This window comes from Cylindrospermum sp. FACHB-282 (assembly GCF_014697195.1).
Lineage (GTDB): Bacteria > Cyanobacteriota > Cyanobacteriia > Cyanobacteriales > Nostocaceae > Cylindrospermum.
In genome coordinates this window covers 1-57,671 of sequence record NZ_JACJRJ010000037.1, presented here as the reverse complement: position 1 = coordinate 57,671, position 57,671 = coordinate 1, and the positions used below count along the sequence as shown (strand labels likewise).

Here is a 57,671-nt window from a genome sequence, read left to right as displayed (position 1 = left end):
CGCTGCATCATAATCAGCATCGATAAAATCTTGTAAAAAAGCCTGACGTTCCGATTTGGGTATAGGACTATGCAAAAATCTGGCCATAAACATCCTATCAGCCAATGGTATTTTACCTAACCATTTGGGACGGAATTTAACTACGTAGCCACCGAATTTATAAAAGGCAGCAAAGGCTTTTTCGTCATACTCAAAAATCCCGCTACAAGTTAAAATTCCTTTTTCCACTCGTTGGGGGTAGCGGTTGAAAAATAAAGTAGCAATGGAAGCGCCCATTGAATGGGCATTAATATAAACGCGCTGGAGGTGCAACTCATCTAATAAAGCTGCCAAGTCCTCAGCGTATTCCTCTAACTCATAGGTTAACTCTTTAATTGCCTCAGCTTCTTTCTGGAGCGATTGCGACTCAACAACAGATTCACTAGCTTGGGCAATGGTTGGTTTACCACGGGAACGCCCAAAACCCCGCAGATCGTAGAGTAAACAATCAAAATAGTCTAATAAAGCTTCAGCAGTACTTTGCCAGTACCTAGCCGAACCAGCCCAGCCGTGGATGAAAATCATCACTGGTTTTACCAAAGAACCAGATGGTTTTTTCATCCACTCGTAGTAGTGCTCAACGCCACGAACATTAATATAAGGCATTAGTCAAAATTCTCTCATTCAAAATTTAGAAGTCAAAGGTCAAAAGTCAAAATACAAATGACTAATGACTAATGACTAATGACTAATGACTATTAGGCTGATTCTGGCTTCGGTAGTGAGGAAGGATGCACCAGTAGTTCAGCGGTTGATCGCTTCTCGACCATTTCCCGTGTCACTGTGCAGCGAGTAACATCCTTGCGGGATGGCAACTCATACATCACTTCCAGCATCAATTCTTCCACAATGCCCCGTAGCGCCCGCGCACCAGTTTTGCGGCGGTAGGCTTCTTGAGCGATCGCCCGCAAGGCTTCTGGTTTAAAATCTAACTGAACATTATCCATCTTCAGCAGCTTCTGGTATTGCTTCACCAAAGCGCTACGTGGTTGGGTGAGAATCGCCATCAGCGCTTCTTCATCCAGGGGATCTACCACCGCTACCATTGGCACCCGCCCAATAAATTCGGGAATCATGCCAAATTTCACCAAGTCATCTGGTTCGAGGTGGCGCAATGTATCAGCTGCCCGTTTTTGTTTCGTCTGACCTTCTCCTGGTTGGACAAAGCCGATGGACTTTTTGCCAACTCGCTGATCTACAACCTTATCTAAGCCGACGAAGGCACCGCCACAAACAAACAGGATATTGCTGGTATCAATCTGGATGCAGTCTTGATAGGGATGCTTACGTCCTCCTTGGGGTGGAACGTTAGCGATCGTCCCCTCTAGCATTTTCAGCAAAGCTTGCTGCACACCTTCACCAGAAACATCACGTGTAATCGAGGGGTTCTCACTCTTGCGGGCAATTTTATCAATTTCGTCAATGTAGATAATCCCCCGCTGCGCCTCTTCTACATCCAACTCTGCCACCTGCAATAGTCGCAGTAGGATATTTTCCACATCTTCTCCCACATACCCTGCTTCTGTCAGCGTCGTGGCATCAGCGACGGCAAAGGGTACATCCAGGATTTTCGCTAGGGTTTGTGCTAGGAGGGTTTTGCCGCAACCCGTCGGGCCAATTAACAGAATATTGGACTTTTGCAGTTCTACGGCATCCTCTGCTCCACCTTTGCCACTGCTTTTAGCCTGAACGCTGGCCAGCCGTTTGTAGTGATTGTAAACCGCAACTGACAGCACTTTCTTGGCTTCGTCTTGACCAATTACGTGTTCGTCTAGATACTTTTTAATCTCTCTAGGTTTGGGTATTTGATTAAATGAGAGACTAGAAGTCCGGGCACGGCGTTTTTGCGGTGGTTCTGACCGTGGTGCTGGTGGCGACGCCGCACCATTCGTGTCCAGTAACTCCTCATCTAGTATTTCATTACACAAGTCCACGCATTCGTCGCAGATGTAGACTCCCGGCCCCGCAATCAATTTACGCACCTGCTCCTGAGACTTGCCACAAAACGAACATTTTAAATGGGAGTCGTACTTAGACATACCAGCCTCTTATTTCAGAATGGTGACGTTTTCCCCTACTGTGGGAATATTTTGTCTGGAGATGACCTGATCGATCAAACCGTAGTTCTTCGCCTCTTCTGCCGACATGAAAAAGTCGCGTTCTGTATCTGCTTCGATCTTTTCTAAAGCTTGACCAGTATGCTGGGCTAATAACTGATTCAATTTAGCCTTAATGTAAAGAATCTCTCGCGCTTGAATTTCGATGTCAATGGCTTGCCCTTGAGCGCCGCCAAGGGGTTGGTGAATCATAATCCGGGAGTCGGGTAGAGACATACGTTTCCCCGCCGCCCCAGCGGTTAGCAGAAATGCCCCCATGCTCGCAGCTAGTCCAAAGCAGATGGTAACAACATTGGGACGGATCTGTTGCATTGTATCATAGATTGCCATCCCTGCGTAGACGGAGCCGCCGGGAGAATTAATGTACAGTTGAATATCTTTTTCTGAGTCTTCGGCGTCCAAGAACAACAACTGGGCAACAATTGAATTGGCGACAGCATCATCTATGGGTGTTCCCAAAAAGATAATCCGCTCTCGCAGTAGGCGAGAGTAGATGTCGAAAGCCCTTTCTCCCATACCAGATTGTTCTACCACCATCGGCACGATGTTGCTAGGGCTGGTTAAGTGGGAGTTAATATCTATTCGACTCAAGCTGCTAATTGGGTGATTTCCCGACTGCGATACAAGCATACAAGAACATTTAACAATAAGTAGGACAGAGATTGCAGCAACAGCTGCTTTTTACACGGATGGGATTTTTATTTGAGCTATGTGTTAACCATTATGCCTCATCTAATTTCCTCCCGTCTAACTTAGTGCTGAGTTCTGAATCCTGAATCCTAAATATTGAGGAGTCAAGAGTCGAGGATTAAGGGTTGAGGGTCAAGGGTGATTCACCCTATCATCCCATTACCCCATCACTTTTACTCAGGACTGGCGGACTCATCGCCCTTGTCAGCTTCAGTGCTTTGTGCAACTGATTCTGTTTCTTCTACTTCTGTTTTCTCTGTGGCAGTCAAAGAACCTTCGGGTACAAGTTCAACAGATGAGTGTTCTAGGAGCCAATTGAGGGTTTTTTCGGTTAACAGTTCATTTTCCACCACTGAGCGCAGTCTATCTTCATCCACGTCTTGATCGTCATACTGCTGCAACAGAACTGTTGCTCTAGCTTCGATTTCTTCTGGTGTCACTGCGATAGACTCGCGTTTACTGATTTCCTGCAAGGCTAGGGAACGTTTTAGGCGCTCAACTGCTTCCGGACGCGATCGCTCCCGCAGTTGGGCAATAATATCTTGGGTAAACAACTTCTTCACATCCAGTCCCTGCTGGGACAGCCGGAAGGCTGTTTGTGTCAGCATGGCATCAGCTTCTTGTTCAATCAATGTTGCTGGCAAGTCAACTTCTACGTGCTTGATTAGTTCTGCTACCAGCGCTTCCTGCTGATTTGCTTTGGTTTTATCTTCAGCTTCTTTTTGATATCGCTCTTCTAAAGATGCCCGCAATTCTGCCAAAGTCTCAAATTCGCTAACTTCCTGGGCAAAATCATCATTCAATTCAGGTAGTTCTTTTTCCTTGATTTCTTTGAGTGTCACCGTAAAACTTGCTGGTTTTCCGGCTAATTCTTCGTTGGCATAGGGATCTGGAAACTGAGCGGAAATTTCTTTGGTTTCGCCAGGATTCATCCCCACCATGCCAGTTACAAAACCGGGGATAAACTTATCTTCCTGCAACTCAACTTGAAAATCAGTTGCTTCTCCACCAGGAATTGGTTTTGGCTCAGATGTTTCGTCCTCGGCGACCAACACACCTTTAAAATCAACAACGGCAATATCACCGATTTGGGCTGTACGTCCTTCTACAGGAATCAAGGTCGCCAATTCTTCCCGTTCTTTGTCCAGGACGTTTTCCACTTGGGTTGGATCGTACTTTACTTCCTCGGCTTTGGCTTGCAAGTCAGTATACTGGGCCAAATTGATTGCTGGTTCCACATCGACAGCAGCGGAAATAATCAGGGGTTTCCCCGGTTCATAATTATTAATCAAATCCTCAAAGGAGGAGAGCAATCGCGGCTGACCAATGGCGGCGATCGCTTCTTGTTTGACTGCTTGCTCAATACCATCTGGAATCAGTTCTTCCAGGGCTGTTGCCTTGATGCGACTGACCCCTAGGCGCTGTAGCAATATCTGCCGCGGCACTTTGCCTTTGCGAAACCCAGGAATATTTGCAGTACTAGCTAAGTTTCTAATCACCTGTTCGTATTTTTGTTTGGTGATTTCCGGTGTGATCTCTATTTCCAGGCCAATTTGGCTGGCGGGAAGTTTCTCCTGGGTGACTTTCATGCTTTGTTTCTGTTTTCTGGTATTTTAAACTCCGAGTACACACAAGACGCGTTTGCTGAAAGCGTGGCGTAGCCATCGCTCCCGTTACTCACTTGATGTCTCGCGGCAGGGATGGGAAATGGCCACAAGGCTGCATCAGAATCCAATCCAATGATTGGGTGTCCTTCAGCAGAGATCCAGTTTACTGCCAATGGCAAAGGACTTAACACTTTATCGCCATAACTTTACCGCACCTCCACATTAGTCTTGAGTTATGAGTCCTGAGGAGCCAGTCCCTGAGTCATCAAAAACCTGCTCAATAGACTTTTTTGGCAACTTCTTCACTCAAAACTAGGCACTAGAAGTGGACTTGTGATCAGAGGGCTAACACCGTGATATCCTGGTTCTCAACTAGTAGACCGGATGCTAAACTTGTACTGTTTGCTCTGGCAGCCTTGGGAAAAGCGCAGCTATTGCCTTGCCACCTAGCTCCAGTTTATTGCAGTGCTGGTGCTAATCCACTTGGATCATAGTACATTCATCGTCTTGGTAACAAACTTTCACAGGCGAGATGTTTGTTTACTTTATATTGGGAAAATACCTCAGTGCAAATATCTCCGTTTTTTCCCTGGATGGCAGTTTGTTGTATAATAGTGTATTAGTTTAAATTTGGGGAAAATTTGAGCAGTAAGTTTTGTCAACAGCAACATAATAAGTTAACTTTCTATAACAAAGAAAATAAATGTCTCAAATTTATAAAAATCTACTAAATTAGAGAAACATCTAAAAAATTATTCAAATTTATTTAATATCTGCTATTGCCATTAAAAAATATGGATTAATTTTTTTTTAATTATTCCAAAGAATTGTAAATAACCTCTTAAAGGAGGAAGTCAGATTGTCTAAATCGTATCGTGTAGCTATTTTGGGAGCAACTGGTGCTGTAGGCACAGAGTTGCTGGAATTACTGGAGAGCCGTAATTTTCCGATTGCTGATTTAAAATTGTTGGCATCAGAGCAGAGTGTAGGGAAGACGCTGCGGTTTCGAGGAGAAACTCTAGCAGTTGAGCCAGTGAGCGATCGCGCATTTGATCACATGGATCTAGTGCTAGCTAGTGCCGGGGGTAGCACATCCAAAACTTGGGCAGGAGTGGCTGTAGAAAAAGGGGCAGTAGTAATTGATAATTCCAGCGCCTTTCGGATGCACCCGGAAGTTCCTCTGGTAGTGCCAGAAGTGAACCCACTAGCTGCCGCTAGTCACAAAGGAATTATTGCCAATCCCAACTGCACAACAATTTTAATGGCGGTGGCAGTATGGCCGTTGCATCAAGTCAGACCAGTAAAACGCATAGTTGCTGCAACCTACCAATCGGCTAGCGGTGCTGGTGCCAAGGCAATGGCAGAAGTGAAAACCCAAGCCAGTGCCATTCTACAAGGACAGCTACCAGTTGCTGAGGTACTACCTTACCCGTTGGCGTTTAATTTATTTCCCCATAACTCCCCATTAAACGATCTGGGATATTGTGAGGAAGAAATGAAAATGGTCAACGAAACTCGGAAAATATTTGGCAGCCAAGAGATCAGAATTACTGCCACTTGTGTACGGGTTCCCGTACTCCGCGCCCATTCAGAAGCAATTAATCTAGAATTTGAGACGCCTTTTAGTCCAGATGAAGCTAGAGAAATATTAAGTCACTCCCCTGGAGTCAAATTGGTGGAAAATTGGGAGACTAATCACTTTCCCATGCCAATTGAAGCCAGTGGGCGGGATGAAGTTTTAGTGGGAAGAATTCGTCAAGATATTTCTCATCCGTGTGGCTTGGAACTTTGGCTGTGTGGCGACCAAATTCGTAAAGGTGCAGCGTTGAATGCAGTACAAATTGCTGAGTTATTGGTAGAAAAAAAACTACTCAAATCGGCAAAAGTTTACGCTTCTAGCTAGCAATAATAGAAAAATATGCGTTCAAAGATACAGAAAAATTCATGCAAATGTGTGAATCACGCTTGCAAGCAATTTAGTAGATAGGTTATGACAATAGAAATCCACCAAGAGACAAAAAACAAACAGGGTTATCAGGAGTGAAAAGAGGGTGGGAGATTTTGGCAGAGTTTTAACCGCTATGATTACGCCGTTTAAAGCAGACGGTAGTGTCAACTATGATGTAGCGGCAGAACTAGCAGCACATCTAGTGAACAATGGCACAGATACATTAGTGATGTGTGGCACAACGGGGGAATCCCCAACCCTGAGTTGGGATGAGGAATACCAGCTGTTTGTCGAGGTGTTGCAAACCGTGGCAGGTAAAGCCAAGGTGATTGCCGGGTGTGGTTCTAATTCCACCAAAGAAGCGATCGCAGCAACCCAAAAGGCAGCTAAAATAGGAGTGCATGGTTCTTTACAAGTTGTTCCTTATTACAACAAACCGCCCCAAGCGGGACTATATCAGCACTTTCAGGCGATAGCACAAGCCTGTCCCGACCTACCGATGTTGTTGTATAACGTTCCTGGTCGTACCGGTCAAAATCTCAGTTCAGAAACAGTTGCTCGGTTAGCTGAGGTCAATAACATTGTTGGGATTAAAGAAGCGAGTGGGAGTTTAGACCAGGCCAGTGAAATTCGCCGCTTGACACCAAAAGAATTTCATATCTACGCTGGAGATGATTCTTTAACCTTACCCCTGTTAGCTATCGGGGCAAGGGGTGTGGTAAGTGTGGCTTCTCATCTGGTAGGAAACCAACTACAGCAGATGATCCAAGCCTTTAGTGCGGGGAAAATTAAAATCGCTACTGAGATTCATCTCCAACTCTTCCCGTTGTTTAAAGCTTTATTTCTAGCTACAAATCCTATTCCAGTTAAGAAAGCACTAAATCTTCAAGGTTGGGAGGTTGGTTCTACTCGTCTGCCGCTCTGCGAAACTGACTCAGAAATCTGTCAAAAGTTAGAGGCGGTGCTTCGAGAACTTAGTTTAATCTAGGCGCAAATTTCAGCCTCGGCAATTTTCTAGTTGCCAAAGATACATATACATAAGAGGCAATCTTTATTTGTAAGTAGCAATTTAAACGTTTATGCTACGACGGATAGATAAACTGATGAATCCTTCTCTAGGAGACGCTACGCAAAGAGTGTAAAGTCCATTTTATTCAACAAACAATTGAAAATCTGAATTAAAACTTAGCTGCTTTGGGACAGACGCCGTAGACAGCGCGTGTTGTATTTCATACAAGAACCCTAACTATCAACTGATTAACCACAAACACAAATATCAAGGAGCAAATGGCTAAAAACGAAGCTGAATCCGCCCTGAAAATTATTCCTTTGGGCGGCTTACACGAAATCGGTAAAAATACCTGTGTTTTCGAGTACGAAGACGAAATCATCCTGTTAGATGCAGGATTGGCTTTTCCTACAGAGGCGATGCATGGAGTAAATATTGTCCTCCCAGATATGACTTATCTGCGGGAAAATCGCCACAAAATTAAAGGTATGGTCGTTACCCATGGTCATGAAGACCATATTGGCGGCATTGCTTTTCACCTCAAACAAATAGAAATCCCCGTGATTTATGGCCCAAGGCTAGCAATGGCAATGCTAGAGGGGAAATTGGAAGAAGCAGGGGTGCGCGATCGCACAGAATTAAGAACAGTGCGCCCCCGTGATGTGGTGCGGATTGGTCAACACTTCTTTGTCGAATATATCCGCAACACCCACTCCATCGCAGATAGCTTCACCCTGGCAATCCATACTCCCTTGGGTGTAGTTATCCACACTGGAGATTTTAAAATTGACCACACCCCAGTGGATGGTGAAAAATTTGACCTCCAACGCCTAGCCGAACATGGGGAAAAAGGTGTGCTTTGCTTGTTGAGTGATTCCACCAACTCAGAAGTACCAGGATTCACCCCCTCGGAACGTTCCGTTTATCCCAATCTTGACCGGGTATTCTCTCAAGCCACTGGGCGATTGTTTGTCACCACCTTTGCTTCCAGCGTCCATCGGATCAATATGATTTTGGATCTAGCCCAGAAGCACAACCGTGTAGTCACAGTGGTCGGCCGTTCCATGCTGAACTTGATTGCCCATGCTCGTAACCTAGGTTACATCAAGTGCGAAGATAATCTGCTGCAACCCTTGCATGTTGTCCGCAGTATGCCGGATGAGAAAGTATTGGTTCTCACGACTGGCTCTCAGGGTGAAACGATGGCAGCCATGACCCGGATTGCTAACAAAGAACACCCTCACATCAAAATCCGCCAAGGCGATACAGTAGTATTCTCCGCCAACCCAATTCCGGGAAATACGATCGCTGTCGTCAACACGATCGATAAATTGATGATTCAGGGGGCAAAAGTAGTCTATGGACGGGATAAAGGGATTCACGTTTCTGGTCACGGCTGCCAAGAAGACCAAAAGCTGATGATTTCCTTAACTCGACCTAAGTTCTTTGTGCCTGTTCACGGTGAACATCGGATGCTGGTGAAGCACTCGGAAACAGCTCAAAGTACAGGCATCCCCGCCGAAAATATGGTAATTATCCAGAATGGGGATGTGATAGAACTGACAGAAAATTCCCTCCGCGTTGCTGGTAAAGTACAATCTGGTATCGAACTGGTAGATACTACTAGTTCTGGGATGGTGAGCGCTAAAGTGTTGCAAGAACGGCAACGCATGGCTTCAGAAGGTCTTGTCACCATCGCCGCTGCTATTGATTGGAGTGGCAAACTGCTGGCAAAACCAGAAATTCATATGCGGGGTGTAGTCACAAGCTTCGAGCGATCGCTTTTACTCAAATGGGTACAACAGCGAATTGAAGAAATCCTCAGCGTCCGCTGGTCAGAATTTTCTGGTGCAGAAGGTGAACCAGCAGATATAGATTGGGGCGGATTGCAAACCACTTTAGAGCGAGAATTGCAACGTTCCATCCGCAGGGAATTGCAATGTCAACCAACTGTGACTTTGTTGATGCAAATCCCTGATGAACCACCTGTGAAAGTTGCTGACGGTAGAAGACGCCGTACTCGGACTGCTGCTCAAGTAGCATCTTAGAAATTATTTCGCGCAAAGACGCAAAGGCGCTAAGTTTTTCTTAGCGTTTTTGTTTGAGAGTGAAGGAGACTAAAGCCTCTGATTAAAGCATCAGGGGCTTTATGATTGGTTGTTAAAGATTTCATCGAGTACTTGAACGCAATTTGCCAAATGGTTCGTCTCTTGAGCGAGACAAACTGCTAGCTACTATGTTAGATAAAGCCAAAAAACCTGCCGTTTGATCGTCTTCAATGAATCCACAGGTAAGCTAAAATTAGGGTAGATATTGTGAGGGGTACACCAAAGCGCAGATGCTCCCAAAAGGTCAAGCTGTAACCTAAGTCAGCAGCCGCTTCGACAACAATTAGGTTAGCAATTGAACCAAACAAAGTCAGATTACCAGCTAGAGTTGAACCCGCTGCCAACAATAACCAGAAATGGGTATCACCATGAGGTATTAAAGGTTGCAGTAGGAGTACAGCCGGCACATTAGAAATTAGATTAGATAAAATAACCGTCACACCCAAAAAATTCACAGGTGAGTTAACTGCATGGGTAAATGGCTGGAGTAAATTTAACTTCTGTGTGACTCTGGTGAGGATAAACAGCCCAGAAAACATGATCAGCAGGTTCCAATCTACCTTTTTGAGGATGCGTTGGGGTTTGATGCGTCTGGTAATTAGCAACAAGCTAGCAGCAACTAAGGCAGACTCTGCTAAGGGTAAACCCATAGTAAAGGCAATTAGCAAGCCGGTGATAATAACTAAGCTTTTATTAAACAAGGGTTTGTAAATGCGATCGCTTTCCGTGGGTAATTGCTGGCAAGGTTTGGTTGAGCGAACATCTGGATACAGCAGCCACAGCAAGCACACTTGAATTATCAAGCCAGCTAGGGCAACTGGTGCGAGAACGCGCAAAAAATCTAAATAGGTAATACCTGAGAAGGAGCCAATTAAGATATTTTGGGGATTACCACTCAAGGTTGCTACCGAACCGACATTAGTTGCCCCAGCAACGGCTAGTAAATAGGGAATGGGATTTAAGCTTAAAGACCTAGTTAAACTCAAGGTGAGGGGCGTAAAAATCAGCGCTATGGTGTCATTGAGAAAAAAGGCAGAAAGGATACCACTGGCAAAGGTGAAGGCAATCAACAAGCCGAGGGGACTGCTGGTAAAATTCAATAGTAGCCAGAGCGATCGCCGAAAAAACCCGGCATAGGCTAGGTTAGCGTTAACTACCATCATGCTCAACAGAAAGACGATGGTATTGGCATCAATCGCAAGCCATGCTTCTGGTAAACTTAGAACACCGAAAGCAATTAAAAAGGCAGACCCCACCAAGGCAATGGTGGCACGGTTCATCCGTAAACCAGGAATATAGCCAAATGCCAGCCCCAGGTAAGTCAGCCCTAGCACGCCATAGATCGCAAATTTCCCAAAAATCACTTTACTTTTTGACCGAGCTATTGCCAGCAACGGTGTCTGAGATATGGCCCGCGCCAAATTATTTATATCACTGATTATTTATACTTACTACAAACATTTACCGGAATATTTTATATTAACTTTTGTTAAAATTACGCTAAAACCTGTCTAATGAGAGAGGTCTTCATTAGACTAATGACAGATGTCTTCATTAGAATTTAAACTACGTCAAGTTATGAACAAGATCAGATTATTACACTACCCATCCCCAAAAAATTGGGTTTAACTTGACGTAGTCATAGATAGGTTCTGACTCTAAGTGGACGCCCAAATATCATATTAATGTATCAGTCAGAACACGATTATTCCGGTAAAAGTAGTTGCCACGTTGTATATATTCATCAGTAAGATGAATAGCCTCAATAAAATAGAGGATTGACCATGAAGGTATTTAATGGTACCACGAAAAGAATTTTTCTCGCAAGCTGGGTTTCGATAAATCAAGCAGAGCCAAGTAACTCGCATCCCTCCCAGCTGGATGGTTCTGCTGCCAAGTCTTACTGCGATCCTCTCCAACCTCTGCGCCAGTGGTTAGACAAACTTCATGTTGGCGATCGCCAACAAGCACACCGTTTATGCAAAATGATTCCTGCTCAATGCCCATTTGAGCGCGATGTCAAGTTATTTGGTAAAGTCCTGTTTCACATTCCGCCAATGTGCAAACTAAATCCCTTATACGAAGAAGTAGTGGGCTTACGTTTCCGAGCAATGTGCTATCTAGCCGATGAATGCGGTGAGGATATTTCACAGTACTGCTAATGGGTAATGGGTAATGGGTAATTGGTAATTGGTAATTGGTAATTGGTAATTGGTAATTGGTAATTGGTAATTGGTAATTGGTAATTGGTAATAGTTTTTCCAATTACTAGCTACCCATCACTCATTACCTATTTGACTAATGACCAATGACCAATGACCCTTCGGGTTCGCCAGTTGCTCATGGGGAGCCACTGCGTTGGACGGGTTCCCCGGCTTAAAGCACGTGGCGTGGAAACAAGACGGTTCTGCGCACTGGCTCACCAATGACTAATGACTAATGACCAATGACTAATGACTAATTTTTAATTTTTAATTTTTCTAACTTGCCATTTTTGGATAGCATCCTGAGCATCTTCATAAGCGGCTGTCACCTCTGGAACTAAAGCAGCGGTTTCAATTGCCGCATTGAGTTCTCCTTGGGTAGCGCGACGCTTGGCCAGGTCTAGAATCTTTTCACTCCATTTATTGATCGATTTTTGGGCAGATTCAAAACCTGGTTGGCCTGGTGGTACTTTCTTGGCAACTTCGATGGCACGATTGTAGGTTGATGCCTGTCCTGGCTGAATTAAGGCATTTGCTGCCTCTAATAGGGTTTTGTTGCTGACATACTGCTTGGCCTCTAGTCGCCATTGGTTAATTGCTGCTTGTGCTTGGGGATAAAGGGCTTCACCTTGAGTAATTAACTGAGCGGTGGCTATAGCATTTGCATACTCTCTTTGTTTAGCACGATCTGCGGCTAAATCTAAAATCATCTGACTCCAAATTTGAATATTATCCTGAGATTGTTTGTAAAGCGGTTCGCCAGATTTAATCTTCTGGGCAGTGGCGATCGCCTTGCTCAAATCGCCAGCCTGAGTTGCTTTAAGTGACATTTTCTCTAGGTCTGACAATGCTTGGTTGCGCTGATCTGACTCCTTAGGAGTTGAGGAGATTTGAGCGCCCGCTGGGTTATTTAATTCAACTGGTGCGGGGTTTTGGGTGATGGGGCGAGGCTTGGGTAAAGTATTGATAATCTGGCGATCGCCTAGGTTGGGGCGTAGCCCATCGCTAAGATCCCTATGGGGTGATGCTTTAAATAACTCTTTAATCTGGAAACTTGCCTGATTGCGGAGAAAATATGTGGCGATTAAACCGACTACTACCATGCTGCCCCCACCCCACAAGATAAACTGTTTCCACAATGGGGTGTTTACCTGATTTGACGGCAATGGGGAGGCGTAGTCTTTGCCAGAGGAAGGAATAAACCTTCCCACTGTATTTAATTCTGGGGAAGTTGCCAGCATCCGATTGCTGTCTACAAGGGGCTGGGCGACTTCTTGGTTTTGGGACTTTTGAGTTCCGGAGGATATCTTGCTCAGGGTTGTTTCCACTGTTCTGCCTTCTGCCCACCAGGCTTTATCGGCAGTTAAAGTTTTAGGGGCAGTGTCTTTGAGAGGGGAATCTGCCCGGTCAATGGCAAAGTTTTCTTCTGGATAAATGACTGAGTCTAGTTCAAGGTTGCTGTCTATTGCCAAGGACGGCAAGATGGTTTGCTGCCTAGATGGGATGACAGTGACAGGGTTTTGTATGGGACGCCAATAGTGTTGACATAATTTTGGCGTTAGAGAATACAAGTAGCTTTCTAAATCCATCAAGCTGGTGCCACTACCGGAACGCAAAGCTTCTAACAATGCTGCTGTAAAAAATCCGTGACCTAGTTCGCTACTTTCGTGGGAAAATTGCTCTGGTTGGCAAGAAAGAATTGCGGCCAATTGAAGCTCTTGGGCTAGTTCGATAATTTCTTGACCAACAGGAGCATCTGCTTGGGTGCCAAAGGCGCGGTTGATATCGAGTATGAGCAATACATTCAGTCCAACCATTTGCAGACTCTGCATCAGCGATCGCATTTCTATGCCAGTCTCTTGCACGAGGTCAGGATTCGCTTCCACTGGCATCAAGTAATCTTTTTCTTTGTAGTTGACGCCATAACCACTGAAGAATAACCATAGCTGGTCTTGCGGTTGCCAAGATGTTGCTGCTAATTCCTCCAGCAACAGCAGAATATTTTCTTTAGTGGGATATGATGATTTATCGCCAATCGGCGGTGAAGTATTTGACATCAACAGGCAGTTTTCGGGCAAAAAACCTGCTTCTGTCACCAATAAATCTTTTAGTGCCTCAGCGTCTGCTTGAGCACAACTTAAAGGTTGAAATAACTGATATTGATTGATGCCAATAGTGATCGCCCAGTAATTTGCCATCCCGCTCTTTTTCGGTTGTTGTTTGCTTGCCTAAAATTGCGGCTGGCTTTGCTGAAAAAACAAAGCTAACCTATGTCTTATAGTCTAGGTGATGCTCGCCAATATCGCCGATAAAAATGTAACTCTTATTACATTATTTAATCGGAAAATACTTTCACTGGGGATTGGGTAATAGGGAGAAGACAAGAGAGAGATAAAAATCCCTCTAGTGACCAATCCCCAGTCAAGAGTCTCCAGAGTCAAGAGTCCCCAATAAAGAGTCAGGAGCTACAAGGTCATGATCAAGAGTTATGTCCACCAACCATCATCAATCATCGCCTTTCCAGTTATTAGCCAAATTGCCAGAAAAATCCGGATAGTTCAGGCCGGATTTTTGCTCTTATTTACGCTTCCTTTATGGTTGGCGACGGAAGCGATCGCCCCCCAGATTGTACGCGCTGAGACCGCTAGAGTTGACCTAGCCTTTGACCGCCTACCAGATGAAAACTACGAAACCATTCTCAGAAGAGCAGAGGCGGCTGCTAGAGCAGCTGCTCAACGCAGCTTCGACCAAGACATATTAGTGACAGATGTTTCGATCATCGTTTCAGTACAAAATTTTGGAGCGATCGCACCAGTTCTGGCATTAGAAGTCAGTCGCCCCCAATGGCGATCGCGTCCAGACCCCCTACGTTGGGTAACTTACTTCAAAACTTCGCGATCGCTACTATTCTTGGAACCAAAGCCGGCAAGTGCCAATCCAACCCAACTTACCAATTGAAAATAAGACAGTTAAACCAACCAATCTATCTCCTGCTAGGCAGCCACAGTGACTCTAATCCGCAAGTAAATATCAGAAATTTTGAATTTTTGTCGCCGTTCAGAACTTCTGTGAATTTGAATTGATTGATTCTCGATGCCAATACCATCCTTAGTGTCAGTTGATGGCCTAGAATAAAAAGGTTGTCAAGAATCGCAATATCCGCTATCATGGCTGTTCCTAAGAAGAAAACGTCCAAATCCAAACGAGATAAACGCCGCGCCACCTGGAGACACAAAGCCGTCGTTGAAGCTCAAAAAGCTCTCTCCCTAGGCAAATCGATTTTGTCTGGACGTTCTACATTTGTCTACCCAAGTCCAGAAGAAGAGGAAGCAGAAGAGTAATAATTTCCAAGTTAGGAGGGGACTGGGGATTGGTTACTGGGTAATGATAAATCCTTCTAATCTACAATCCCCAATGCCCAATCCCTAATCCCTCATTTTCAAATATGAAATTTTTTCAGAAACCAGACAAGGAAGAAGGCGAACGCGTCCCTCCAGGTCAACACCTGGCTAAAGGGTTCCCTGTATTAACTTATGGTGAAACGCCCCAAGTCAACATTGAGAAATGGGAGTTTCGTGTTTGGGGTTTGGCAAAACCTGCCACTTTTACCTGGTCAGATTTTATGGCCCTACCTCAACAAGAATTTACAGCGGATTTCCACTGTGTTACCCGCTGGTCTAAACTTGATGTTCAGTGGACTGGTATTAAGGTGACAGACTTCATGGGTCTGATTGAGGTAGCTCCCCAAGCAGCCCATGTTATGGAACATTGCTACGGCGGCTACACCACCAATATTTCAATGGCAGACTTTGTCCGAGAAGAAAACTTCTTTGCCTTTAAAGTATTTGGTGAACCGTTATCAGCTGAACATGGTGGCCCGATGCGGTTAGTTGTTCCCCACATTTACGCTTGGAAAAGTGCCAAGTGGATTAATGGTTTGCAGTTTCTAGAACGGGAAGAACTGGGTTTTTGGGAGCGGAATGGTTATCACAGTCGGGGGGAACCTTGGGCGGAGGAGCGTTACAGCGGCTGACTAGGGTTTTAATATAAATGCAAAACTCAAAGCTTCAGTAACTGCGACAGCCAGGGTAATTTGCCTTTGTAGGGAGCATAGCGTAATTTTATATCCAACCAAAAGGGGTTGTGCAACACACTTTTGTAATGGGAAAAAGTGTCAAAACTGGCTTTACCATGATAGCTGCCAACCCCGCTATTTCCCACACCGCCAAATGGTAAAGATGAGACATTAAATTGAAGTATTGTGTCGTTGAGACAAACGCCACCAGAGGAGGTTTCCTGCAAGACGCGCTGTTGCAGGTTTTTGTTTTGGGAAAATAAGTATAGGGCTAAGGGTTTTGGTTGAGAATTAATTAAGGCGATCGCATCGGCGATGTCTGTGTACTCAATTATCGGCAGAATGGGGCCAAAAATTTCTGACTGCATTACTGGATCTTCTAAGGATACATCATCTAGTAATGTAGGGGCGATATAAAGTTCTGTCTGGTTGGCTTCTCCGCCAATAATAATTTTGCCCTGTTTCAGGAAATTACTTAATCTATCAAAGTGTTTTTGAGTGATGATTCTGGCATAATCAGGGCTGGTTTCTGGATAATCACCATAAAATTCCTTGAGGCATTTTTCCAGATTAACTAACAATTTTTCTTTAATTTTCTGAGCTACTAAAAGATAGTCAGGGGCGACGCAAGTTTGTCCAGCATTAAAAAACTTGCCCCAAATAATCCGTCTAGCGGTGTGTTCTAGATGAATTTCAGTATCTACAATACAAGGATTTTTACCGCCTAATTCTAAGGTGACAGATGTGAGGTGTTTGGCTGCTGCTGCCATGACGATTTTACCTACATCTGGGCTACCAGTGAAAAAGATATGGTCAAATTTTTCTACTAATAGTTTTTGAGTTGTTTCTGCACCACCTTCTAAGACAGCAATATAAGCTGGTTCAAAATATTTAGCAATAATTTCAGCTAATAAGCCAGAGGTATGAGTAGCAATTTCTGAAGGTTTGATAATTGTACAGTTTCCCGCTGCGATCGCACCGACTAAAGGTAAGATAACTAACTGAAATGGATAGTTCCAAGCACCAATAATCAAAACCACTCCTAGAGGTTCTGGCTGAATTCGGGCTGAAGCGGGAAATAAGTAGAGAGGGACTGCGGCTTTTTTTGGCTTAGACCAATTTTTTAGGTGTTTAATTGCTTGGTCAATTTCCTTTAAAACAAAGATAATTTCGGCAGTAACAGCCTCAAGTTCTGGTTTATGCAAATCCGCTTGTAATGCCTGAAGAATAGCTTGTTTATTCTCAGCAACTGCTTGCCTGATAGTTTTGAGTTTTTCTAGGCGAAAATTAATTTCTTTGGTTTTGTCCGTGGAAAAATAAGCACACTGTTGACGGACAATATCACTAATTGATAATTCAGTAACCATCTTTGTTTTATTAAAAAAATATGTTAGGTAATATCCAAAAGCTAGGCTTTAGTTAATCCTTGGTATTTTGTGTATTGATCACTCAAAGATAAAAGTTGCAGTTAATATTTTAGTCATGTAATTGAGAAGTTATGTATGCTGAGTTTTTCGGTGAAAAACACCTTTTATTTTCTCATTGTTTGATGGGTAGAACCACAATAAAAATACTACCTTTGCCTAACTCAGATTTTACCAGAATCTTTCCTTTATGTGCCTCAACAATTCGGCGAGAAAGGTACAGTCCTAAGCCGCTACCAGAACGCTTATGGCTGCCTTGGCGAAATCGGTCAAACAAACTGGCTTGTTCTTCAGGGGGAATACCTGGGCCTGTATCCGCTATCTCAATGGTAATGTAGTCACTAAAATTTGAGTTCGCAAAAAGCTCTGAGCCGTAGCTTTTGTCAAATTGAGATTCAGCAGTCAGGCGGATAGTTACTGAACCTGCGTCGGTAAATTTGATAGCATTGCCTATGAGGTTAGTGAATAGACGATGTAGTTCTAAATGATCGCCCGTAACCGTGTTTGTGGTTGACTCTTCAAGAAAGTCAAGATTGATTGATAGGGCTTTTTCTTCAGCTAAAGGGGTTAATTCTCCAGCCACTTCTGTGAGTAATTTGCCGAGATTAACAGGTTGAAATGCCAGGGTTTTACGACCAGCATCAAAGCGATAAACTTCTAATAAAGTATTGACCATCGCCAGCAGGTTAATATTACTGCGAGCCATGATGGTGATTACTTCCTGCATTTGCGGTGATAACTTGCCTAAAGCACCTTGCTGAAACAGAGTTAACATCCGGTCAGCCGCTACTAAGGGGGTGCGTAAGTCATGGGTAAGACGGGAGACAAAATCTTCCCGCTGGCGGGCGATTTCATCACGTTCATCTATACTGTGTTTTAACCGCAGGAGCGATCGCACTCGTGCCAGCAATTCATCTAATGTTACAGGTTTGCGGATAAAATCATCAGCACCCAAATCCAAGCCGTGGGCGACATTGGGGGCATCATGGGCCGTAATCAGCAGTATGGGGATATATTGCTGTAAGTTCATTTCTTTACGAATGCGTCTGGTGACTTCATAGCCATCCATTCCCGGCATCATCAAATCTAGCAACACCAAGTCACAAGGAGATGCTTCCAGTTGTGCTAATGCTGAAATACCATTTTCGGCGGTGCTAATGGTGTAGCCTTCCTCCTCCAAAATTGTTTTGATCAAAAATACATTATCTGGAGAATCATCTACAACCAGAATTTTGTCAGAACGAGAAGATTTTGAACTCATGGGATAGCCAGCTATAGGGCAGTTTTGCAGTTTTGAGGGCAACACACCCGTAAAGCCAGGATAGACCCCTGTAAGCATTCTAGACAATTTATTTTTTAATTTTGCTCATTTTCGAGCCAAAATCACATAATCATCTAAAACATAATTCAAATCATGATTCACAACTTGGTATTTTTTTGCTAGTTCAGTCATGTATTTCTGAATCGGCAGATTTTCTCTAGCAAACCGTGCAAACTCAGAAGAAATCATCGGTTTTCTCTTACCTGTAGAGGTAATGTATTTGTACCATACCAACTTCAAACCTAATTCTTCTACAAACATTTCAATTAAATTCTTTTCCTGACTTTCATCTTCTGTCATTTGCCTTTCATACGCCTGACACAGCCTTCTTCCTTGTACAACTACCAAAATGTAACCATCATTCTTTAATGCCTTCTGAAAAATATATTTATATTTTTGATGAGATGCAATCCTTTCCTGCTTTTCAGCAAATATACAATGAGAAATTGAAATAAAATCATAAAAATTATTTGGCAGTTGCTCTAAATCACTGGCATTAGTTGCATATTGAAATATATCACTAGTATAAAATCGCAAGTAGGCATTAACAGCAGGTGTATTATGATACTTTTCATATTTACGCCAAAATTGCAAGCCATAATATTGGAGATATTTCTGTTTTTCAAAAGAACAGTAAGAAACATGAATTTGAGTTGATTTTTCATCAAAACATACATTTTTCAATAAAGCAAATAGTCCATAGAATATAGAACCTGAACCAGCCCCAATATCGAGTAGATTAATTTTAGGTTTTAGCAACCCAGCTTTATATACTAAAAACCAAGCTATGTAAGCACTATAGACTCCTTCTAAAAAATACCTCATGAAATATACATGAGGAGTTATAGCATATTGATAATCAGGATCTTTACCTTTTTTCAGAGAGATAATATCTTCACTAGCTATTCTTAAATCTTCTAAAAATCCCTTTTTCGATGACTTTTGTTTTAATTCATCTTCTAAATATTCAATTAGATATTTTTCTAATTCATCAAATGTATTTCTATCAATTCCAGTACACTGAATTTTAGTTTTGTCTTTGTTGAATAATTCAAAATCCTTTAAGGTTTTACTAATAAATACTTCATTAGGCTTGAAAGCAATCTCTGCTGAATAGTCAAAAGTAAGTTGTAAGTTTAATTCATCTACTTTCTGTGACGCATCGGTTATTTGTTTTGTTAAATTGGCTTTCTCCCGTTTATATTCCTGGAAAGAACGCTCAAGTTGCAACTTATCCCTAAATAGTTTTTCCAACCATGAAAAATTTGCACCAGATTTTTGAATATCTTGCAAGAGTTGCACAGCGCGTCGGGTATCGCCACGGCTTAAGGCTGACTTTAACTGCTGACTGCGCCACCAATTTGCAATAAAATTACTCATAACCAAATCCGTCTTTTCCTTCTTTAATTTCTACCCCAGTCAGCCGAGAAACTAACTTTTCCCTAAATCCCATATAGCTTAATTGCTCATTTTCATACCACCAAGCATACTTTCGCTTAATTTCCTCAGCTTCTTCGCGGGTTGATGCCATCAAAGAACCTTTATGGCTTGGGTGAAAATCTTGAATTACCACTCTATCGGCAATAGCTAATTTATCAATAAAAGCAGCTTCCTCATTTGGTAATGTTGGAAGTAGAGGCGTAACAGTAATAGAAATTTTGGGAAGAAAGCCTTTAAAATTATCAATACTTAGTTTGATTTTATTAATAGCATTTATCCTAGCTTTAATACTAGGTGAACGTGGTTCAAAATCCCTTCTTACAGATTCGCTTCCAGAAGGAATGCTCATATTAATTCGCAATCGCTGAAAACGTTGTAAATAATCAATATCTCTAGTAATAATTGGGCTGCGAGTTTGAATTACTAAAGTAGGAGTTGGATAACCGTTATCTCTCACATCAAGCATCACCTCTAACAACTTACGAGTTAGCTGATGTTTAGATTCCAGAGGCTGATAAGGATCTGTAACGCTACTCATGTAAATCCTGGGCGGTTGATGAGGATTTTTCTTATACCATTTATTTAACTCTTTCTCTAAAATTTCCGCTGCATTTTCTTTAAAAATTACCCATTTACCCCAGTCTTGACGCATTTGAGTATTAGGGCTAAATGCAGCAGCATAGCAATAACTACAACCATATTGACAACCCCGATAAGGGTTCAGGGTAAAATCATAAGCAGCGATAAAACCAGTGGCTTTTGTTAATATCGATTTGGCATTTTGGGCGTAAACATTGGCATCCCCAAACTTTTCTTTAACTAATTTTGTTGGTGCCCTGTCGGTATAACCTTCATAATGTAGTTTCGCCATGTTTATAGTTGATAATCTCACGCAAAAGCACAAAAGTGCTAAGAATAACTTTTAAGTACAGTTAAATCTAACTCTGTCCGATAAACAAACGTATATTTACGGAGATTGACAAAACAGTGTTTTACTCGCAGTGCTGCCACTGGCTATAACCCTAATGCTGCTAGGCTGAAGCTAATATGTTATTTTGGTAGATTTTCTGGGAATATAGAATTACAGCCCTGTGCATCTACCAAAAAATATGACAGCTAAAGTTATTAGTATTTGCAACCTCAAGGGAGGAGTTGGCAAAACTACCCTTGTTATGGTGTTGGCGGAATATTTGGCAGGCGATACAATGTACGGCAAGCGTGTACTTGCGATTGATATTGATCCTCAGAGTAACTTGACTAGCGCCCTCATGCCTGAAGATATTTGGGAAAGGCAATTTGAATTTAGAAAATTGACATTGCCATATTTATTTCAAAATTATGAATATTTTTTAGAAAATGGTAATAACGATAAATTTATAGTTAAGGAAAATATCTCAAATGTGAGAAACAAAAACTCTTTTAATTGCCTACATCTGATACCTAGCAGTCCTAAATTATTTGAGATTCAGCAAGATTTACCACGAAGTTCAGTTTCTGTACTTCGTCAGTTGCTCAATCCATTGTTAGAAAATTATGATTATATTTTGATAGACTGTCCGCCAAGTATTAATAAAGTTGTTAATAGTGCATTTTATGTAAGTGATTTCTGTCTCATTCCCTGTGTACCAAATAAAATGTCTACTCACGGCTTAGATTTATTATTGGAACACATCGATAAGTTTAATAGAGATTACCAACACACTCTAAAATCTTTAGGAACTTTAATTTGTCGTTATAACGGAACCATCGCCCAAACTGAGAGTTTAAATTTCATTATCGTCAATCCTTTTTTCCCCCCAGCTTTTTACACAAAAATTCCCGAAAGAGCAAAAATTGCCGAAAGTTTAAATTATAGTGTTCAGTTAACATACAAACAAAAATATGGTGAGTCTCATGAATCGATGGTTAATCTAGCTAAAGAATTTATGCAGAGAGTAGATTACTAAATGGATGCATCAAGAATTACAAATTGATTTAGAGCGCCCGCGTTTTTCAGTCAAGCGATATAATAGCTATTAAAGTTGTTGAACAAGTAAGTAAAAATGGAAAGATTGCTAAATATCCATATTGAGAAGTTACCAGAAGGTGTTTATCTAGCCACTTCTGATGAGCTTCAAGGCTTAGTCGCCCAAGGAAGAACGGTTGCAGAAACTTTAGAAATTGCCCGTGATGTAGCACGTAAGTTGCTAGAAGCACAATCTCAGGATAAAGAACCCGATTACTTGCAACCAATAGCCGAGCAATTTAACTATCCCTTAGTTGTCAGCCAGTAGTCAATTCATGGGACGGTTATCTGGCTTTAGCTACAGACAAATTGTCAAAAACATCAAATCTTTTGGCTTTATTTTTCATCGTCAAGCCGCAGGAAGTCACGAAATTTGGTTTAATCCTGAAACTAACCGTTATGCTACTATCCCCAATCATTCTGGTGATATGCCAGAAGGAACATTACGTGGGATTTTGAAGCAAGCTGGTATTGAGCCAGAGGAGTTTATTAACCGCTCTTAGTGTTGCTTTTATAACTTTATGAACCCCTTTCCTGCTGTTCTAACCAAACTAGCAAATCAGCCACTTCAGAGAAATCAAATAACGCTTCTCCTAATTCCTCTAACTCTTCAGCAGATAAATTGCGAACCTGCTCAAGTGATGATGCGTCAATATCACCAAAACGCCGTTTAAGCTGACGGCTGATTAGTTTAAACGCTTCCTTTTGAACAATATCTTGATAAATTACAGATTCTTTCATAATATCCTCCCGCAAAAATTGACGAACCAAATCCTTTTCAAACCGCAAACCCGCCAGAATTTCTACACAACCGGCGATATTTTGGCGCTGCTCCCTATCTGAAATTGTAGCGACTTGTTCCGCAACTTGCGCTAGTAAAGCTGGTGGTGAGTCAGTTTGCGTCAAAGTTGCTAAAGGTAACAGTGCAGGATTTGCCAAAAATGGCGTTGAATCTTGCTCCCAAAGACGGATAACCTGATATTGATGAATTGTTGTGTTATCTCGATATTCTTCAGTAAAAGCTACTTCGTTATCAGTTTCCTGCAAAAATATCAATACCTGAGTTACAGGACATTTATACTGACGCTTCAACCTGACAGAATAATCAAGCATTCGGAAATTAAGCGGCGTTTTAGATTTAGGTAAAGTCTGAAATTCAATGTGCAAAATTTGGTTAGCTGCTTGCAAAAACGTCACAGAATCTGCGCGAATTGGTTCAAGTGTTAATTCTGTTTTCAAGACTTCAATTTGTGGCGCTTCCACCCCCAGCAACCAGAACACAAAATCAGCAGGGTACTGTTCAGCTAAAAACTTACAAGCATTATCGTAACTCAAATTTCTCTATTTTCCTATTCCAAGGATGTGTTACACAAAGTTGACAAACCAATCTTTTCTGTTGATATATTACGGTGCGTTAGCGACAGCGTAACGCACCCTACTATTTTCATAATTAATAGTTGATAATATCATTTAGTTAGATTTAAATGGACTTGTTTATGATGTGGTTTGCACAAAAGTTGCAAATCTTCGTATCTTTCGCAACCCAAGTTTTTATAATGCAAATGGTGAACTTGAAGTTCTGAATCCCAATCTGTTCCATAATAAGATTCACCACCATGATGATATAGGCACTCATTACAAATAGCACCCTCAAGTAGAATCATGGCAGAGCGAACACGCCGCCAATGTGAACTTCTTAAATAATTTGAATAAGGTATTTTTTTAAAATAAGCTTGTTCTTCCGGTGTAGAATTAATATTTAAATTAAACCATAAACCTTTTGCAGCAGTTTGAATTTTTCCATTCCATCCTTGGATTATATCTTCTATCAATAAAATTCCGACATCTTGTAATAGTTGTCCTTCTTTATCAGTTGGATACGAAAGTTGTTTAATTAAAATTTGCTGACCGTTAAAATGTTTTTCTAAATGTGATGAATTTTGTTTCCATTTTTGCCAGCTTTGATAATACTTTTCATCTTCATCTAATTCCTCAATATACTTAATATTGATATAATTTTCATAGCAAAATTCACGAAATTCTACTAAACAATGGCGATTATATTGGTATCTATAAAACCTCATACCACAACGTTTATAAAGTTCACACCATCTGATATAGCAATATTCAATGTTAATTTTGCTATCCTGAAAATGAGAAATAAAATCATCTTTTGACAAAGGGGTAAATTCAAACCATTCAAATTGAGCCATAGTTATTGATTAAATGTGATAATACCCTTAATTAAGCTTATTATAATTGTATTTTTTATTCCTTCCTTCTTCTCTAGAGAATTTTTACTTTTACTAATTTTTCTTCGCGCTCTATCTCTTCGAGACGCTTCGCGAACGCGCCTTCGCGGTTCATTAAACAAAAAAAACAGCCGCCTCCTTGCGGAAGCAGCCGTTTTCACAAATTAGGGGGACTTAAAAAATCTTAGTAATCGAAGTCTCCGCCACCCATACCACCGCCAGCGCCAGCAGGAGCGCCGTCCTTAGGCTCTGGTTTGTCAACTACGATACATTCGGTTGTCAACACCATGCCAGCGATAGAAGCAGCATTTTGCAGTGCAGAACGAGTTACCTTAGCAGGGTCAACAATACCAGCTTCCAGCAAATCAACGAATTCGTTGGTTGCGGCGTTATAGCCAATGTTGAATTCCTTCTCTTTCACACGTTCAGCAATGACAGCGCCATTCTGACCGGCGTTTTCTGCGATTCTCTTGAGAGGAGCAGGTAAAGCACGAGCCACAATTAAAGCACCAATCAACTCTTCATCTTTGAGGTGGCTCTTCGCCCACTCTTCCAATTGGGGTGCGAGGTGAGCCAGAGTTGTACCACCACCGGGAACGATACCTTCTTCCACAGCAGCCTTGGTGGCGTTAATAGCGTCTTCTAAGCGCAGCTTTTTGTCTTTCATTTCGGTTTCGGTGGCTGCACCCACTTTCACCACGGCGACACCACCAGCTAACTTAGCGAGACGCTCTTGTAGCTTTTCTTTGTCGTAGGAGGATTCGGTTTCGTCCATTTGACGACGAATTTGCTCGATGCGGGCTTTAACGCCAACTTCGTTACCTTCGGCAACAATTGTGGTGCTGTCTTTGGTAATGGTGATGCGGCGTGCTTTACCGAGGCTTTCTAGCTTGGTGTTATCCAGCTTCAAACCAGCATCTTCAGTGATTAATTGACCACCGGTGAGGATGGCGATATCTTCTAGAAGGGCTTTGCGGCGATCGCCAAATCCAGGTGCTTTGACAGCAGCAACGTTGAGTACACCGCGTAAACGGTTAACCACCAAGGTTGCTAAAGCTTCTTTTTCAATATCTTCGGCGATAATCACCAAAGGACGACCAGAGCGAGCTACTTGCTCAAGCACGGGTACCAGGTCTTGTACGAGGGCAATTTTCTTGTCGGTGAGCAGCAGGTAAGGCTCATCGAAAACCGCTTCCATCCGCTCTGCGTCTGTTGCGAAGTAGGGGGAGATGTAGCCTTTATCAAAGCGCATCCCTTCGGTGATTTCTAGCTCGGTGGTCATAGATTTCCCTTCTTCTAGGGAAATTACGCCTTCCTTGCCGACTTTGTCCATAGCTTGAGCAATCATCTGACCGACTTCTTCGTCGTTACCAGCCGAGATTGCCGCAACTTGGGCGATCGCTTTAGAATCTTCTACCGGACGAGCGTGTTCAGCAATCTTCTCGACGAGGAAAGCGGTCGCTTTGTCAATACCGCGCTTCAGCAAAATTGCATTTGCACCAGCAGCAACGTTCCGCAAGCCTTCTTTAACGATCGCATGAGCTAAAACGGTAGCAGTGGTGGTACCATCGCCCGCAGCGTCGTTGGTTTTAGAAGCAGCTTGACGAATCAGAGCTACTCCAGTGTTTTCAATATGGTCTTCTAATTCGATTTCTTTAGCGATGGTGACACCGTCATTAACGATTTGCGGTGCGCCAAATTTCTTTTCTAGAACTACGTTACGGCCTCTGGGGCCAAGGGTAACTGCTACAGCTTCAGCTAAGATGTCAATGCCTCTTTCCAAGGCACGACGGGCGTTTTCGTTGTATATAATGCGCTTTGCCATAGGTGTCTCTATTTCAGGTAGTAAGTCAAATTTGTCTTGAATTAGTCGGTGGTCAGTGGTCAGTGGTCATTAGTTAGTGGTTTAGCGGTTTACTGGTGAGTCAGAAAACTCTTCCCCAGTCCCCAGTAAAGAGTCCCCAGTCGCCATACCTGATGACCGATGCCCCTAATCACCCATTTAAATCACGACTGCTAAAATGTCTTTTTCAGAAAGCAGTACATATTCTTCGGTGCCGAGCTTGATGTCGGTGCCAGCGTACTTGGAGTACAACACCTTGTCGCCGACCTTAATTTCCAATTCCTGACGGCTGCCGTCGTCGTTACGCTTGCCAGGTCCAAGGGTAACTACTTCCCCTACTTGGGGCTTTTCCTTGGCGGTGTCGGGCAAATAAAGACCACCAGCGGTCTTTTCTTCAGAGGCGCTCACTTTTACGAAAACGCGATCGCCTAATGGTTTAACTGTAGAAACGCTTAGAGATAAAGCTGCCATACCAATATTTCTCGCCTCGTTAGCACTCTCAACTCCTGAGTGCTAATCTAGCGAAAGGCGGCATACAATAGCAACATTACCTGGTGTACGGGTTCCCGAACTAGAATCAGGCAGGGGTACTTAAAGTATTAATACTTAATTCTTCTGATCGTTCGGGTTCTGTTCCGTAAGTTACGAATATTTTTATATGGACAACTTTATTTGCAAAGCGGGGAAATTGTTATAGAACTGTAATCAGGGAGCCGCTCGATGAGTAACAATACAGTGATCCAGTCTAGCCATCTAATCCCCAAAACCACTAAATCCCTGGAACGTAAGGCCCTAAGTCATTGTGTAGAAACTCTAAAACATGCATTGATTCAGCGACACATTTTTATTTGTTCTGATTCAACAGTTGCAAACTGCTGCTCAAAACAAGCTAGTCTGGAATCCTGGGAATACTTAAAAAAGCGACTGAGAGAGCTACAACTCAACCAGCCGCCAGATATTCATCCCATTTGCATCTCTCAGAACGAAAGCCAACTGCTTGCGTGTTTGTTGTTCTGGGCCGATAATGGTAGTTTACCCGGATGGGGTCTGGTATCGACAACCAAAGAAAGGAAGTCCGACGAGCGGATCATCCAAGAACACTTAATCGGCATAATGGTGGTTGAAGCATAAGCATTTTTAACCTATCCTTTGCCAAAAACTTCCCCGGTTTATAGTGAACCTCTGATAGAGGCTTAACATCCGAAGGATATGGTATGGCAGTAAGCTTTAGGAAAGCGCGGGTTAGTCTTGAGCTAGGGTCATCTTGAGCCAAAACTTAACTTGTGAAGCAGAAGGATTATGATTTAATCAGCGTTTTTTAGCCCGCACCTTTCAAAGCAATATATAATAGCGCATTATAATTACTGCTGCTCTACGTATCCTTACTGGACTTTTGCCATCGAGCTACTAAAAATTCTTGAAAGTGGCCTCCACTTCTAAGACTCCGAGGTAGCAAAGGCGAGTTAGGTGGGAAAAAACACAACATCTCAATAATCCACCAAAGAGGATAACTATTCAAGACCTTGATGGACCGAAGCGCGACAAGTGCCACTGCTATGAAAGAGCCCAGCATGAAAGATCACAAACGACTTCTATTGATTGACGATGACCCTAACCTCATCTTGCTGGTGAAGGATTACTTGGAATTCCGGGGCTATGAAGTCATCACGGCGGAAAATGGACGAGAAGCTCTGGAAATTCTAGAACATGATGTTCCAGACATGATCATCTGCGACGTGATGATGCCGGAAATGGACGGATATACTTTTGTAGAACAAGTCCGGCAAAACGAACGCACTAGTTGGATTCCCGTTCTTTTCCTTTCAGCTAAGGGACAAAGCGCAGACCGAGTTAAAGGTCTCAATAAAGGTGCTGACGTATATATGGTCAAGCCTTTTGAACCAGAAGAACTCGTAGCGCAAGTAGAATCCTCACTCAAGCAAACCATCCGTTGGAAAGAACACCAAGCAAAAGGAGGAGAAAACGGTTCTCGTATCCAGGTTCCCTTCGATGTGCAGCTAACCCCAACCGAACTGAAAGTAGTACAGTTTGTAGCTAGGGGTTTAGCTAACCGGGAAATTGCTGAAGAATTAAATGTCAGTCAGCGTACTGTTGAAAGCCATGTGTCCAATATGTTGGGCAAAACCAATCTCCACAACCGTACTGAACTAGCGCGGTGGGCAATTGAAAATCAAATGGCTTAAATACAGTTCTGAGTTCTGAAGTTCTGAGTTTTGAGTTATGGCATCTTAACTCAAAACTCAAAACCAGCAATGGTTACCATCATCTTCTCTGCCCTTAAGTGTGGAAACCAATAAATTATGCATTGTGAAGCCAAGCATGAAATTTCATACTTCATACTTCACAATTCATCATTTATTAAGATAGTCCTTGCTGCATGATTCTGGCAACTGTACAATCTCGTACAAATTTCCTAGAAAACCTAGTACCTAGGAAATCTACCAGTATTCGGCGTGGGTTATCTATCATCGGTATTCCCTTACTGACACACCGCAGCAATTAACCCCTGATTGTCAATACAGCAAATTGCAACTTGGTGAGGTACAGATTATCGTAAGGGCACAACATTGTTGTGGCCCTACCCGTGTACTTCATTTACCTGAAAAATGCTGTATGTTGCAGTGTGAAGCTGGGATCAAGATAAAATTTCTGGCATCGAGATTGTATTCAGCGCCGGATATCACCAGAAAATAGAACTGCATAACCCCTAACCCCCTCTCTACTTGCGAGACGGGGTTAGGGGTTATATTAATTTGTCAGCGGTTGAGGGAATTCTATTAATAGAACCTGAGAAATTTTTGTTCAGAAGCTTAAGTATGAATAAAAGTAACTTTTTTAGAGTATTGATTTCTATGTAATGACTTATTGTATAAATCCCCATTGTCCAAAACCTGTTGACCCAGCAAATGCAAATAATCGTATTTGTCGTAACTGTGGGTCAGAATTACTTCTGCAAAACCGTTATCGAGTCCTCAAACAACTAGACCAAGGTGGTTTTGGGAACACTTTTGAGATTGACGACTGGGGAAAAACTAAAGTTTTAAAAGTTCTAACTGAGAAGAACCCCAAAGCCGTTGAACTGTTTCAGTATTTACGCAAGAAGTAGTAAATTGAGAAAAATGCCAGATACAATTTCTTTAATGCTGCCATGTATGACAATATTTGTAAATTCATTGCCGAAAACTTCAAGGATGATTTAGCAACTTGGTTACTAGGTTCACCAATTAAATTAACAGAACTAAGTCCTACAGAATTATCAAACGAACCAATAAGAGCCGATTCATTAATATTATTACAATCTGATGATTTAGTTCTACATACTGAATTTCAAACCGATGCTGATGAAGATATCCCCTTTCGGATGTTAGATTATCGGGTGAGGGTTTATCGCCGCTTTCCTAACAAAGAAATGCGCCAAGTAGTAATCTATTTACGAAAAACAGGTTCAATATTAGTCAATCAAAATAGCTTTAGATTAAACAACACTTATCATGAGTTTGAAGTAATACGCCTGTGGGAAGAACCGACAGACAAATTTATGAGTATTCCAGGTTTATTACCCTTTGCCGTGCTAAGTCAGACAAATGATCCTACAATGGTATTAAGCCAAGTAGCGCAAGCAGTTGAAGCAATTACCGATGAACAGCTACAAAGAAATATAGCTGCTGCCAGTGGAATTTTAGCAGGTCTGGTGTTAAAGAAAGATGTAATTAGGAAGATTCTAAGGAGTGAGATTATGCGCGAATCAGTGATTTATCAAGAAATCCTAGAAGAAGGCGAAGCCAAAGGTAAGGCAGAAGGCGAAGCTAAAGGGAAAGCCGAAGGGAAAGCCGAAACAACAAGAAAGTTGGCTTTAAATTTGTTGCGAATTGGCATGAGTTTAGAGCAAATTGCTCAAGTTACTGAACTATCTATTGAGCAAGTTCAAGTTTTACAAAATGAGATTCAAGAAGCTTAACTTTAACAAAAGGAGTAGGGCTTAACGGAAATAAAACAGCAAATATGGGGTATAGTTTCCCTTCTTAAAAGTCGGAAGTCGTGCGTTAGGGAACGCACGCTACGTAGGATGCGTAAAGAAACGCATCCAAAAAGCATGAACAGAAGCTAAAAATCGGCGTTTTGGGGTGTGCGGGGGAAGGGGATGACATCGCGGATATTTGCCATTCCTGTGATAAATTGCACCAGGCGCTCAAAACCCAAACCAAAGCCAGCATGGGGAACGGTACCATAACGGCGCAAATCTAGATACCAGGATAAATCTTCAGGGTTCATCCCTTGGGCTTGGATGCGGCGTTCTAAAACCTCTAGCCGTTCTTCCCGTTGGGATCCGCCGACAATTTCGCCAATTTTCGGTGCGAGTATATCCATTGCGCGGACGGTTTTTTCATCGTCGCTCAAACGCATATAAAAGGCTTTGATTTGCGCTGGGTAATCTGTGACGATGACCGGCTTTTTAAACAGTTGTTCAGCTAAATAGCGTTCGTGTTCTGATTGTAAGTCTAAGCCCCAACTGACAGGATATTCAAACTTGAAATCTGCTTTTTCTAAAAGTTTGATGGCTTCGGTGTAGGTTAGACGCTCAAATTGATTGTTGATGATGTTTTCGGCTGTAGCCAACACGGTATTATCAATGCGCTGATTGAAAAATTCCATGTCTTCTGGGCAGGTTTCTAAGACATATTTAAAGATGTGCTTGAGAAACTCTTCAGCTAAATCCATATCGCCTTCTAGGTCACAGAATGCCATTTCTGGCTCAACCATCCAAAATTCTGCTAGGTGGCGGGAGGTGTTGGAGTTTTCTGCACGGAAGGTAGGGCCAAAGGTGTAGACGTTAGTAAACGCCATTGCCATAATTTCGGCTTCTAGTTGACCGCTAACTGTTAGGTATGTGGGTTTACTAAAAAAGTCTTGGCTGTAATCAATTTCTTGATTTTCTGTGCGGGGTACATTCTTTAAATTTAAGCTGGTAACGCTAAATAATTCTCCTGCGCCTTCGCAGTCGCTAGCGGTGATTATGGGGGTGTGTACCCACAAAAAGCCTCTTTGTTGGAAAAATTGGTGAATGGCGGTGGAACAGGCATTTCTGACGCGGAAAACGGCTCCAAAGGAGTTGGTACGCGATCGCAAATGGCCGATGGTTCGCAAAAACTCAAAGGAATGGCGTTTCTTTTGCAGGGGGTAAGTTTCGGGATCAGCTTCACCGTGGACTTTCAACGATTCTGCTTTCAATTCAATTCGCTGTCCTTTACCAAGGGATGCTACCAGTACCCCTCTTACCTCGACTGAAGCACCTGTATTTAGTTGTTTGGTGATTGCTTCGTAGTCTGGTAAATCCTGATTGATGACGGCTTGCAAATTAGCTAGGGATGAGCCGTCGTTGAGTTCAATAAAAGCAAACCCTTTCAACTCCCGTTTTGTCCGCACCCAGCCTTTCACCACGAGAGACTCATCAGGTTGACCACTGAGCAATATTTCTGCAATCCGTCGATTTACCATATTTATCCAGTACAGGACTTTAAGATCCAGCCTATAATAACGCCCAATCCACCAAAGCGGACGACTTGCCAAAAAGGTCTCTTGAAGCTACCCCAAGAAAATAATTGGCTTTCTAAGTTTATTTCTAGCACTTGCAACTGCTGTTGAATGTGCCTTAGCTCTGCTTTAATTTCTGGCGTCTGGTACTGATGTTGCTGCAATTGGTGGCTGTGTTGTTGCCATTCTGCCTTTTGCTGGCGATCGCGTTGTACTTGAGCATAGCGTTCTTTCAATGCTACAAGCGATCGCTCTACTAACTCCAGTTCTTGTCCCAAATCTGGCTCTGGATGTTCCCCTTGGGGTTGCGTTTCTTTAGGCGGCTTCATTGACAAGTAGTAAACTAAGACTAATAGTCATTTGTCATTTGTCATTTGTCATTTGTCAAGATTTTGACTCATAACTCAGCACTCAGGACTTAGTATGCCGCTTCACACCAGTCAACTGAATGAATTAACTAATCTGGAATTAGCCCAAACCCTTATGGAACGGCTAACCATTTCCCCTAATGATTGGCATCGTCTTAAATCTAACCGCAATTCCCGCGCCAGTGAACAAGTAGCTGCTGCTCTAGTGTTTCTGCTCAAGGATCAGCCACAAGAAGCGATCGCTAGATTAGAACAGGCGGTTGGTTGGCTTGATCGCTCAATTTCTGCCCCTCCCTGTCCGTCTCATGGCGAGCATAAGCGATAGTTCAAGGGGGAGAGGACAAAAACTCCCCACCTTCCCCTCTTCACCGCCGCAGAGATAACCTGGGGCGGGTTTCTAGTTGCTTACAAAGCCTTAATTCTGTACCTTTACGGTTCCACTCTACCTGATCGAAAATTTGGTGGAGAAGACATAGACCACGTCCACTTTCTGCCTCATCTGGTGGCAAATAATGTGTAGGGTCGGTAACGCTATCAGATGAGGGAGTAAAACCGCTCCCTTGGTCTGAGATGATCCACCAATATTGATTATCTATTAAGGAAAAACGTACTACTACTAGTTTACTAGGATCTAGATTATTGCCATGCTTGGCTGCATTAACTAAGGCTTCTTGAAGCCCTAGCCGCAATTCTGATTGTAATTTGGCGGGAATCTCTGCCAATAGTAAATCTAATATTGGACAAAGATAGAGAGTTGAGGCAAAACTAATTGTTCCCCAATTGCGTCCAACTGGACGGAGCGAAATGGTAATCACAAGAGAAACCCCATAGCTTTCAGTTAGCTAGACATCAGTTTGCTGTCACAGGCACCCTGATAAAAATTGAGGTGGTCATGCTGCCTTCAAACTTGCGTCTTTAAAACTAAATTGTGAAAATGCTAGGGAGCATTGACTCTGTTTATAAGTTTAGATTGCTTGGACATAAACATGGTTGGATAAACTTGCTAATGCAGTCAGGAAGCTGAAACTGCTCGGAATTTGCAAGAGCGTTATTATACTCTGTTGTGCGCCGATTTTTAATTTAGACAACCCAATTCATATTTTTAAGAGCCGATGCAACTTCAATTTCTTTAAACAAAATGAATTTCTATGTTAGATTAATTTGATTTTAGCATTATTGGTATCCACTCTTCCTACAAATTTACAATTTGAGTTTTTGTAAAGTACTAAGCACCCTTGTCGAAATCTGATAGCACAAGAAAGGCAGCAGCTTCGACGTGAGAGGTTTGGGGGAAAAAGTCAGCGGGTTGTACCCGTGTAAGCTTGTAGAGTCCCTCTGCACAAAGTAATTTGAGATCGCGGGCGAGGGTGGCTACTTTACAACTGACGTAAACTATCTGAGATGGTTTCAACTTTCGCAAAGTTTCAATTACAGCGCGATCGCACCCCTTGCGTGGCGGATCTAGTAGTACCACATCTGGTATAGTGCCCAGATTTGGGAGAATTTTCTCCACAGCCCCGACTTGGAAAGTCACATTCTCAATTCCATTGTGTTGGGCATTAAAAATTGCCTGTTCCACCGCGGCTGATTGTAATTCTAAGCCCGTAGCCAGGCGTACTTGCTTGGCTAGAGGCAAAGTTAAAGTCCCAATACCACAGTAGGCATCGACTAGCACTTCATGGCCTTGAAGATTCAGTTGTGACTGAATTACCTGTAACAGTGCCTCTGCGGTTTCTGTAGAAACCTGAAAAAACGTATCTGGGCGGACAAGAAATTCCAAGTGACCGAATTTTTCCCGCAGATAGGGAACTCCAGCAATGCAACGAGTTTCCCTGCCAAAAATGGCATTTGTGCGATCGCCATTTCGATTCAGTGACACTCCCACCAAATGGGGATAGCGCTTTAACCACTCTTGTGCTTGGGTTTCAATTCCTGGTAACTTCCAGTCTTTCACCACCAACGTCAGCAAAATTTCTCCTGTGCGTCGGCCAATGCGTAAACCGAGATGGCGGATTTGCCCTTGGTGACGACGTTCGTTGTAAATTTGCCAACCTTGCCGTTGGATATCCAGTTTAACTTCCGCTAGTATTGGATTTAAGCGAGTATCTTGTACTGGGCATTGATTCAAGTTAATTAATTGGTGACTACCTTTTTGGTAGTAACCAGCTTGTACCTGACCAGTGGCGGAGATGTCAAGGGGATAGGTAGCTTTATTTCGATAACCCAGAGGTGAGGCAGCTACCAGCACCGGATCTACTGGCGGTTGAAGGAAACCACCAATGCGTTCCAAAGCTTGGATCACTTGATTGCCCTTGGCTATTAGCTGGTAATTATAATCAATCTGCTGCCATTGGCAACCACCACATTTATCAGCCACAATGCAACTAGGGCGGATACGATGAGGGGATGGTTGCAATATCTGCTGGAGAATGCTGTGGGCATATTGCGGCAAAACGTGTACCAGTCGGACAATAACGCGATCGCCAGGTACCGTATCCGGGACAAATACGACGCGATTATCCCAACGTCCCACACCCTCGCCAGTATCACTCAAGTCAGAAATCGTAACTTCGATTAATTCACCCTGTTGCCAAACTATATTAGTCATCGGTCATTGGTCATTGGTCATTGGTCATTGGTCATTGGTCATTGGTCGTTGGTCGTTGGTCGTTGATCATCGCCCTATCTATCCATCTTCTCATAACCGCAAACAGGTAAATTCAATACCTGACACAACACCGCAGAAATAAAGCTAATATTCAAAATAGACGAAAAGCTTATGACGTAAGCTTTTTTTATTTTTCATTTTTCATTTTTCATTCCGCCAAGCGGTACTGGTAGCTTGTCGCTCTTCACTTGTGTACCTCAGACTCGCTAAACTAACAAATAAGATTTCGCGTGATTGCAATAAATTATGACTGTAATTAGCCAAGTTATTCTCAAAGCTGACGATGAACTCCGTTATCCCAGCAGTGGCGAACTCAAGAATATCAAAGACTTCTTGGAAACAGGTGTACAGCGGACGCGGATTGCCGCTACCCTAGCTGAGAACGAAAAAAAGATTGTTCAGGAAGCAACCAAACAACTGTGGCAGAAGCGTCCTGACTTTATCTCACCAGGCGGCAATGCTTACGGAGAGCGCCAGCGTTCTCTATGCATCCGTGACTTTGGCTGGTACTTACGCCTGATTACCTACGGCGTCCTTGCTGGTGACAAAGAACCAATTGAAAAAATTGGTTTGATTGGCGTGCGGGAAATGTACAACTCACTCGGCGTTCCCGTCCCAGGAATGGTAGAAGCAATCAACTCCCTGAAAACAGCCTCCCTTGATTTACTGAGTGCAGAAGATGCTGCCCAAGCAGCACCCTACTTTGACTACATCATTCAAGCGATGTCTTAATACAAAGCCTGTCCTACTCATAGGAGTAGACTTCCGATCTACCGGATGGTGTACCAGACATGAGCACTCGATATCGATAAAATTCCTAATTTGATCATACCCTCCCCACATTTGGTAATGGCTATGGCAGAATATCTGTCAAGTTATTAACCAGTTGTGGGGAACTTTTATCAGGATGTTAGGGTCTAATGCCCATTCGTCTACTACACCTAGCTTATGTTTCAGTTCGGGTGGAAATCCCCGTAGGAAAGAGTCTTCAATTTTTAATTTTTAATTGTTCATTGTTTGTCACTGACGAGGACAGATGACAAAAAGCCGACAGTCTTGTGAAAGGCTGTCAGCGATTAGTGTGTTCCCTATTAATGACTCGGCTAGAGTTCAGTTGCTTGCAATTATGCCAATTTGCCAATTTTTGGGAGACGATCTCAATCATAAATACTTGTGATTGTCATCACTTAAGGGTTACAGGCAAACTATATTTACATAACGTAATTTATCTATATACAAAGATACATGATTGTCATGGCATCAGAAACTGTACTATCACCTAGGGTGGGCCGAGTACCCATTACGGAGCACGGGAGTTTCGCCATCGCTTTTTATGGGTTGAAGTTGAAAATTGCAATGGCGCCAAGGGCAAATCAAGGCATATCGCCACCTTGCAGACTCCTAGCATTATCTGCATTTCCATGATTACATTTAGGGCGCAAGTAAATCGATAGAATAATGCTCTATACAACTTGGTGCATTATTTCCATGACCGCCACCACAAGAGATCCGTTTTCCCCCCAAGAAATCGCTGCCGAAGGTTTAAAGCCAGAAGAATACGCAGAAATTGTTAGACGGTTAGGACGCCATCCCAACAAAGCTGAACTGGGAATGTTTGGGGTGATGTGGTCAGAACATTGCTGTTATAAAAATTCCCGACCTTTACTCAAACAGTTTCCCACCACAGGGCCGCGCATCCTCGTGGGGCCCGGTGAAAATGCCGGCGTTGTAGACTTAGGCGACGGACTGCAACTAGCCTTTAAGATTGAATCCCACAACCATCCCTCAGCTGTTGAACCTTTCCAAGGTGCTGCCACAGGAGTAGGAGGTATTTTGAGAGATATCTTTACAATGGGGGCGCGTCCCATTGCCCTCTTAAACTCCCTGCGCTTCGGTTCCCTAGAAGATGCCAAAACTCAACGGCTGTTTACTGGTGTGGTAGCTGGCATTAGCCATTATGGTAATTGCGTTGGGGTGCCCACCGTTGGCGGCGAAGTTTATTTTGACCCTGCATACTCTGGTAATCCCCTAGTGAACGTCATGGCCCTGGGATTGATGGAAACGCCGGAAATTGTCAAATCAGGGGCAACTGGTTTAGGAAACCCGGTGCTATATGTCGGTTCTACCACTGGACGCGATGGCATGGGAGGGGCAAGTTTTGCTAGTGCAGAATTGAGTGATGCATCAATAGATAATCGTCCCGCTGTGCAAGTGGGTGATCCATTTTTAGAAAAGTCGTTAATTGAAGCTTGTCTAGAAGCCTTCAAGACAGGGGCTGTTGTCGCCGCTCAAGATATGGGGGCAGCTGGTATTACTTGTTCTACCTCAGAAATGGCTGCTAAAGGCGGTGTGGGGATTGAACTGGATTTAGATAAAATTCCGGTGCGGGAAATGGGGATGGTGCCTTATGAATACCTGCTTTCGGAATCTCAAGAAAGAATGTTGTTTGTTGCCCATAAGGGAAGAGAACAGGAGTTAATCGATATTTTCCACCGTTGGGGACTGCAAGCTGTTGTTGCTGGTACTGTGATTGCTGAACCTATTGTGAGGATTCTGTTTCAAGGTGGCGTCGCTGCGGAAATTCCTGCTGATGCTTTGGCGGAGAATACGCCGCTATACCATCGGGAGTTGTTAGCCGAAGCGCCAGAATATGCCCAAAAAGCTTGGCAATGGACGGCTGATTCTTTGCCTGCTTGCACTGCTGGAGGCATTGAAATTGGAGGAAGTTGGCAAAGTTGGAATCATATTTTATTAACTTTGCTAGATACCCCGACGATCGCATCTAAAAGCTGGGTTTATCGCCAATATGACCATCAAGTGCAGAATAACACTGTAATTCTCCCAGGTGGCGCAGATGCAGCTGTAGTCCGCTTACGCCCCCTTGAAGGAATTCAAAATTCACAATCGGGTGTGGCGGCTACGGTAGATTGTAATCCTCGCTATGTTTATCTTGACCCCTATGAGGGCGCTAAGGCAGTGGTGGCAGAAGCCGCCCGCAATCTTAGCTGTGTGGGTGCTGAACCTCTGGCGGTGACGGATAATTTGAATTTTGCTTCTCCCGAAAAACCGATTGGTTATTGGCAGTTAGCTGAGGCTTGTCGCGGTTTAACTGAAGGTTGTCTGGAATTGGCAACTCCGGTTACTGGGGGGAATGTCTCTCTGTACAATGAAACTTTTGATTCTCAAGGCAATCCTCAACCGATTTATCCGACTCCTGTTGTGGGGATGGTGGGGTTAATTCCTGATTTAAGCAAAATTTGTGGACAAGGTTGGCAAGGGGTAGGTGATGTAATTTATCTTTTGGGATTGCCTTTGGCATCTCCAACCCCAAATCTAAAATCTAAAATTGAATTGGGCGCATCAGAATATTTAGCCACTATCCACGGCATTGTTGCGGGTAAACCGCCACGGGTGGATTTTGACTTAGAACGTAGAGTACAGTTCGTCTGCCGCGAGGGTATTCGTGCTGGTTGGGTACGTTCAGCCCATGATAGTTCTGAGGGAGGAGTGGCTGTTGCTTTAGCCGAATCTTGCCTTGCTGGTAATCTCGGTGCTGTGATTAATTTAGAAATATCGGCAAATCAGCCACAACGCTTTGATGAACTGCTGTTTGGCGAAGGTGGTGGGAGAATTTTAGTTTCTGTAGCGTCAGCACAACAAGAAATTTGGGAATCCTACTTACAGGAACATCTAGGAGCAGACTGGCATCAGCTGGGTGTAGTTGCTAATCCTGACTTGGGTATGGCAATTTTAACCGCTGATCACCAAAGCTTAATCAAGGTTAGCATCGACCAGATGAGCGATCGCTATTCCCAGGCGATCTCTAGACGTCTAGCTATCCACACCAGATAAGTATTGCTGTAGTGAGTGTGGGGTGTACTGCTGAGTCGAGACTAGTGATTAGTGCTGAGTTGATTCTAAGAGGTTGTTTGAAAAGCATTAGGCGAATATAATTCGCTACTACACTAGCATTGTCCACCTCCGTGGACTAACGCAAAATCAAGGGTTTTCTAACCCACGGAGGTGGGTTTTGTCTGTGTAGCCAAGCCACTGCGTTGGGCGGCTCCGCCGACTTGAAGCATGTGGCGCGCGACTTATAGTCGCCAGGGCTAGTAATAAATTAGACTTTTCAAACATCCTCTAAATAAATACAACTCACCACTCACCACTCACCACTCACCACTCAATATTCACAATAATTAACATTACCGAGCAGAAATACAGTACTGTTTTAATGGGTGGTTAAAGTCTTGTTAAGAATTCTGCAACTATCCATCGACATAGTCCCAGTGACTTGACACCCCCACCAGGAGCAAAGCTAGCATGATTCCCATTCATTCCGTCACTTCGGATGATCTCCCCCAACAGATCAATAGTCTGGAAAATCGTCCAGACAAACCAGAAGAGGCTTGCGGTGTTTTTGGTATCTACGCACCAGGACAAGACGTTGCTAAACTAACCTACTTCGGATTGTATGCCCTCCAGCATCGGGGTCAAGAATCAGCTGGGATTGCCACCTTTGAGGGTACACAAGTACACCTGCACAAAGACATGGGCTTAGTGTCCCAAGTTTTTAATGAAACCATCTTGGCTCAGTTGCCTGGTAGCCTAGCTGTTGGTCACAATCGTTATTCAACTACCGGTTCGAGCCGTAAAGTTAATGCCCAACCAGCTGTAGTTGAAACCCGCTTGGGTTTATTAGCACTTGCACATAATGGTAATTTAGTCAATACAGTGCAACTGCGGGAAGAGTTACTCAAAAGTAACTTTAACTTAATCACCACAACAGACTCAGAAATGATTGCTTATGCGATCGCTCAAGAAGTCAACACAGGTTTAGATTGGTTAGAAGGTTCTATCCGGGCGTTTCACCGCTGTCAAGGAGCTTTTAGCTTAGTTATAGCCACCCCCGACGGCGTCATGGGAACCCGTGACCCTAATGGCATTCGCCCCTTAGTAATCGGCACTTTACAGGGTAATCCAGTCCGTTATGTTCTGGCTTCAGAAACTTGCGGTTTAGACATTATTGGCGCTGATTTCTTGCGGGATGTCGAACCAGGGGAGTTAGTTTGGATTACCGAACAAGGTTTATCCTCCTTCCGCTGGAACCAACAGCCCCAGCGGAAATTGTGCATCTTTGAGATGATTTACTTTGCCCGTCCTGATAGCCTCATGCACAACGAGAGTTTATATAGTTACCGGATGCGGTTAGGGCGGCGAATAGCACAAGAATCTCCCGTAGATGCCGATATGGTTTTTGGTGTTCCTGATTCTGGGATACCTGCTGCCATTGGATTTTCTCAAGTATCCGGTGTCCCCTATGCTGAAGGACTGATCAAAAATCGCTACGTTGGGCGAACCTTTATTCAGCCAACCCAAACCATGCGCGAGTCGGGCATCAAGATGAAACTCAACCCCCTCAAAGATGTGTTGTTCGGTAAAAGAGTGATCATTGTAGATGATTCTATTGTCCGGGGAACCACCAGCAGAAAACTGGTTAAAGCCTTGCGTGATGCCGGCGCAGCGGAGGTACACATGCGAATTTCTTCCCCCCCTGTAACTCACCCCTGCTTCTATGGTATCGATACAGATACCCAAGATCAGCTAATAGCAGCCACCAAGTCAGTAGCAGAAATTGCCAAGCAACTAGAAGTAGATAGCCTCGCTTATCTCAGTTGGGAAGGAATGCTAGAAGAAACGCGAGAAGACACCAATAGTTTCTGTTCCGCTTGCTTCACTGGTGATTACCCTGTAGCGATTCCTGAACAGGTGAAGCGTTCTAAGTTGATTTTAGAAAAAGTTGTGATTTAGGTAATTTTTCCATCTTGTGGGGTGGGCTTTTCTGCCTGCACCACAAGGTAAACAATAAAATTTGAATGTGAAAATATATTAAGAGTCTGAAGATATCCAACAGACTCTTAATTGTGCTGGTGCGGTCATTAACAATAGATGATAATAGGAATATCTAAGAACCTTACCCAAAATAACAAATATGACGATTGTTGTTTCCCTCAGTCCTGAATTAGAAGCAAGATTGCGTCAAAAGGCTGTACAGCAAGGACAAGATGTTAGTTTGCTTGCGGCTGAGTTATTAACCACAGTCTTAGAGTGGGAAATACAAGACTCAGAAGAGGCTATAAAGGGCATTCAACAAGGTTTAGATGATTTTGAAGCTGGTAGATTTAGTTCATTTCATGAGTTTGCCCAAGAACAACGGCATAAATATAACTTGCCAGCAGGTTCATGAAATACCGTCTTGAAATTTCAAGTATAGCCCAGGCTGAGGCTGATAATGCTTTTCTGAGATTGTCTAGCGAATGTAATATATTAAGCTATATCAAGTTAATAGGTTAAAATAATCAAATCTCCACACATCAATGCTTTATGAACCAGCCGACAACAGAAAGAGTGCGCTGGACAACCGCCGATTTAGAACTGTTTCCCGATAACGGGAATCGCTATGAAATTATCGACGGAGAATTATTTGTGACAAGAGCGCCTCATTGGAATCATCAAAAAGCCTGTGTCAGAACTACCACCGCTTTAGATAATTGGTCACAAACTACAGGTTTAGGAGAAGTCGTACCGGCTCCCGGCATCATTTTTGGCGATAATGATAATGTGATTCCTGATGTCGTCTGGGCTAGTAATCAGAGGCTAGCTGAAGTATTAGATGACGCGGGACATTTGACGGCTGCACCGGAATTGGTAATAGAGGTGCTATCTTCCGGTATTGAAAATGAAAAGCGAGATAAAGAACTTAAACTTAAACTTTATTCATCAAGAGGAGTGAGAGAATATTGGATTATAGATTGGCGTAAACAACTCTTAGAAGTATATCGCCGAGAACAAGGGATTTTAAAATTAGCTGCCACCTTGTTCAAGGATGATGAATTGACATCACCGATTTTACCTGGATTTACTTGTGCGATCGCATCCTTATTCAGCTAAAAAATTAACTATGTTGCAAAAACTCAACCTTGGGTAATAAAGGATCAGTAACAATCCCCACACCGCTAAAACCCCAGCGTTTGACCAAATTTCCCACCTGTGTACCTGCAATCGATTCTACAGCAAAGCGATTTGCCACTTCAGCCGCGTGGGTGTTGAGATAGCTTAAGGCGTCGTAGTTTTCACGAAATAGCAACAAATAGCCAGATGCTTCAGCATTGGGACGAGCTGTGAGATAACGACCATCAGATTGAGATCGCACCAAATAATAAACTTCAGACAGCATGAGACTAATAACCAATGACTAATTCAAATCTTCCAGACGAATACGCGGATCGGCAGCTTTCAGCAGCAAGTCAGCAATTAAGTTACCAGCAATCAGTAACACAGCGCCCATAAGTAAGCTAGCCATTAACAAATATAAATCTTGTGCTTGTACAGCCTGTAAAGCCAACCTACCTAAACCAGGCCAGTTAAAGTAAAATTCGGCAATAAATGAGCCGCTTAATAAACTAGCTAATTCAAAACCCAATAAGGTAATTAAGGGATTGATCGCGTTGCGGAGAGCATGAACATAAATTACACGATTTTCTGGTAATCCTTTAGCGCGGGCCGTTTGGATATAATCTTGACGCAGCACATCGAGTAATTCGCCGCGAGTAATCCGTTGCAAACCAGCAAAGCTAGTAATTGATAGGGCGATAGTCGGCAAAATCATGTGCCAGCCGACATCTAGGATTTGGCCAAACCATGACAGTTCTGTATAATTGACGCTAGTCATGCCGCCTATGGGGAATAAAGGCGAGGTAATTTGAGCAAAGACCAGCAGAGCTAGGGCGGTAATGAAACTAGGTAAACCTTGTCCGGCGTAGCTAATCACCTGTAAAACCCGGTCAAATAACTTATTTTGATTGACAGCGGCCATGATACCTAAAGGGATAGCGATCGCCCATGTGGCAATTAAAGATGCGATCGCTAATAGCAAAGTCGCCGGTACTCGCTCCCATAGCAGCGACGCAACCGAGCGTTGGTAAACAAAACTTGTGCCAAAATCCCCCTTAGTAAAAATTCGCCACAACCACAGCCCAAACTGCTCTGGCCAAGACTTATCTAATCCAAATTGCCGCTTAATTTCCTCAATTCTCTCCGGGGAAATCTTCGGGTTTTGCCGCAGCGTGTCTACATAATCTCCTGGAGCCAGTTGAATAATGAAAAATGACAACGCCGAGGCTAACAACAAAGTCAATAGCGCCTGCAAAAGCCGCTTCCCCACATAAACAAAAGTCTCGCTCGTCACCAGCTTAATCAGCCAATCCCAGCCTGTCTCCAAGGAAATTTTCGTAGATGTCATAGCAGTTTGTCAGTTGTCAGTTGTCAGTCCTCAGTTGTTAGTTATCAGTTTGGCAAAACCACTGACGACTAACGACTAACCACATTAATATTCAATTAAAGAGATTATCGGCACATCTGGCAGATGTTTACGCCCTTGCAAATCCCGTAGTTCGATAATAAATCCAAACCCCACCAATTCACAGCCAATCTTCTGGATCAACTTTGCCGTGGCGATCGCCGTTCCACCCGTAGCAATCAAATCATCCACAATCAAAACTCGGCTACCCGGTTGTAAAGCGTCCTGATGTACTTCCAAGCAGTCTGTACCATACTCTAGTTCGTATTCAATCGCATGAACCGCCGCCGGCAACTTACCTCTTTTGCGGACAGGAATAAAACCAGCTCCTAATTGATAGGCCAGGGGTGGGCCAAAAATGAACCCCCGCGCCTCCATCCCCACAACATAATCCACCTGCATTCCCGATTCAACACATCTTTGTGTTAAAAAGTCAATAGTATAGCGCAGTCCATCTGGATCGCGCAGCAGGGTGGTAATATCCCGAAATAAAATTCCGGGTTTGGGGAAATCTGGGATGTCACGAATCAGAGACTTCAAATCCATAAAACAGGGATTGGGGATTAGGAATTAGGGATTGGGCATCAGGTATTAGGCATCAGGTACTGGGGATTCAGTAAAGATTTGCCAACACCCAGTACCCAGTACCCGTACCAGATACCTGAAAAATCGTACACTATAATGTCATACGCTGGAGATTAGGGCTAGACTTTCGCCATCCATTGACGATAATTAAAATTTAAATCAAGCTAGGGATGGAATTTTACTCCTAAAAAAGACAGGTAGACCGATGCTTTAAAGCTTAAATTTCAGTATAGGTCAACCATTGAGTAGAAAGACTAAGTAATGTATATATTGGGATACTTATGCCCCTAGCACAAGCCTAACCTTCTAGTTTGGCTATCTATCTTAAATTTGTTTTACCCAGTCTGTTGGAACCGCACAAGGTATTTTATAGAATGAATGTCTCCGCAAGTTTAACGCCGTTCAACAGTCCAACATCCCAGGCACTGCCGATGATTCTGGACACTTTACCAGATCCGGCGATCGCTTCCAAGGGATGTCCTCGGAGAACTAGGTTGCAAATTGACCTGATCTTACTAGCAATTGAAGCTTTAGAACTGGGCGGCTCTGAAGCCATCCTCGGTTTTGCCCAAGAGTTGGAACTCAAAGGAATTATTAAAGACAGGGTGAATTTATGGCGGATGCGTAGCTCCAACCCCCTACGCAGAGCGCATATTCGCCGCCCCTTAACCATCTTAGAAGCAAAAGCTCTAGTAGTCATTGCTTGCTACATAGCGCGGCGGTTAACAGTTGTCATCCGTCAGCTATTAATGATATATCAACAAATGTATGAAAAGCAGATTCCACTAGAACAGAATTTGCGGTTATCTAATTACCTAGAACGGTTTAGAGCGCATTTCAAAAGCCGGATGAACGCCCGACGTTCTGGTTTATTGGTATTAAATTCTGATGAAAAATTAGATGAACTGGCTATAAATTTATTGGGACAATTACTATTCTGTACCGGTACAGCTGGCATGCAGCGGTTCTGGATTAGTCTTTTTGACGGGGAAGTAGAATGAATATCCAACGTAAGTACAGTTTGCCTAATTGTACGCTGCTTTTAGAAGGCTTAAGCGATGTCACAAAAGCGGCACACTTTCAGGAACTGCGCCCAGAACTATCTATATTGGTAAATGCAGAATGCTATTTATCTAGCTATAGTCAACCCCTAGCGGGAGGGCGGGAATTTTTTGAAAGTTTAGTCAGATCCGTTAGTGCCTATGCCCAAGAATTTCTGAGCAACGTCCCTAACCCACAAGCCCACAACCAGGAATCAGAACTTGTGGAGTTGCAAAAAATTAACAGCAACCGACACAAGCTGATTGTGCATTCAGAAATTGCACCAGAAGGTTTTGAGTCTAACCCTAACTATAGTAGACAGCCCCCCATTCAAATTGATTTGAATACGGTACAGTTGTTTGATTTAGTAGAAGCAGTGGATCAGTTTTTCGCTGACACCCAAACCTTACCAGAGTTATCACTAGAGCTACAAACAGTTACCAGACGCTATAGCGGTACTAGTCACGCCTTAATCAAGCAGGCAGTACCTGCCGCTGTGGGAGTATCGAGCTTGGCAGCAGCAGCATTGGCCTTTAGCTTAATTCCTGCTCCCCAAGTGCGTCCACCAGAGGTAAAGCCAGATGAGCAGGCTAGCACTACAGCACCCAAAGTCACTGCTTCGCCATCAGTGGCAGCAATAGCCACACCAACAACAGCACCCACAGAGGCTGCAATACCCACACCGACAACAACACCCATAGCTGCTGTAACACCCATACCAACAACAGCACCCACAACTGCCGCAACGCCCGTAGTTAGAGATTTAGAAGCACTTTTAAATACAGTTCCCGAAATCGCTGATGCATCCCAGCTGCGTGCATTGAATCGCCAAGTGTATAACCAAATTCATCCAGCTTGGACTAATCGTTCAGGATTACAACAGGATTTGGTCTATCGTTTAGGTGTGGCTGCCGATGGTGGAATCGTCGGTTATAAAGCAGTGAATGAAGGAGCCAATGAAGCAATAGGGCAAACTCCTCTGCCTAATCTACTTTACAATCCAGCTAACCGCCCTCCCATTGCCAATGAACCGATCGCACAATTCCGAGTAGTCTTTACTAAACAAGGTGTGCTAGAAGTTAGCCCTTGGCGAGGCTACACCAATACACCACAGGTGATTGGCGTAAAAATCACAGACACCAACATAGTCAAAGATTTAAACCAAAAACTTTATAATACAGTTCGTCAAAGTTGGAGTGGTACTCCCACCTTTACGCGAGATTTGAAGTACCGAGTAGCGGTGAACAAAGATGGCGTCATCGCTGACTATGAACCACTTAACCAAGTCGCTTTTGACTATTTTCGGGAAACACCCCTACCGACAATCTTCCAAGCCATTTACGGCTCAAATGTAGCTGCCCCCAACAACAAAGACGCTCTCGCCCACTTCCAAGTGTTATTCAAGCCTAACGGCACACTGGAAGTTACTCCTTGGCAAGGATATCGGTAATGGGTAATGGGTAATGGGTAATTTGGAAAAAGGTAAAACTGTTACCCATTACCCATTTATCGCGTAATTCTCCCCATATAATTTCCCCAAAGCTGCGCTGCTTGAGCGCTGCTGCCAGATGTAGGGGAATTATTATCATTTCCTAGCCAAATACCGGTCACCAGTCGCCGACTGGGAATAAAGCCAATAAACCACAGATCAACGTTGTTATTAGTCGTACCTGTTTTACCTGCTTCCCCCAGTCCAATGGCAGCACTGCGACCAGTACCACTGGTGATGACGCCGCGCATCAAACTAGTCATCTCATTAGCAACTTCAGGCTTTAGCACTCGCTTATTGCCCTCTGGATCTTCATCGAAGGAGTAAATGACACGGCAGGTTTTGAAATCCTTGCGCTCCTTGCAATCACTACTGTCTAAAATTCGGCTAATAGCATGGGGAGGGTTCCACACACCGCGATTGCCAAGAGTGCCAAAAGCACCAGTCATTTCTAAAACATTGACTACACTTTGACCCAACACCAAGCCAGCAACTGGATCGAGGGATGACTTTACCCCCAAACGCTTCGCCATTGTCACCACTTTATCCAGTCCGATATCCTTAGCAACCCGTAAAGCGATTGGGTTTTCCGAACGCGCTAGCCCAGTAGCAATATCTAAACTGCCACCACCACTCCGACAGGGTCTATAGGTAAAGCCTTGCCAAGTTAACGGGGCGCAGGAATAACTCCTAGATGACGATATCCCCTGCTCAATGGCGGCGGTATAAGCAAAGATTTTAAAGGTGGAACCTGGTTGTCTTTGGGCTTGGACAGCACGATTGAACTGGCTTTTTTTGTAATCAGTTCCGCCCACCATCGCCAGGATACCGCCTGTGCTGGAGTCGAGGGTGACGATCGCCCCTTGGGAAAAACCAAAGCTTGAGCCAGCATTGCTGACTGTATTACGCAGGGCTGATTCTGCTTGTGCCTGAATTGCTGGATCTAGCTGAGTTTCGATAATATAGTTACCTTCACTAGCCGCTCCCTCCCCTAAAATTGATTCCAGTTCCCGAAAAACGTAACTGTAAAAATAGGGGCTAATGGTTTTGGCTTGCTGTTCGCAAACTCTGGGCACAACTTTAACCGTGGAGCGTCTAGCTCGGTTGGCATCATCTTGTTTAATTGTGCCCATCTCCAGCAACCGCTTAATTACGCGATTGCGGTAATCCGCCGCTTCTAACTTATTCGGGCCATCCCCACAAAAATCAAAAGCGTTGGGGCCAGGTAAAATTCCCACCAAAGTTGCAGCTTCTGCCAAAGTTAATTCTTTAGCTGGCTTATCAAAGTAATATCGAGCCGCATCTTCAAAGCCGGAGGTGTCTCCCCCCAGAAAAACCCGATTTAAGTAAGTCAGCAAAATTTCATCTTTGCTGTAAAAGGTTTCTAACTTCAGGGCGACAACTGCCTCTCGCAATTTGCGCCCCAGTGAGTCTTGTCTACCCACATAATCGCGGAACAAACTGCGGGCGACTTGCTGGGTAACTGTACTAGCACCTTGTTTAGTATCACCCTTGCTATTAATTAGCACGGCTCGCAATATTCCCCAGGGGTCAACTCCAAAGTGCCAGTAATAACGGCTATCCTCAGAAGCGATCACAGCGGCAGGTAGATAAGGCCCAAAGTCTGCTAACTGCTTCATATCGACGTGAGCAGTAATCCGAGGCTCTCGTAGTGGGGTAGAGCCATCACGGGCATAAACAACCACCGGGGCACGGGTAGCTGTAGGTAGAGGTCTGACGGAAAATTTTAGCGATTCGATCCCAATGGTGAGGGCGAACAAGGCACTGACACCGCCAACACCATAAGCAGTCCAAGTTGCTGCTTTTACATACCAAGCTGGTGGATCAACGTATTGCAACCGCACGGAAGCGGCCAGCTCTGGTGGCCCTAGGGTAAAGACATCCCCGTGACGCAGTTCTAGAGAACTAACCCGACGCTTACCGCGATAAATACCATTGGTGGAGTTTTCATCTTTAATGATGAAACCAGGGGTGCGTTGAGTAGAGTCCCGCGACAGTGACAGGTGGATTTGGCTGACAACTGGGTTGCGAATCACAATATCACAGGATTTGGAACTGCGACCTAGGATATAGCGATCGCCCAACAGCGGATATACTTCCGCCTTATCCGCCCCCGCATCCTGCACCCAGAGTTCCGGTACTTTAGCATTAGGCTTGAGCGCCAGTTTGGAAAAATCAACCCTAGCTTGAATAGTATGTACTGCTTGAGTCAGTTGACCAAGTAATGTTTGTGGCTTTTGAGGAGGATGGGGGGAACTCATCGTCTATTTACATCACAGTTTATTAGTTAAAATTTGGGCAATTGCCATCTTGATGCTGGTATTTCACCATTTTAATCACAAGCCAAAAAATAAATTGGCTGTACGGAATTTTGTCCGATTCAATCTTACACCTAGACTAGATCCAGTGAACGAAATTAGTTTGTTATTTGTGTCACTTGTTTACATAAAAATAGTTCTTCTCCCGACTCTTGAATGCTTATTTTATCTACTATTCCTAGCTTAAGAAACACGGTCAGTAAATATACTTTAGTTTTTCTAAAACCTACCATTCAATCAACAAATAATTTAATTTTTACAGCATTAACATATCCACACATTTTGCAGCAAAGCTATACATCTTCATTTAGGAGGATTTTCTCCAATTGATTGTTTGATTTAATGGGCGGAGTGATCCGTTGACCTTGAGGTGAATTTCAGAATGAAGGGAAAATCTCTGACCTTGATTGGTACAGCCATAACTTTGGCACTCACCAGCAATGTTGCTGTAGGCCAGTCCAGTAAATCCCCTATAGACGAATCCAGCAACTCATCCATTACTTCACCAACGGAAATCAAACTGTCACCAGAAGGTATGAAAATTCTGTGCGAGCATTTCCCGCTCAATTCCCGTTGTCCCGGTGGCACAGCAATCAATTCCAGTTCTCCTAGTAACACTAAGATACCATTCGTGAAACCTGCTCAGGAGAACACCAATTCTGAAAGTACAATTGTACCAACAGATCCAACATCACCTGAGTCTGGCAACCCTGAGAACTTAAATCCAGTACCAGTAAACCCCACTTCAAAAGAGTCTGGTAATTCCAGCAACTTAACTCCAGCACCAGTAAGCCCCACCGAACCAGGTGCCAGTTCCCCTAGTCAAGTTCCCGACACCAGTTTGCCACAAACTTCTACTCAGGGTAGTTAACTACCAATTGGCAAGTCCTTCACAACTTACTCCCTTGTATAGGAGTGAGTAGGGATTTAATTGATTCAGCAGCCTGGGGGTGATCAACCTCCAGGCTTGTTAGTTGAGATATTATATCACCGCCATCTACGACTTCCTGTCGGTGTGTTTTGCACCGAAGCAATTAGCAGGCAAACAATACCGATAGTTATAAATGAATCTGCCATATTAAATACAGCAAAGTTAATCAGTCGAAAATCGAGAAAATCTACGACGTAGCCTAAAACAAACCGATCAATCCCATTTCCTATAGCTCCACCTAAAATTAAGCCATAGCCCAACTGATCCCAAAGACTTAATATTGGGCCAAAGGCTGCTATAGCAATCAACACCAAACTCACTCCTAAAGATAACCAGCGCAACCACTCTACTTTTCCACTTAACAAGCTAAAAGCTGCACCAGTGTTAGTAACATAGGTGAAGTGAAATATCCCCGGTATGAGTGGTAGCGTTTGCCCCAAGCTAAAGGTTTGCATCACCCAATATTTTGTCAGCTGGTCTAAGAAAAAAGCTATGAAGGCAGCAATCCAGAAGAAGCGATTTTTTAAACGCATAGTCAATTAGTCATTATTCATTAGTCATGGGTCATTAGTCATTTGACAACCGACTAATAAAACATTAAGTGTCTTAGCACGTATGCTATAACGCTGACGGCGCAGATGACAGCTAGTTGCCCTGGCAAGTCGAACCAGGAGTATCTGAGAATTGCTTGCATTAAGGGCAAATTTTCTGTGCCTTTCAACTGAAAAAGATAGCTAATGATCAAATAAGTAATACCGCAGACGTGGACAGTTAACAAGCCACAAACACAACTAAAGGTAAGAGTTTCTAGTCGAGGTCTAGCTTTAAAGGCAAAATGACCACAAATCCAAGCTCCAGGAATAAAGCCTAGCAGATAGCCAAACTGAGATAGCTTAACATAACCGATACCGCCACCCTCAGAAAATACAGGTAACAAGGTTAACCCCATCACTAAATAGGCTATTTGCGAGAGTGCACCAGCATTTTTGCCCCCTAAACAACCCACAAGCAGCACTGCGCCAATTTGATAGCTGACACCTAAAGAAAAGGTTTGAATTCCTTGCTGACTCCAACTCCAAGGTAAGGTGATCCCATAGGCTTCTAGGAGAGTGCCACCGATTGTCAGGAGTAAGCCAATCATGGACCAAAGTAATTGATTAGAAGCAGCAAACATTTATCAGGCAGAAGGGAAAAGGCAAAAGGGAAAACCAACAGCAACCAGTATAGGCGAATGGCGCGAAGATCAGGTTTCGGAGGCCGTAAGACAGCTAGGCTGAAACTTGTCTTCTCTGATAGCTTTCTCCGAGGAACGGGGATCGGCTAGGGATAATAAAAGGTGGAGCAAAAACCAGGTTTTGTAAATATAAGCTGTATCTCGATGTATCAAAAGTGTTATTTATTACTATTTACTTAGATGAGTAAGTAGAAATTTGCTCAGTCCACAGAAAAAATAAAAGTTTGCTATTCATCTAAAAAACCATAGATTTTTCTCTTTGTTAACCTCTTGTTTATCATAAGCTGTGCCAATTAGGAGTACCTTAGAAGGGATGATCTAAAAGTTTATAAAAAATTGACAGCAATGCTCTCACCTCTAAGCACAGTAAATAATAATCGTCTCCCGGCTTCAATAACAGTGTTAACACGGTTTTATTAGTCTGACTGCTGGCAGTGGATCGCCTAGCCTAGACAATATAGCTACCAAAAAAAACTCTTAGTACTGCTAAAGATACTACTGCCTCTAGCCACACTAAACTGGATCTTGGCGGAAAAGTTACCTGAACTGGTGGTGGTGGAACTTTTACTGCACCACTGAAGGCTTAGTGATCTATCAAGACGCATAACCATCCCGAAAACTTAAACCAGACTATTTATGGCTACTAAGATTAGTACAAAGAATGGTAATGAAACCGTTTTACGTACAGAGAACCTCAATGTTTACTACGGCAAATTTTTAGCCTTGCAGAATGTTTGGCTAGACATCCCGAAAAATCAGGTGACAGCTTTCATCGGCCCTTCTGGTTGCGGTAAAAGTACATTGCTACGATGCTATAACCGCCTCAATGATCTAATAGAGTCATTTCGGGCAGAAGGGCAGATTTATTTTTATGATAAAAACTTGTATGCTTCCGACATTGATCCTGTAGAAGTGCGACGGCGCATTGGGATGGTGTTTCAAAGACCAAACCCGTTTCCCAAATCAATTAAAGAAAATATTACTTTTGGTGCCAAAGTCAATGGCTACAAAGGGAATATGGATGAATTGGTAGAACAGAGCCTGCGGAAAGCGGCTTTGTGGGATGAAGTGAAGGATAAACTCAACCAAAGTGGTCTGTCCTTATCCGGTGGACAACAACAGCGGTTGTGTATTGCCAGAGCGATCGCCATCCAACCAGAAATTATACTAATGGATGAACCTTGCTCCGCTCTTGATCCCATCTCCACCTTGCGGGTTGAAGAATTGATTCACGAACTCAAAGAGCAATATACCATCCTCATCGTCACCCACAACATGCAACAAGCAGCACGGGTTTCTGATAAGACAGCTTTTTTCAATGTCAGAACTACAGAAACAGGAAGTCGTAACGGTTACCTAGTGGAGTACGAAAAGACCGCAACAATTTTCAACAATCCGCAGCAGCAAGACACCAGAGATTATATCAGCGGCAGATTTGGGTAAAAGCTATCATCCTCTCCACGAAACAGCGCGGAGGGGTCGGGTTGATTTTTTACAAAGCGGGTGGCGGGAATCGAACCCGCATTATTAGCTTGGAAGGCTAAAGTTTTACCACTAAACTACACCCGCGTCTATCCAGTTTGTTTAATGTATCACAGTCTTGGTGAAAAATCAAGTGTCTATTTAGGGCTGGTTGACACTGATTGTGATCCGCACGAACAAATTACTCAAGGGTGGTGGTGTTTTGCCATCGGGGAAGCGAGCCGGCTGAAATTTCTCGTCTTGGAAAATTTCTTTAGCGAAGTCTGCCAATTTTTTTCTTTCCTCTGGTGGTATGGCTGAATCTTGAACCTCAGCACTTATACATTTGCCAGTATTATCAATTACTAAACTAACGAGGAACTCTCCTTTGGAAAGATCCTGGCTACTGTTATCAGTTAAATCTATTTTATTTTCGCTAGTGCTGATAGTAGGTAGAATCAAATCTTCCTCGAAATCTCTTTGCCTCTTTTCCCTCTGTTCCTCTGGATTTAAAATTTTCCAGACAGCTATCAGTCCTGTCCCTGTCTGAGAGCCAGGCGTTTCCCCAGTGAGACTTGGTGAAATTTCTGCAGTGGGACTTGGTGAAGTTTCCCCAGTGGGACTTGGTGAAATTTCTGCAGTGGGACTTGGTGAAATTTCTGCAGTGGGACTTGGTGAAATTTCTGCAGTGGGACTTGGTGAAATTTCTGCAGTGGGACTTGGTGAAGTTTCTTCAGTTGAATTTGCTAAATCTGATGGAAGGTCTTTTGGTAGTAGCTTTCCCTCTCCCAGTACGACTTTTTGACGGCGGTTTCCGGGAAAATTACCGACTGGATTTGTGGGTGTTGGTGTTGGTGTTGGTGTTGGTGTGAGTCTGGGTGTTGGTGTTGGTGTTGGTGTTGGTGTTGGTATTGGTGTTGGTGTTGGTGTTGGTGTTGGTATTGGTGTTGGTACGAATATAGATGTCGGTGTCGGTTCTGGAGCGAGTGTTGGTGTCAGCGTAGGCTGGGTTGTCGGTGGTTTTGGCGAAACTTTTGTGGCTGTTGATGTTGATTTGGCTATTGGTTTTGCCTGAGGAGAAATATCTACCAAGTCAATGGCGACATAACCTTGGTCTTGCTGTGGAAACCACGGTTTAAACTCATTAGATGAGCGCATTAGCCAAAACACCAGTAAGTGCAAGGAAACTGAAGTTATAGCTACAGTAATCCACAAAAAAGGTGGATCTGTGTGTTTCCTCCAGGATTTTGTGACAATTGGAGTTTTATCCGCAACCGATGATGCCATGTTAAAAAAAATGAAGCAGGAAAACTACCAGTGTAAACCTCTGAATTTTAGAGACTAGTGCAACGCGGCAAAAATAACTAACCAGTCAGATTCAACTCAAAACCTTGTGGAATCTACTTTTTAAATTTTTAATTGTTAATTTTTAATTCCGAGAAAGCGGTACTAGCCCTTTATTTCTGGTGAAACAGAGAAAGTTAGAACTGTTTCATCTATTCCTTTGAGTTCTAGGGGACTACCTTTAGTAATTTCTTCTTCCTGCAAATAATCTGCTACAGCAGCAGAAACCAAGATGGTACCGGGAAGGGCGGCTGATTGCAATCTGGCGGCAATATTCACACTTGGGCCGATGGCGGTGTAGTCGGCGCGTTCAGCGCTTCCAAACATCCCCACAACAGCTGTACCTTGGTGAATGCCACAGCGAAACTGGACGCCATTGCGTCTGTCGGAATCAAATATGCCTTGGTCGTGCCAGCGCTGGTTTAACAGAGCTAGTGAGCGGTGCATTGCTCTGGCTGTACTAATAGCCCGACGCACTTGTTCGTTTGGCGTTAGTTCTTCTGGCGCTCCATATAAAGCTAAAATAGCATCTCCCATAAATTTATCTACGGTGCCGCCATTGTCAAATACGACTTTGGACATAGCTTCTAGATATTCATTCAGTAACTCTGCCACTCGTCGGGATCTAAGGGTATTGGATAGCTGAGTAAAACCGACAATGTCACTAAACAAAACTGTGACCAAGCGGGGTTCTGGGCGCAAATCTAGGGTTAAAGTCCCGGCGGCGGCTTTTTTCACCAATGCAGGCGGTAAAAAGCGCTTGAGTACCGATTCTGTGAGGTATGTGTTTAATTCCAAAACCCGGCGTTCATTTTCCTTTAAGGCTACAAGATTGCGGACTTCTGCTAAAAGTTCCCGGTCATTAAATGGTTTAGCTAAATAAGCATCGGCGCCGTGTTCTGTACTTTCGATGCGGGTTTCTTCGTCAACTTTGGCAGTGAGTAGTATGATCGGTGTGCCTCTCAAGTTCTCTTCGCTGCGGATCATCCGAATCATCTCCAGTCCTGTGACTAGGGGCATCATTAAGTCAGTGACGATTAAGCTGGGTTTAATTTCCTGAGCTATACCGTACCCCTCATAACCGTTACGAGCTGTTTGGACTTGATAGCCGCTGCGACGGAGAATATCAGCTACATAGCCTCGTAGATCTGGGTTGTCGTCTACGACTAAAATTAGGTGTCCATTCCCTAGGGGAAAGAGACTTTGTCCCTTGGAGTTCTGAGAGTCAGAAGTGGGTGAGGAGTTTCTGGTAATATCTTCAAACTCATCTGTGGTTGACTCTACTTGTTCTAAATCAGCCAATTCGACGCTGGCGCGGCTGGTGTTTATTTGCTCAGAGGTTTCTAGTACTTGCTCCGGGGGTAAGTGCGCTGTGCCAGTGACTAGCAATAAGGTAAAGATGGTACCTTGTCCATAAACTGATTCCACAGTGACTTGGCCGCCGTGCATTTCTACCAATTCTTTGACTAAAGACAAACCCAAACCACTGCCTTCATAGGAGCGGTTTTCGGAGCCTTCAGCTTGGCGGAAGCGTTCAAATAGGTAGGGAATTTGTTCTTGAACGATGCCAATTCCTGTGTCTTCTACTTGCAATATGCAATGTCCAGCTTCTGGTTGCAGTCTGACAGTGATTTTGCCTCCTTCGGGCGTAAATTTCATGGCATTTGACAGCAGGTTGTAAACCACTTTGTCAAATTTTTCTAGATCCAAATAGACTGTAGGGCATTCAACCAACTCGGTGACCAGATGCAGTTCCTTTTTCTCACAGTAGGGGCGGAAGGATTCGACAATTTGGTTGACAAATTCGACTAAATCACAGGGACGGAAACTAGGCTGCATTCTCCCAGCGTCTAGGCGTTGTAAATCTAGTAGTTGATTTACTAATCGCAGTAGGCGGCGGGAATTGCGAAGTGCGATCGCACTTTGGGAATAGGATAACCCCTCACCAAGGGCCACCGCTGACTCTAAAGGCCCTTGAATCAAGGTGATTGGTGTCCGGAATTCATGGGAGATATTTTGGAAAAATTCAGTTTTTTGTTTGTCTAGTATTAATAAGCGTTCTGCTTGCTCGCGAGTTTTATGATATAAGCGTGACTGCTGCACGGCGATCGCAGCTTGTGATGCTACTGCTAAAGCCAGTTCAATATCAGATGAAAGCCACCGCCGCACTTTACTTCCTTCCCGGAGGGTGATGCTGCCGATACATTTGCCATCAGCCACTAAGGGTACAACCATGAGTGATCTGGCAGAGCGTAGTGCCGTCAGTCCTGCGGACAGGCTATGCCAACGGGGATCTTCTCCGTAAGGGTTCGGCGATCGCGCTAGCATTTTTGAAGGCAAATCAAAACCCTGAACTTCTGAGGGAGAGTTGCTAGTGTCAGCAATTACCACTGGTTCCAGTGTCCGCAAAATTTCTTGCAGGATGGGATTATCCTGAATTGGGGCTTGTCCATAGGGCGATTGCAGAAGCTCAAGGCGATGATTGTGATCTACGTTATTGTCCTGAGTTGACTCTAGATTTTGAGAACTATCATACAAACCTACACACTGAACAAATTCATCGTCCTCTGTCCACAAAGACAAAGCACAGCCATCAACTTGTAAAGCTTGTCCTAGTTGCTGAGTTATAGCCGCAAATATATCTTGAGGGTCTAGGCTAGAGCGAATAGCGCTAGTAATCGTATTAACGAGCTTCTCTCGCTTGGCCAAAGCACGTACTTGCTCGTAAGCATAGGCTTGAGACAAAGCTAGGGCTGCCTGATCTGCTACCATCAACACCAGCTGCACCTCTTCCTCTGCCCAGAGGCGTTGTTGGGAACACTGGTGCAGGGCCAGCACTGCCATCAGTTCTTGCTGGCAAATCAGCGGCACAATTAAGCTGGAGCAAATATTAGCAGCAGCAAAAGCTGCGGCACGTTGACCTGAGATGCGATCGTCACCTACCACATCGGCAATTACCTGCACCTCACGGGTTTCCCACACCGTTTGAGCTAATAGGGCGGATGAGGAGCCAGAAACAATACTGTTGCTATCTCCTGAAACCGCTGCTCCACCCTCACTCGCAACTTTTTGGTAAATAAATCCCGCCTCTGCTAACTGCTCATCATGTACCGGACGCAACAGGCAGACATCCACCACCAACATGTGGCCCACTGTGTCCACAATTGCTTGCAAAATTTGCCGATAGTCTAAAGCACTGCGAATCGTATTCGTGACAGTATTTAGCAGTGATTCTTGACGGAGTGTGCGCGTGAGTTCGCGGGTACGGGCTTTGAGAACATTGTGGGTATCCAAAGCTTGGCGTACCACAGCTTTGAGTTCCTCTGACTCCCACGGTTTAGTGACATATTTGAATACCTTACCAGCGTTAATTGCTTCTACCAAGTCTTCGACATCGGTGTAGCCAGTTAAAATAATCCGGATAATATCTGGATATTGAGTTGCTGTCAGGCTTAAAAATTCTGTACCGCTCATCATCGGCATCCGCTGATCGGAGATGATCACAGAGACCTCGCCCTCTTGAGAGAGCAGTTCCAGTGCCGCAGGACCAGAGGTAGCCCTCAGCACCTTATAGTCGCGATAGAAGGTGCGGTAAAGCAAGTCAAGGTTGTCTGGTTCATCATCGACAACCAAAATTTTAGGCTTACTGTTTGCTTGAGATTTCATGCACCGCTTTCCTGCTGCAAAGGCAGTCGGATAAAGAATAATCTGATTTCTTAGAGATATTTCTGAATCAGGTAAGAGCAGAGCATTTCGACCAATAAGACTGTTTGGCTACATGACTGCTGAATGTAAGAGCGCTTACTCACAGTAACTGATCTCAATGGCTCATACTGATTGCGATCGCGAATTGTGCAGCGCAATTGGTTTCATAGTCATTTTTTTAGGGCAAAAAAGTTGAAGTTGACTTGCCAAATCTTCCCTCACCTCCGCTGATAACTTTCTCATACTACATACAGTGCTCCTATCTGGCTGAAAAATCCAGATGAAGCTGCTTATTAAGTTTGCCCGTTGTAGAAGTTGTACTAACACTTGCAGGTCAATTCTATTTATGGTAGTCATGGTAGAGTCAGCAATATTACAACAATAAGATTTAAAGGCAAAGTATTGGTAAACTTCTCTGATTTTATAGACAGACATTACCAAATATAGATAAATGTATTAAGATAGTTGTCAAGGTTTAGAACAACAAATATGAAACTATCAGATTATGCTAA

At 43.6% G+C, this 57,671-nt stretch carries 50 protein-coding genes and 1 tRNA gene (1 of these 51 running past the window's edge); 24 read left to right on the top strand and 27 right to left on the bottom strand.

Features of this window, described 5'->3' with window-relative positions; genetic code table 11:
* The 4 genes from H6G32_RS18535 to tig form a co-directional block, all read right to left on the bottom strand.
* Positions 1 to 645, bottom strand: the 5' portion of a protein-coding gene (locus H6G32_RS18535) for an alpha/beta fold hydrolase (RefSeq protein ID WP_190460873.1). 279 nt of this gene lie to the left of the window's left edge; the window shows 645 of its 924 coding nt (coding positions 1–645); it begins with the start codon at positions 643 to 645; its stop codon lies off the left edge, out of view.
* Positions 646 to 737: 92 nt separating this feature from the next.
* Positions 738 to 2,078, bottom strand: coding sequence for an ATP-dependent protease ATP-binding subunit ClpX (clpX, locus tag H6G32_RS18530; protein ID WP_190460872.1), 1,341 nt, complete (start codon positions 2,076 to 2,078; stop codon positions 738 to 740).
* Between the two features lie 9 nt (positions 2,079 to 2,087).
* Positions 2,088 to 2,786: an ATP-dependent Clp endopeptidase proteolytic subunit ClpP gene (clpP, locus tag H6G32_RS18525; protein ID WP_190460870.1), complete on the bottom strand. Its 699-nt coding sequence runs from the start codon at positions 2,784 to 2,786 to the stop codon at positions 2,088 to 2,090.
* 233 nt (positions 2,787 to 3,019) lie between these two features.
* The gene (gene tig, locus H6G32_RS18520) at positions 3,020 to 4,435 is read right to left on the bottom strand and encodes a trigger factor (RefSeq protein ID WP_190460868.1); all 1,416 of its coding nucleotides are present in this window, start codon (positions 4,433 to 4,435) and stop codon (positions 3,020 to 3,022) included.
* A gap of 877 nt (positions 4,436 to 5,312) precedes the next feature.
* On the opposite strand from tig, the gene H6G32_RS18515 reads away from it, so the two are divergent.
* The 3 genes from H6G32_RS18515 to H6G32_RS18505 all read left to right on the top strand — a co-directional run bounded on the left by H6G32_RS18515 (position 5,313) and on the right by H6G32_RS18505 (position 9,458).
* Positions 5,313 to 6,356 carry an aspartate-semialdehyde dehydrogenase gene (locus H6G32_RS18515; RefSeq protein ID WP_190460866.1) on the top strand — a complete coding sequence of 348 codons (1,044 nt, stop codon included), beginning with the start codon at positions 5,313 to 5,315 and terminating at the stop codon, positions 6,354 to 6,356.
* Positions 6,357 to 6,504: 148 nt separating this feature from the next.
* Positions 6,505 to 7,389 carry a 4-hydroxy-tetrahydrodipicolinate synthase gene (dapA, locus tag H6G32_RS18510; protein ID WP_190460863.1) on the top strand — a complete coding sequence of 295 codons (885 nt, stop codon included), beginning with the start codon at positions 6,505 to 6,507 and terminating at the stop codon, positions 7,387 to 7,389.
* Positions 7,390 to 7,688: 299 nt separating this feature from the next.
* A complete protein-coding gene (locus H6G32_RS18505) occupies positions 7,689 to 9,458 on the top strand; it encodes a ribonuclease J (RefSeq protein ID WP_190460861.1) in 1,770 nt (589 codons plus the stop codon).
* Between the two features lie 227 nt (positions 9,459 to 9,685).
* Here the strand turns inward: H6G32_RS18505 and H6G32_RS18500 are convergent, their stop codons facing one another.
* On the bottom strand, positions 9,686 to 10,882 hold the full coding sequence (locus H6G32_RS18500; RefSeq protein WP_190460899.1) for an anion transporter: 1,197 nt from the start codon (positions 10,880 to 10,882) through the stop codon (positions 9,686 to 9,688).
* A gap of 420 nt (positions 10,883 to 11,302) precedes the next feature.
* Here H6G32_RS18500 and H6G32_RS18495 point away from each other — a divergent pair, with 420 nt between their 5' ends.
* The gene (locus H6G32_RS18495; RefSeq protein ID WP_190460859.1) at positions 11,303 to 11,680 is read left to right on the top strand and encodes a Mo-dependent nitrogenase C-terminal domain-containing protein; all 378 of its coding nucleotides are present in this window, start codon (positions 11,303 to 11,305) and stop codon (positions 11,678 to 11,680) included.
* Between the two features lie 302 nt (positions 11,681 to 11,982).
* On the opposite strand, the gene H6G32_RS18490 is transcribed toward H6G32_RS18495, so the two are convergent.
* Positions 11,983 to 13,920 (bottom strand): caspase family protein, encoded by a 1,938-nt coding sequence (locus H6G32_RS18490; protein ID WP_190460857.1) that lies wholly within the window; start codon positions 13,918 to 13,920, stop codon positions 11,983 to 11,985.
* Between the two features lie 277 nt (positions 13,921 to 14,197).
* Here H6G32_RS18490 and H6G32_RS18485 point away from each other — a divergent pair, with 277 nt between their 5' ends.
* The 3 genes from H6G32_RS18485 to H6G32_RS18475 all read left to right on the top strand — a co-directional run bounded on the left by H6G32_RS18485 (position 14,198) and on the right by H6G32_RS18475 (position 15,755).
* Complete coding sequence (locus H6G32_RS18485) at positions 14,198 to 14,680, top strand: hypothetical protein (RefSeq protein WP_190460855.1); 483 nt, start codon at positions 14,198 to 14,200, stop codon at positions 14,678 to 14,680.
* Positions 14,681 to 14,889: 209 nt separating this feature from the next.
* On the top strand, positions 14,890 to 15,063 hold the full coding sequence (rpmF, locus tag H6G32_RS18480) for a 50S ribosomal protein L32 (protein ID WP_190460854.1): 174 nt from the start codon (positions 14,890 to 14,892) through the stop codon (positions 15,061 to 15,063).
* Positions 15,064 to 15,167: 104 nt separating this feature from the next.
* Positions 15,168 to 15,755, top strand: a complete 588-nt coding sequence (locus H6G32_RS18475; RefSeq protein WP_190460851.1) for a sulfite oxidase-like oxidoreductase — start codon at positions 15,168 to 15,170, stop codon at positions 15,753 to 15,755.
* 26 nt (positions 15,756 to 15,781) lie between these two features.
* On the opposite strand, the gene H6G32_RS18470 is transcribed toward H6G32_RS18475, so the two are convergent.
* From H6G32_RS18470 to H6G32_RS18455, 4 genes are all read right to left on the bottom strand, one after another.
* Positions 15,782 to 17,164 (bottom strand): aldehyde dehydrogenase, encoded by a 1,383-nt coding sequence (locus H6G32_RS18470; RefSeq protein WP_190460850.1) that lies wholly within the window; start codon positions 17,162 to 17,164, stop codon positions 15,782 to 15,784.
* A 172-nt stretch (positions 17,165 to 17,336) separates the two neighbouring features.
* Entirely contained in the window at positions 17,337 to 18,482 is a 1,146-nt protein-coding gene (locus H6G32_RS18465) for a hybrid sensor histidine kinase/response regulator (RefSeq protein ID WP_190460849.1), read from the bottom strand.
* 105 nt (positions 18,483 to 18,587) lie between these two features.
* Entirely contained in the window at positions 18,588 to 19,922 is a 1,335-nt protein-coding gene (locus H6G32_RS18460; RefSeq protein ID WP_190460847.1) for a photosystem II assembly protein, read from the bottom strand.
* Entirely contained in the window at positions 19,915 to 20,853 is a 939-nt protein-coding gene (locus tag H6G32_RS18455; RefSeq protein ID WP_190460845.1) for an SPL family radical SAM protein, read from the bottom strand. The genes H6G32_RS18460 and H6G32_RS18455 overlap by 8 nt, the downstream gene beginning before the upstream one ends.
* Before the next feature lie 238 nt (positions 20,854 to 21,091).
* Between H6G32_RS18455 and H6G32_RS18450 the strand changes: the two genes are divergently transcribed.
* The 3 genes from H6G32_RS18450 (at position 21,092) to H6G32_RS18440 (ending at position 22,490) form a co-directional block, all read left to right on the top strand.
* A complete protein-coding gene (locus tag H6G32_RS18450; protein ID WP_190460844.1) occupies positions 21,092 to 21,928 on the top strand; it encodes a ParA family protein in 837 nt (278 codons plus the stop codon).
* Between the two features lie 96 nt (positions 21,929 to 22,024).
* Positions 22,025 to 22,255: a type II toxin-antitoxin system HicB family antitoxin gene (locus H6G32_RS18445; protein WP_015205869.1), complete on the top strand. Its 231-nt coding sequence runs from the start codon at positions 22,025 to 22,027 to the stop codon at positions 22,253 to 22,255.
* Positions 22,256 to 22,262: 7 nt separating this feature from the next.
* Positions 22,263 to 22,490 carry a type II toxin-antitoxin system HicA family toxin gene (locus H6G32_RS18440; protein ID WP_190460842.1) on the top strand — a complete coding sequence of 76 codons (228 nt, stop codon included), beginning with the start codon at positions 22,263 to 22,265 and terminating at the stop codon, positions 22,488 to 22,490.
* Positions 22,491 to 22,506: 16 nt separating this feature from the next.
* Here H6G32_RS18440 and H6G32_RS18435 read toward each other — a convergent pair whose 3' ends face one another.
* The 4 genes from H6G32_RS18435 to groES all read right to left on the bottom strand — a co-directional run bounded on the left by H6G32_RS18435 (position 22,507) and on the right by groES (position 26,553).
* A complete protein-coding gene (locus H6G32_RS18435; RefSeq protein ID WP_190460840.1) occupies positions 22,507 to 23,322 on the bottom strand; it encodes a DUF4351 domain-containing protein in 816 nt (271 codons plus the stop codon).
* 131 nt (positions 23,323 to 23,453) lie between these two features.
* Positions 23,454 to 24,200, bottom strand: coding sequence for an HNH endonuclease (locus tag H6G32_RS18430; RefSeq protein WP_190460838.1), 747 nt, complete (start codon positions 24,198 to 24,200; stop codon positions 23,454 to 23,456).
* Positions 24,201 to 24,423: 223 nt separating this feature from the next.
* Complete coding sequence (groL, locus tag H6G32_RS18425) at positions 24,424 to 26,064, bottom strand: chaperonin GroEL (protein WP_190460837.1); 1,641 nt, start codon at positions 26,062 to 26,064, stop codon at positions 24,424 to 24,426.
* Positions 26,065 to 26,241: 177 nt separating this feature from the next.
* Positions 26,242 to 26,553, bottom strand: coding sequence for a co-chaperone GroES (gene groES / locus H6G32_RS18420; protein ID WP_190460835.1), 312 nt, complete (start codon positions 26,551 to 26,553; stop codon positions 26,242 to 26,244).
* A gap of 249 nt (positions 26,554 to 26,802) precedes the next feature.
* On the opposite strand from groES, the gene H6G32_RS18415 reads away from it, so the two are divergent.
* From H6G32_RS18415 to H6G32_RS18400, 4 genes are all read left to right on the top strand, one after another.
* Positions 26,803 to 27,213 carry a ferredoxin gene (locus H6G32_RS18415; protein ID WP_242046645.1) on the top strand — a complete coding sequence of 137 codons (411 nt, stop codon included), beginning with the start codon at positions 26,803 to 26,805 and terminating at the stop codon, positions 27,211 to 27,213.
* Positions 27,214 to 27,608: 395 nt separating this feature from the next.
* Positions 27,609 to 28,286 carry a response regulator transcription factor gene (locus tag H6G32_RS18410; RefSeq protein WP_010997804.1) on the top strand — a complete coding sequence of 226 codons (678 nt, stop codon included), beginning with the start codon at positions 27,609 to 27,611 and terminating at the stop codon, positions 28,284 to 28,286.
* 674 nt (positions 28,287 to 28,960) lie between these two features.
* Positions 28,961 to 29,209: a 4-Cys prefix domain-containing protein gene (locus tag H6G32_RS18405; protein WP_242046644.1), complete on the top strand. Its 249-nt coding sequence runs from the start codon at positions 28,961 to 28,963 to the stop codon at positions 29,207 to 29,209.
* Between the two features lie 42 nt (positions 29,210 to 29,251).
* Positions 29,252 to 30,061: an Rpn family recombination-promoting nuclease/putative transposase gene (locus tag H6G32_RS18400; protein WP_190460833.1), complete on the top strand. Its 810-nt coding sequence runs from the start codon at positions 29,252 to 29,254 to the stop codon at positions 30,059 to 30,061.
* Between the two features lie 146 nt (positions 30,062 to 30,207).
* Here the strand turns inward: H6G32_RS18400 and asnS are convergent, their stop codons facing one another.
* On the bottom strand, positions 30,208 to 31,599 hold the full coding sequence (gene asnS, locus H6G32_RS18395; RefSeq protein ID WP_190460831.1) for an asparagine--tRNA ligase: 1,392 nt from the start codon (positions 31,597 to 31,599) through the stop codon (positions 30,208 to 30,210).
* A gap of 2 nt (positions 31,600 to 31,601) precedes the next feature.
* Positions 31,602 to 31,964 carry a hypothetical protein gene (locus H6G32_RS18390; protein WP_190460829.1) on the bottom strand — a complete coding sequence of 121 codons (363 nt, stop codon included), beginning with the start codon at positions 31,962 to 31,964 and terminating at the stop codon, positions 31,602 to 31,604.
* Positions 31,965 to 32,058: 94 nt separating this feature from the next.
* Between H6G32_RS18390 and H6G32_RS18385 the strand changes: the two genes are divergently transcribed.
* The gene (locus H6G32_RS18385) at positions 32,059 to 32,328 is read left to right on the top strand and encodes a DUF6439 family protein (RefSeq protein WP_190460828.1); all 270 of its coding nucleotides are present in this window, start codon (positions 32,059 to 32,061) and stop codon (positions 32,326 to 32,328) included.
* A gap of 40 nt (positions 32,329 to 32,368) precedes the next feature.
* Here the strand turns inward: H6G32_RS18385 and H6G32_RS18380 are convergent, their stop codons facing one another.
* Entirely contained in the window at positions 32,369 to 32,818 is a 450-nt protein-coding gene (locus H6G32_RS18380; RefSeq protein ID WP_190460826.1) for an ATP-binding protein, read from the bottom strand.
* 410 nt (positions 32,819 to 33,228) lie between these two features.
* Complete coding sequence (gene rlmD, locus H6G32_RS18375; protein ID WP_190460824.1) at positions 33,229 to 34,611, bottom strand: 23S rRNA (uracil(1939)-C(5))-methyltransferase RlmD; 1,383 nt, start codon at positions 34,609 to 34,611, stop codon at positions 33,229 to 33,231.
* 306 nt (positions 34,612 to 34,917) lie between these two features.
* Between rlmD and H6G32_RS18370 the strand changes: the two genes are divergently transcribed.
* The 5 genes from H6G32_RS18370 to H6G32_RS18350 all read left to right on the top strand — a co-directional run bounded on the left by H6G32_RS18370 (position 34,918) and on the right by H6G32_RS18350 (position 41,622).
* The gene (locus H6G32_RS18370; protein ID WP_190460823.1) at positions 34,918 to 35,403 is read left to right on the top strand and encodes an allophycocyanin subunit alpha-B; all 486 of its coding nucleotides are present in this window, start codon (positions 34,918 to 34,920) and stop codon (positions 35,401 to 35,403) included.
* A 756-nt stretch (positions 35,404 to 36,159) separates the two neighbouring features.
* Positions 36,160 to 38,523 carry a phosphoribosylformylglycinamidine synthase subunit PurL gene (purL, locus tag H6G32_RS18365; protein WP_190460820.1) on the top strand — a complete coding sequence of 788 codons (2,364 nt, stop codon included), beginning with the start codon at positions 36,160 to 36,162 and terminating at the stop codon, positions 38,521 to 38,523.
* Between the two features lie 471 nt (positions 38,524 to 38,994).
* Positions 38,995 to 40,482 (top strand): amidophosphoribosyltransferase, encoded by a 1,488-nt coding sequence (gene purF / locus H6G32_RS18360; protein WP_190460818.1) that lies wholly within the window; start codon positions 38,995 to 38,997, stop codon positions 40,480 to 40,482.
* Positions 40,483 to 40,663: 181 nt separating this feature from the next.
* Positions 40,664 to 40,918: a hypothetical protein gene (locus H6G32_RS18355; RefSeq protein WP_190460816.1), complete on the top strand. Its 255-nt coding sequence runs from the start codon at positions 40,664 to 40,666 to the stop codon at positions 40,916 to 40,918.
* Positions 40,919 to 41,055: 137 nt separating this feature from the next.
* Entirely contained in the window at positions 41,056 to 41,622 is a 567-nt protein-coding gene (locus tag H6G32_RS18350) for a Uma2 family endonuclease (RefSeq protein WP_190460815.1), read from the top strand.
* Positions 41,623 to 41,626: 4 nt separating this feature from the next.
* On the opposite strand, the gene H6G32_RS18345 is transcribed toward H6G32_RS18350, so the two are convergent.
* The 3 genes from H6G32_RS18345 to H6G32_RS18335 all read right to left on the bottom strand — a co-directional run bounded on the left by H6G32_RS18345 (position 41,627) and on the right by H6G32_RS18335 (position 43,576).
* On the bottom strand, positions 41,627 to 41,908 hold the full coding sequence (locus H6G32_RS18345) for a hypothetical protein (protein WP_190460814.1): 282 nt from the start codon (positions 41,906 to 41,908) through the stop codon (positions 41,627 to 41,629).
* A gap of 18 nt (positions 41,909 to 41,926) precedes the next feature.
* A complete protein-coding gene (locus tag H6G32_RS18340; protein ID WP_190460813.1) occupies positions 41,927 to 42,973 on the bottom strand; it encodes an ABC transporter permease in 1,047 nt (348 codons plus the stop codon).
* Positions 42,974 to 43,057: 84 nt separating this feature from the next.
* Positions 43,058 to 43,576 carry an adenine phosphoribosyltransferase gene (locus H6G32_RS18335; protein WP_190460812.1) on the bottom strand — a complete coding sequence of 173 codons (519 nt, stop codon included), beginning with the start codon at positions 43,574 to 43,576 and terminating at the stop codon, positions 43,058 to 43,060.
* 413 nt (positions 43,577 to 43,989) lie between these two features.
* Here H6G32_RS18335 and H6G32_RS18330 point away from each other — a divergent pair, with 413 nt between their 5' ends.
* A complete protein-coding gene (locus H6G32_RS18330; protein ID WP_190460810.1) occupies positions 43,990 to 44,616 on the top strand; it encodes a DUF3038 domain-containing protein in 627 nt (208 codons plus the stop codon).
* The gene (locus H6G32_RS18325; RefSeq protein ID WP_190460808.1) at positions 44,613 to 46,106 is read left to right on the top strand and encodes a DUF4335 domain-containing protein; all 1,494 of its coding nucleotides are present in this window, start codon (positions 44,613 to 44,615) and stop codon (positions 46,104 to 46,106) included. The genes H6G32_RS18330 and H6G32_RS18325 overlap by 4 nt, the downstream gene beginning before the upstream one ends.
* A gap of 56 nt (positions 46,107 to 46,162) precedes the next feature.
* On the opposite strand, the gene H6G32_RS18320 is transcribed toward H6G32_RS18325, so the two are convergent.
* Positions 46,163 to 48,427 carry a transglycosylase domain-containing protein gene (locus tag H6G32_RS18320; protein ID WP_190460806.1) on the bottom strand — a complete coding sequence of 755 codons (2,265 nt, stop codon included), beginning with the start codon at positions 48,425 to 48,427 and terminating at the stop codon, positions 46,163 to 46,165.
* Between the two features lie 439 nt (positions 48,428 to 48,866).
* Between H6G32_RS18320 and H6G32_RS18315 the strand changes: the two genes are divergently transcribed.
* Entirely contained in the window at positions 48,867 to 49,355 is a 489-nt protein-coding gene (locus H6G32_RS18315) for a hypothetical protein (protein ID WP_190460804.1), read from the top strand.
* 116 nt (positions 49,356 to 49,471) lie between these two features.
* Here the strand turns inward: H6G32_RS18315 and lspA are convergent, their stop codons facing one another.
* Together lspA and H6G32_RS18305 are read right to left on the bottom strand one after the other, a co-directional pair.
* Positions 49,472 to 49,948: a signal peptidase II gene (gene lspA / locus H6G32_RS18310; protein WP_190460802.1), complete on the bottom strand. Its 477-nt coding sequence runs from the start codon at positions 49,946 to 49,948 to the stop codon at positions 49,472 to 49,474.
* Positions 49,949 to 50,001: 53 nt separating this feature from the next.
* Positions 50,002 to 50,589, bottom strand: a complete 588-nt coding sequence (locus H6G32_RS18305) for a biotin transporter BioY (protein WP_190460800.1) — start codon at positions 50,587 to 50,589, stop codon at positions 50,002 to 50,004.
* A gap of 696 nt (positions 50,590 to 51,285) precedes the next feature.
* Between H6G32_RS18305 and pstB the strand changes: the two genes are divergently transcribed.
* Positions 51,286 to 52,092 carry a phosphate ABC transporter ATP-binding protein PstB gene (gene pstB / locus H6G32_RS18300; protein ID WP_190460798.1) on the top strand — a complete coding sequence of 269 codons (807 nt, stop codon included), beginning with the start codon at positions 51,286 to 51,288 and terminating at the stop codon, positions 52,090 to 52,092.
* Positions 52,093 to 52,147: 55 nt separating this feature from the next.
* On the opposite strand, the gene H6G32_RS18295 is transcribed toward pstB, so the two are convergent.
* The 3 genes from H6G32_RS18295 to H6G32_RS18285 form a co-directional block, all read right to left on the bottom strand.
* Positions 52,148 to 52,218 (bottom strand) — tRNA-Gly (locus H6G32_RS18295).
* 54 nt (positions 52,219 to 52,272) lie between these two features.
* Positions 52,273 to 53,268 carry a hypothetical protein gene (locus tag H6G32_RS18290; protein WP_190460796.1) on the bottom strand — a complete coding sequence of 332 codons (996 nt, stop codon included), beginning with the start codon at positions 53,266 to 53,268 and terminating at the stop codon, positions 52,273 to 52,275.
* Positions 53,269 to 53,559: 291 nt separating this feature from the next.
* Complete coding sequence (locus H6G32_RS18285) at positions 53,560 to 57,120, bottom strand: response regulator (protein ID WP_190460794.1); 3,561 nt, start codon at positions 57,118 to 57,120, stop codon at positions 53,560 to 53,562.
* Positions 57,121 to 57,671: the final 551 nt, after the last annotated feature.

What these genes read in the sequence shown, in the direction of transcription:
- clpX (WP_190460872.1), bottom strand. Translation starts at nt 2,078, where the DNA reads ATGTCTAAGTACGACTCCCATTTAAAATGTTCGTTTTGTGGCAAGTCT.
- clpP (WP_190460870.1), bottom strand. Translation starts at nt 2,786, where the DNA reads ATGCTTGTATCGCAGTCGGGAAATCACCCAATTAGCAGCTTGAGTCGA.
- tig (WP_190460868.1), bottom strand. Translation starts at nt 4,435, where the DNA reads ATGAAAGTCACCCAGGAGAAACTTCCCGCCAGCCAAATTGGCCTGGAA.
- H6G32_RS18505 (WP_190460861.1), top strand. Translation starts at nt 7,689, where the DNA reads ATGGCTAAAAACGAAGCTGAATCCGCCCTGAAAATTATTCCTTTGGGC.
- H6G32_RS18495 (WP_190460859.1), top strand. Translation starts at nt 11,303, where the DNA reads ATGAAGGTATTTAATGGTACCACGAAAAGAATTTTTCTCGCAAGCTGG.
- H6G32_RS18490 (WP_190460857.1), bottom strand. Translation starts at nt 13,920, where the DNA reads ATGGCAAATTACTGGGCGATCACTATTGGCATCAATCAATATCAGTTA.
- H6G32_RS18485 (WP_190460855.1), top strand. Translation starts at nt 14,198, where the DNA reads ATGATCAAGAGTTATGTCCACCAACCATCATCAATCATCGCCTTTCCA.
- rpmF (WP_190460854.1), top strand. Translation starts at nt 14,890, where the DNA reads ATGGCTGTTCCTAAGAAGAAAACGTCCAAATCCAAACGAGATAAACGC.
- H6G32_RS18475 (WP_190460851.1), top strand. Translation starts at nt 15,168, where the DNA reads ATGAAATTTTTTCAGAAACCAGACAAGGAAGAAGGCGAACGCGTCCCT.
- H6G32_RS18470 (WP_190460850.1), bottom strand. Translation starts at nt 17,164, where the DNA reads ATGGTTACTGAATTATCAATTAGTGATATTGTCCGTCAACAGTGTGCT.
- H6G32_RS18465 (WP_190460849.1), bottom strand. Translation starts at nt 18,482, where the DNA reads ATGAGTTCAAAATCTTCTCGTTCTGACAAAATTCTGGTTGTAGATGAT.
- H6G32_RS18460 (WP_190460847.1), bottom strand. Translation starts at nt 19,922, where the DNA reads ATGAGTAATTTTATTGCAAATTGGTGGCGCAGTCAGCAGTTAAAGTCA.
- H6G32_RS18455 (WP_190460845.1), bottom strand. Translation starts at nt 20,853, where the DNA reads ATGGCGAAACTACATTATGAAGGTTATACCGACAGGGCACCAACAAAA.
- H6G32_RS18450 (WP_190460844.1), top strand. Translation starts at nt 21,092, where the DNA reads ATGACAGCTAAAGTTATTAGTATTTGCAACCTCAAGGGAGGAGTTGGC.
- H6G32_RS18445 (WP_015205869.1), top strand. Translation starts at nt 22,025, where the DNA reads ATGGAAAGATTGCTAAATATCCATATTGAGAAGTTACCAGAAGGTGTT.
- H6G32_RS18440 (WP_190460842.1), top strand. Translation starts at nt 22,263, where the DNA reads ATGGGACGGTTATCTGGCTTTAGCTACAGACAAATTGTCAAAAACATC.
- H6G32_RS18430 (WP_190460838.1), bottom strand. Translation starts at nt 24,200, where the DNA reads ATGGCTCAATTTGAATGGTTTGAATTTACCCCTTTGTCAAAAGATGAT.
- groL (WP_190460837.1), bottom strand. Translation starts at nt 26,064, where the DNA reads ATGGCAAAGCGCATTATATACAACGAAAACGCCCGTCGTGCCTTGGAA.
- groES (WP_190460835.1), bottom strand. Translation starts at nt 26,553, where the DNA reads ATGGCAGCTTTATCTCTAAGCGTTTCTACAGTTAAACCATTAGGCGAT.
- H6G32_RS18415 (WP_242046645.1), top strand. Translation starts at nt 26,803, where the DNA reads ATGAGTAACAATACAGTGATCCAGTCTAGCCATCTAATCCCCAAAACC.
- H6G32_RS18410 (WP_010997804.1), top strand. Translation starts at nt 27,609, where the DNA reads ATGGACCGAAGCGCGACAAGTGCCACTGCTATGAAAGAGCCCAGCATG.
- H6G32_RS18405 (WP_242046644.1), top strand. Translation starts at nt 28,961, where the DNA reads ATGACTTATTGTATAAATCCCCATTGTCCAAAACCTGTTGACCCAGCA.
- H6G32_RS18400 (WP_190460833.1), top strand. Translation starts at nt 29,252, where the DNA reads ATGTATGACAATATTTGTAAATTCATTGCCGAAAACTTCAAGGATGAT.
- asnS (WP_190460831.1), bottom strand. Translation starts at nt 31,599, where the DNA reads ATGGTAAATCGACGGATTGCAGAAATATTGCTCAGTGGTCAACCTGAT.
- H6G32_RS18390 (WP_190460829.1), bottom strand. Translation starts at nt 31,964, where the DNA reads ATGAAGCCGCCTAAAGAAACGCAACCCCAAGGGGAACATCCAGAGCCA.
- H6G32_RS18385 (WP_190460828.1), top strand. Translation starts at nt 32,059, where the DNA reads ATGCCGCTTCACACCAGTCAACTGAATGAATTAACTAATCTGGAATTA.
- rlmD (WP_190460824.1), bottom strand. Translation starts at nt 34,611, where the DNA reads ATGACTAATATAGTTTGGCAACAGGGTGAATTAATCGAAGTTACGATT.
- H6G32_RS18370 (WP_190460823.1), top strand. Translation starts at nt 34,918, where the DNA reads ATGACTGTAATTAGCCAAGTTATTCTCAAAGCTGACGATGAACTCCGT.
- purL (WP_190460820.1), top strand. Translation starts at nt 36,160, where the DNA reads ATGACCGCCACCACAAGAGATCCGTTTTCCCCCCAAGAAATCGCTGCC.
- purF (WP_190460818.1), top strand. Translation starts at nt 38,995, where the DNA reads ATGATTCCCATTCATTCCGTCACTTCGGATGATCTCCCCCAACAGATC.
- H6G32_RS18355 (WP_190460816.1), top strand. Translation starts at nt 40,664, where the DNA reads ATGACGATTGTTGTTTCCCTCAGTCCTGAATTAGAAGCAAGATTGCGT.
- H6G32_RS18350 (WP_190460815.1), top strand. Translation starts at nt 41,056, where the DNA reads ATGAACCAGCCGACAACAGAAAGAGTGCGCTGGACAACCGCCGATTTA.
- H6G32_RS18345 (WP_190460814.1), bottom strand. Translation starts at nt 41,908, where the DNA reads ATGCTGTCTGAAGTTTATTATTTGGTGCGATCTCAATCTGATGGTCGT.
- H6G32_RS18340 (WP_190460813.1), bottom strand. Translation starts at nt 42,973, where the DNA reads ATGACATCTACGAAAATTTCCTTGGAGACAGGCTGGGATTGGCTGATT.
- H6G32_RS18335 (WP_190460812.1), bottom strand. Translation starts at nt 43,576, where the DNA reads ATGGATTTGAAGTCTCTGATTCGTGACATCCCAGATTTCCCCAAACCC.
- H6G32_RS18330 (WP_190460810.1), top strand. Translation starts at nt 43,990, where the DNA reads ATGAATGTCTCCGCAAGTTTAACGCCGTTCAACAGTCCAACATCCCAG.
- H6G32_RS18325 (WP_190460808.1), top strand. Translation starts at nt 44,613, where the DNA reads ATGAATATCCAACGTAAGTACAGTTTGCCTAATTGTACGCTGCTTTTA.
- H6G32_RS18320 (WP_190460806.1), bottom strand. Translation starts at nt 48,427, where the DNA reads ATGAGTTCCCCCCATCCTCCTCAAAAGCCACAAACATTACTTGGTCAA.
- H6G32_RS18315 (WP_190460804.1), top strand. Translation starts at nt 48,867, where the DNA reads ATGAAGGGAAAATCTCTGACCTTGATTGGTACAGCCATAACTTTGGCA.
- lspA (WP_190460802.1), bottom strand. Translation starts at nt 49,948, where the DNA reads ATGCGTTTAAAAAATCGCTTCTTCTGGATTGCTGCCTTCATAGCTTTT.
- H6G32_RS18305 (WP_190460800.1), bottom strand. Translation starts at nt 50,589, where the DNA reads ATGTTTGCTGCTTCTAATCAATTACTTTGGTCCATGATTGGCTTACTC.
- pstB (WP_190460798.1), top strand. Translation starts at nt 51,286, where the DNA reads ATGGCTACTAAGATTAGTACAAAGAATGGTAATGAAACCGTTTTACGT.
- H6G32_RS18290 (WP_190460796.1), bottom strand. Translation starts at nt 53,268, where the DNA reads ATGCGCTCATCTAATGAGTTTAAACCGTGGTTTCCACAGCAAGACCAA.
- H6G32_RS18285 (WP_190460794.1), bottom strand. Translation starts at nt 57,120, where the DNA reads ATGAAATCTCAAGCAAACAGTAAGCCTAAAATTTTGGTTGTCGATGAT.